The organism is Streptomyces sp. NPDC050549 (genome assembly GCF_040655035.1).
In the GTDB taxonomy this organism is placed as follows: Bacteria; Actinomycetota; Actinomycetes; order Streptomycetales; family Streptomycetaceae; genus Streptomyces.
In genome coordinates this window covers 57,311-105,902 of sequence record NZ_JBFAJD010000035.1, presented here as the reverse complement: position 1 = coordinate 105,902, position 48,592 = coordinate 57,311, and the positions used below count along the sequence as shown (strand labels likewise).

47 protein-coding genes, 2 pseudogenes and 1 riboswitch (1 of these 50 only partly in view) are annotated in these 48,592 nt (G+C 70.9%); of the genes and pseudogenes, 39 read left to right on the top strand and 10 right to left on the bottom strand.

From position 1 onward, the window contains the following. Nucleotides 1-155 precede the first annotated feature (155 nt). Nucleotides 156-2,297: a primosomal protein N' gene (locus AB0I51_RS36945; RefSeq protein ID WP_362982764.1), complete on the top strand. Its 2,142-nt coding sequence runs from the start codon at nt 156-158 to the stop codon at nt 2,295-2,297. Nucleotides 2,298-2,499: 202 nt separating this feature from the next. Here AB0I51_RS36945 and AB0I51_RS36940 read toward each other — a convergent pair whose 3' ends face one another. Then, entirely contained in the window at nt 2,500-3,051 is a 552-nt protein-coding gene (locus AB0I51_RS36940; RefSeq protein WP_019066412.1) for a hypothetical protein, read from the bottom strand. 255 nt (nt 3,052-3,306) lie between these two features. Here AB0I51_RS36940 and fmt point away from each other — a divergent pair, with 255 nt between their 5' ends. After that, nucleotides 3,307-4,248, top strand: coding sequence for a methionyl-tRNA formyltransferase (gene fmt, locus AB0I51_RS36935; RefSeq protein WP_362982763.1), 942 nt, complete (start codon nt 3,307-3,309; stop codon nt 4,246-4,248). 75 nt (nt 4,249-4,323) lie between these two features. Continuing rightward, nucleotides 4,324-5,742 carry a transcription antitermination factor NusB gene (locus tag AB0I51_RS36930; protein ID WP_362982762.1) on the top strand — a complete coding sequence of 473 codons (1,419 nt, stop codon included), beginning with the start codon at nt 4,324-4,326 and terminating at the stop codon, nt 5,740-5,742. A 329-nt stretch (nt 5,743-6,071) separates the two neighbouring features. Here the strand turns inward: AB0I51_RS36930 and AB0I51_RS36925 are convergent, their stop codons facing one another. Next, nucleotides 6,072-7,238, bottom strand: a complete 1,167-nt coding sequence (locus AB0I51_RS36925; RefSeq protein WP_362982761.1) for an alpha-hydroxy-acid oxidizing protein — start codon at nt 7,236-7,238, stop codon at nt 6,072-6,074. 124 nt (nt 7,239-7,362) lie between these two features. Between AB0I51_RS36925 and rpe the strand changes: the two genes are divergently transcribed. The 5 genes from rpe to AB0I51_RS36900 all read left to right on the top strand — a co-directional run bounded on the left by rpe (nt 7,363) and on the right by AB0I51_RS36900 (nt 10,577). After that, entirely contained in the window at nt 7,363-8,049 is a 687-nt protein-coding gene (gene rpe, locus AB0I51_RS36920; RefSeq protein ID WP_362982760.1) for a ribulose-phosphate 3-epimerase, read from the top strand. Nucleotides 8,050-8,127: 78 nt separating this feature from the next. Continuing rightward, nucleotides 8,128-9,174 (top strand): sugar-binding domain-containing protein, encoded by a 1,047-nt coding sequence (locus tag AB0I51_RS36915; protein ID WP_262062317.1) that lies wholly within the window; start codon nt 8,128-8,130, stop codon nt 9,172-9,174. Between the two features lie 76 nt (nt 9,175-9,250). Further along, entirely contained in the window at nt 9,251-9,616 is a 366-nt protein-coding gene (locus tag AB0I51_RS36910) for a ribonuclease (protein WP_362982759.1), read from the top strand. Beyond that, the gene (locus tag AB0I51_RS36905) at nt 9,613-9,930 is read left to right on the top strand and encodes a barstar family protein (RefSeq protein ID WP_362982758.1); all 318 of its coding nucleotides are present in this window, start codon (nt 9,613-9,615) and stop codon (nt 9,928-9,930) included. The genes AB0I51_RS36910 and AB0I51_RS36905 overlap by 4 nt, the downstream gene beginning before the upstream one ends. A 35-nt stretch (nt 9,931-9,965) precedes the next feature. Next, nucleotides 9,966-10,577 carry a hypothetical protein gene (locus AB0I51_RS36900; protein ID WP_362982757.1) on the top strand — a complete coding sequence of 204 codons (612 nt, stop codon included), beginning with the start codon at nt 9,966-9,968 and terminating at the stop codon, nt 10,575-10,577. Between the two features lie 9 nt (nt 10,578-10,586). On the opposite strand, the gene AB0I51_RS36895 is transcribed toward AB0I51_RS36900, so the two are convergent. Further along, nucleotides 10,587-12,092: a hypothetical protein gene (locus AB0I51_RS36895; RefSeq protein WP_362982756.1), complete on the bottom strand. Its 1,506-nt coding sequence runs from the start codon at nt 12,090-12,092 to the stop codon at nt 10,587-10,589. Between the two features lie 203 nt (nt 12,093-12,295). Between AB0I51_RS36895 and AB0I51_RS36890 the strand changes: the two genes are divergently transcribed. The 5 genes from AB0I51_RS36890 to AB0I51_RS36870 all read left to right on the top strand — a co-directional run bounded on the left by AB0I51_RS36890 (nt 12,296) and on the right by AB0I51_RS36870 (nt 15,775). After that, nucleotides 12,296-13,738: a GuaB1 family IMP dehydrogenase-related protein gene (locus tag AB0I51_RS36890; RefSeq protein ID WP_362982755.1), complete on the top strand. Its 1,443-nt coding sequence runs from the start codon at nt 12,296-12,298 to the stop codon at nt 13,736-13,738. 87 nt (nt 13,739-13,825) lie between these two features. Then, entirely contained in the window at nt 13,826-14,350 is a 525-nt protein-coding gene (locus AB0I51_RS36885; RefSeq protein WP_362982754.1) for a GNAT family N-acetyltransferase, read from the top strand. A 15-nt stretch (nt 14,351-14,365) separates the two neighbouring features. After that, complete coding sequence (locus tag AB0I51_RS36880; RefSeq protein WP_362982753.1) at nt 14,366-14,761, top strand: hypothetical protein; 396 nt, start codon at nt 14,366-14,368, stop codon at nt 14,759-14,761. A 96-nt stretch (nt 14,762-14,857) separates the two neighbouring features. Beyond that, nucleotides 14,858-15,310 (top strand): Lrp/AsnC family transcriptional regulator, encoded by a 453-nt coding sequence (locus AB0I51_RS36875; RefSeq protein WP_362982752.1) that lies wholly within the window; start codon nt 14,858-14,860, stop codon nt 15,308-15,310. Between the two features lie 36 nt (nt 15,311-15,346). After that, nucleotides 15,347-15,775 carry a VOC family protein gene (locus AB0I51_RS36870; protein WP_362982751.1) on the top strand — a complete coding sequence of 143 codons (429 nt, stop codon included), beginning with the start codon at nt 15,347-15,349 and terminating at the stop codon, nt 15,773-15,775. A gap of 19 nt (nt 15,776-15,794) precedes the next feature. Here the strand turns inward: AB0I51_RS36870 and AB0I51_RS36865 are convergent, their stop codons facing one another. Next, nucleotides 15,795-16,535 carry a GntR family transcriptional regulator gene (locus AB0I51_RS36865; protein WP_362982750.1) on the bottom strand — a complete coding sequence of 247 codons (741 nt, stop codon included), beginning with the start codon at nt 16,533-16,535 and terminating at the stop codon, nt 15,795-15,797. A gap of 212 nt (nt 16,536-16,747) precedes the next feature. Between AB0I51_RS36865 and AB0I51_RS36860 the strand changes: the two genes are divergently transcribed. The 8 genes from AB0I51_RS36860 to AB0I51_RS36825 all read left to right on the top strand — a co-directional run bounded on the left by AB0I51_RS36860 (nt 16,748) and on the right by AB0I51_RS36825 (nt 25,902). Next, nucleotides 16,748-17,905: an extracellular solute-binding protein gene (locus AB0I51_RS36860; protein ID WP_362982767.1), complete on the top strand. Its 1,158-nt coding sequence runs from the start codon at nt 16,748-16,750 to the stop codon at nt 17,903-17,905. Next, entirely contained in the window at nt 17,902-18,801 is a 900-nt protein-coding gene (locus AB0I51_RS36855) for an ABC transporter permease subunit (protein WP_362982749.1), read from the top strand. Before AB0I51_RS36860 ends, AB0I51_RS36855 begins: the two co-directional genes overlap by 4 nt. Beyond that, a complete protein-coding gene (locus AB0I51_RS36850; protein ID WP_362982748.1) occupies nt 18,786-19,604 on the top strand; it encodes an ABC transporter permease subunit in 819 nt (272 codons plus the stop codon). The genes AB0I51_RS36855 and AB0I51_RS36850 overlap by 16 nt, the downstream gene beginning before the upstream one ends. A gap of 3 nt (nt 19,605-19,607) precedes the next feature. Beyond that, on the top strand, nt 19,608-20,690 hold the full coding sequence (locus AB0I51_RS36845) for an ABC transporter ATP-binding protein (protein WP_362982747.1): 1,083 nt from the start codon (nt 19,608-19,610) through the stop codon (nt 20,688-20,690). A 42-nt stretch (nt 20,691-20,732) separates the two neighbouring features. Next, the gene (locus AB0I51_RS36840; RefSeq protein ID WP_362982746.1) at nt 20,733-22,208 is read left to right on the top strand and encodes an HAD-IA family hydrolase; all 1,476 of its coding nucleotides are present in this window, start codon (nt 20,733-20,735) and stop codon (nt 22,206-22,208) included. 198 nt (nt 22,209-22,406) lie between these two features. After that, a complete protein-coding gene (locus AB0I51_RS36835) occupies nt 22,407-22,907 on the top strand; it encodes a hypothetical protein (protein ID WP_362982745.1) in 501 nt (166 codons plus the stop codon). A 427-nt stretch (nt 22,908-23,334) separates the two neighbouring features. Next, the gene (locus tag AB0I51_RS36830; protein WP_362982744.1) at nt 23,335-24,123 is read left to right on the top strand and encodes a carbon-nitrogen hydrolase family protein; all 789 of its coding nucleotides are present in this window, start codon (nt 23,335-23,337) and stop codon (nt 24,121-24,123) included. A 66-nt stretch (nt 24,124-24,189) separates the two neighbouring features. Next, nucleotides 24,190-25,902, top strand: coding sequence for an NAD(P)/FAD-dependent oxidoreductase (locus AB0I51_RS36825; RefSeq protein ID WP_362982743.1), 1,713 nt, complete (start codon nt 24,190-24,192; stop codon nt 25,900-25,902). A gap of 37 nt (nt 25,903-25,939) precedes the next feature. Here the strand turns inward: AB0I51_RS36825 and AB0I51_RS36820 are convergent, their stop codons facing one another. Further along, complete coding sequence (locus tag AB0I51_RS36820; RefSeq protein WP_362982742.1) at nt 25,940-26,866, bottom strand: LLM class F420-dependent oxidoreductase; 927 nt, start codon at nt 26,864-26,866, stop codon at nt 25,940-25,942. Nucleotides 26,867-26,961: 95 nt separating this feature from the next. Then, nucleotides 26,962-27,648 carry a DUF5995 family protein gene (locus tag AB0I51_RS36815; protein WP_362982741.1) on the bottom strand — a complete coding sequence of 229 codons (687 nt, stop codon included), beginning with the start codon at nt 27,646-27,648 and terminating at the stop codon, nt 26,962-26,964. Nucleotides 27,649-27,798: 150 nt separating this feature from the next. On the opposite strand from AB0I51_RS36815, the gene AB0I51_RS36810 reads away from it, so the two are divergent. From AB0I51_RS36810 to AB0I51_RS36800, 3 genes and pseudogenes are all read left to right on the top strand, one after another. Next, entirely contained in the window at nt 27,799-28,905 is a 1,107-nt protein-coding gene (locus AB0I51_RS36810; RefSeq protein WP_362982766.1) for a glycoside hydrolase family 6 protein, read from the top strand. A 127-nt stretch (nt 28,906-29,032) separates the two neighbouring features. Beyond that, nucleotides 29,033-29,482, top strand: a pseudogene (locus AB0I51_RS36805) (class I SAM-dependent methyltransferase); the annotation flags it as partial. A 38-nt stretch (nt 29,483-29,520) separates the two neighbouring features. After that, nucleotides 29,521-29,808: pseudogene (locus tag AB0I51_RS36800) on the top strand (aldehyde dehydrogenase family protein); the annotation flags it as partial. Here the strand turns inward: AB0I51_RS36800 and AB0I51_RS36795 are convergent. Next, nucleotides 29,805-30,413 (bottom strand): flavin reductase family protein, encoded by a 609-nt coding sequence (locus AB0I51_RS36795; RefSeq protein WP_362982740.1) that lies wholly within the window; start codon nt 30,411-30,413, stop codon nt 29,805-29,807. The pseudogene AB0I51_RS36800 and the gene AB0I51_RS36795 overlap by 4 nt on opposite strands. Before the next feature lie 286 nt (nt 30,414-30,699). Here AB0I51_RS36795 and AB0I51_RS36790 point away from each other — a divergent pair, with 286 nt between their 5' ends. Both AB0I51_RS36790 and AB0I51_RS36785 read left to right on the top strand, forming a co-directional pair. Further along, nucleotides 30,700-31,965, top strand: coding sequence for an alginate lyase family protein (locus AB0I51_RS36790; RefSeq protein ID WP_362982739.1), 1,266 nt, complete (start codon nt 30,700-30,702; stop codon nt 31,963-31,965). 361 nt (nt 31,966-32,326) lie between these two features. Continuing rightward, nucleotides 32,327-32,791: a thioesterase family protein gene (locus AB0I51_RS36785; protein WP_362982738.1), complete on the top strand. Its 465-nt coding sequence runs from the start codon at nt 32,327-32,329 to the stop codon at nt 32,789-32,791. Here AB0I51_RS36785 and AB0I51_RS36780 read toward each other — a convergent pair. After that, nucleotides 32,751-33,962, bottom strand: coding sequence for an MFS transporter (locus AB0I51_RS36780; RefSeq protein WP_362982737.1), 1,212 nt, complete (start codon nt 33,960-33,962; stop codon nt 32,751-32,753). The genes AB0I51_RS36785 and AB0I51_RS36780 overlap by 41 nt on opposite strands. Before the next feature lie 179 nt (nt 33,963-34,141). On the opposite strand from AB0I51_RS36780, the gene AB0I51_RS36775 reads away from it, so the two are divergent. The 10 genes from AB0I51_RS36775 (at nt 34,142) to AB0I51_RS36730 (ending at nt 43,193) form a co-directional block, all read left to right on the top strand. Beyond that, nucleotides 34,142-35,392, top strand: coding sequence for an ROK family transcriptional regulator (locus AB0I51_RS36775; protein ID WP_362982736.1), 1,251 nt, complete (start codon nt 34,142-34,144; stop codon nt 35,390-35,392). Between the two features lie 218 nt (nt 35,393-35,610). Beyond that, nucleotides 35,611-35,741: riboswitch (FMN riboswitch) on the top strand. Nucleotides 35,742-35,891: 150 nt separating this feature from the next. Continuing rightward, nucleotides 35,892-36,494: a riboflavin synthase gene (locus tag AB0I51_RS36770; protein WP_200708876.1), complete on the top strand. Its 603-nt coding sequence runs from the start codon at nt 35,892-35,894 to the stop codon at nt 36,492-36,494. Beyond that, a complete protein-coding gene (gene pnuC / locus AB0I51_RS36765; RefSeq protein ID WP_362982735.1) occupies nt 36,491-37,135 on the top strand; it encodes a nicotinamide riboside transporter PnuC in 645 nt (214 codons plus the stop codon). The genes AB0I51_RS36770 and pnuC overlap by 4 nt, the downstream gene beginning before the upstream one ends. After that, a complete protein-coding gene (locus AB0I51_RS36760; protein WP_362982734.1) occupies nt 37,132-38,421 on the top strand; it encodes a bifunctional 3,4-dihydroxy-2-butanone-4-phosphate synthase/GTP cyclohydrolase II in 1,290 nt (429 codons plus the stop codon). Before pnuC ends, AB0I51_RS36760 begins: the two co-directional genes overlap by 4 nt. A gap of 48 nt (nt 38,422-38,469) precedes the next feature. After that, on the top strand, nt 38,470-38,955 hold the full coding sequence (gene ribH, locus AB0I51_RS36755) for a 6,7-dimethyl-8-ribityllumazine synthase (RefSeq protein WP_362982733.1): 486 nt from the start codon (nt 38,470-38,472) through the stop codon (nt 38,953-38,955). Nucleotides 38,956-38,988: 33 nt separating this feature from the next. Continuing rightward, a complete protein-coding gene (locus AB0I51_RS36750; protein ID WP_018534786.1) occupies nt 38,989-39,261 on the top strand; it encodes a phosphoribosyl-ATP diphosphatase in 273 nt (90 codons plus the stop codon). A gap of 48 nt (nt 39,262-39,309) precedes the next feature. Beyond that, nucleotides 39,310-40,158: an ATP phosphoribosyltransferase gene (hisG, locus tag AB0I51_RS36745; RefSeq protein ID WP_362982732.1), complete on the top strand. Its 849-nt coding sequence runs from the start codon at nt 39,310-39,312 to the stop codon at nt 40,156-40,158. Nucleotides 40,159-40,172: 14 nt separating this feature from the next. Continuing rightward, nucleotides 40,173-40,616, top strand: coding sequence for a PH domain-containing protein (locus AB0I51_RS36740; protein WP_362982731.1), 444 nt, complete (start codon nt 40,173-40,175; stop codon nt 40,614-40,616). A 175-nt stretch (nt 40,617-40,791) separates the two neighbouring features. Continuing rightward, nucleotides 40,792-42,126, top strand: a complete 1,335-nt coding sequence (locus tag AB0I51_RS36735; protein ID WP_362982730.1) for a hemolysin family protein — start codon at nt 40,792-40,794, stop codon at nt 42,124-42,126. Continuing rightward, on the top strand, nt 42,123-43,193 hold the full coding sequence (locus AB0I51_RS36730) for a hemolysin family protein (RefSeq protein WP_362982729.1): 1,071 nt from the start codon (nt 42,123-42,125) through the stop codon (nt 43,191-43,193). Before AB0I51_RS36735 ends, AB0I51_RS36730 begins: the two co-directional genes overlap by 4 nt. Nucleotides 43,194-43,298: 105 nt before the next feature. Here the strand turns inward: AB0I51_RS36730 and AB0I51_RS36725 are convergent, their stop codons facing one another. Both AB0I51_RS36725 and AB0I51_RS36720 read right to left on the bottom strand, forming a co-directional pair. Next, nucleotides 43,299-45,158, bottom strand: coding sequence for an AAA family ATPase (locus AB0I51_RS36725; protein WP_362982728.1), 1,860 nt, complete (start codon nt 45,156-45,158; stop codon nt 43,299-43,301). A 433-nt stretch (nt 45,159-45,591) separates the two neighbouring features. Continuing rightward, nucleotides 45,592-46,212 carry a hypothetical protein gene (locus AB0I51_RS36720; RefSeq protein ID WP_362982727.1) on the bottom strand — a complete coding sequence of 207 codons (621 nt, stop codon included), beginning with the start codon at nt 46,210-46,212 and terminating at the stop codon, nt 45,592-45,594. 204 nt (nt 46,213-46,416) lie between these two features. Here AB0I51_RS36720 and AB0I51_RS36715 point away from each other — a divergent pair, with 204 nt between their 5' ends. The 3 genes from AB0I51_RS36715 to AB0I51_RS36705 all read left to right on the top strand — a co-directional run. Next, nucleotides 46,417-47,784 (top strand): peptidase C39 family protein, encoded by a 1,368-nt coding sequence (locus AB0I51_RS36715; protein ID WP_362982726.1) that lies wholly within the window; start codon nt 46,417-46,419, stop codon nt 47,782-47,784. 101 nt (nt 47,785-47,885) lie between these two features. Then, nucleotides 47,886-48,032 carry an SCO1431 family membrane protein gene (locus tag AB0I51_RS36710; RefSeq protein ID WP_362982725.1) on the top strand — a complete coding sequence of 49 codons (147 nt, stop codon included), beginning with the start codon at nt 47,886-47,888 and terminating at the stop codon, nt 48,030-48,032. 65 nt (nt 48,033-48,097) lie between these two features. Continuing rightward, nucleotides 48,098-48,592, top strand: partial view of a TetR/AcrR family transcriptional regulator gene (locus AB0I51_RS36705; RefSeq protein WP_362982724.1) — the 5' portion only. It continues 165 nt past the right edge of the window; only the first 495 of its 660 coding nucleotides appear in the window; it begins with the start codon at nt 48,098-48,100; its stop codon lies beyond the right edge, outside the window.

Below are 48,592 nucleotides of genomic sequence, written 5' to 3'. Positions count from 1 at the left end.
TCATCGGTCAGCTCGAGATGGAGGTTCTTCGGCATCGCGTCCCTCCCGCAGGACGCCTACCCACACCGCAGCCGACATCACCCAAACCGCTTAGAAGACCGGGCGTCGACGGCGGTCGTCGGCCGTTGTCAGTCGCATTTGGTAAGAATGCAGGCGTGAGCAGCGCGGACGGGGAACGGGACGGCGGGGCACAGGGTGCGCCGCCTGAGCAGCTTGCGCTGATTCGGGAGAGTGTGCGGCAGGCGAAGGGGCCGAAGGCGAAACCGCGGACGTGGCGGGGGGCCGCGCTGGCCGCGGAGTTGCCCGTCGCGCGGGTGCTGGTCGACAAAGGGGTGCTGCATCTCGACCGGTACTTCGACTATGCCGTGCCCGCGGAACTCGACGCCGACGCGCAGCCCGGGGTGCGGGTGCGGGTGCGGTTCGGGGCCGGGCGGCACCGGGTGCGGGACGGGCGGCGTGAGGGAGGGGGGCTGATCGACGGGTTCCTCGTCGAGCGGCTCGCCGAGTCGGACTACTCCGGGCCGCTCGCCGCGCTCGCGCAGGTCGTGTCGCCGGAGCCGGTGCTGAGCGAGGAACTGCTCGGACTCGCCCGGGCCGTCGCCGACCGGTACGCGGGGAGCCTCGCCGATGTGCTGCAGCTGGCCGTGCCGCCGCGCAGCGCGCGCGCCGAGCAGAAGCCGTCGCCCGCGCCGCTGCCGCCGCCGGGGGTTCCGGATGTCGGGTCCTGGAGGCGGTATGAGCGCGGGGCAGGATTCCTGGAGGCGCTGGCCTCGGGGGGTGCGCCGCGCGCTGTGTGGAACGCGCTGCCGGGACCCGAGTGGAGCGAGGAGATCGCGCGGGCCGTCGCCGCGACGCTCGCCTCCGGGCGCGGGGCGCTCGTCGTCGTACCGGACGGGCGGGCCGCCGGGCGGGTCGACGCCGCGTTGACGGCTCTGCTGGGTGAGGGGCGGCATGCGCTGCTCACCGCCGATGCCGGGCCCGAGAAGCGGTACCGGCAGTGGCTGGCCGTGCGGCGCGGGTCCGTGCGGGCGGTCGTCGGGACCCGGGCCGCGATGTTCGCGCCGGTTCAGGACCTGGGGCTCGTCGTGATCTGGGACGACGGGGACGACAGCCACAGCGAGCAGCACGCGCCGCAGCCGCATGCGCGGGAGGTGTTGCTGCTGCGCGCCGCCCTGGACAAGTGCGGCTTCCTGCTGGGGAGTTGGAGCTGCACTGTGGAGGCGGCGCAGCTGGTGGAGAGCGGGTGGGCGCGGCCGTTGGTCGCGTCGCGCGACCAGGTGCGGGGGGCCGCTCCGCTCGTACGGACCGTGGGGGACGGGGATCTCGCGCGGGACGAGGCCGCTCGGGCCGCCCGGTTGCCGACGCTGGCCTGGCAGGCGGTGCGGGAGGGACTGAAGCACGGGCCCGTGCTGGTGCAGGTGCCCCGGCGGGGGTATGTGCCGCGGATGGCGTGCGCGCAGTGTCGTGCCCCCGCGCGGTGCCGGCACTGCGCCGGGCCCTTGGAGGCGCAGGACGCGGGCGTGCTGCGGTGCGGGTGGTGCGGGGTCGAGGAGAACTCCTGGCACTGTCCCGAGTGCGGGGGGTTCAGGTTGCGGGCCCAGGTGGTGGGGGCGCGGCGGACCGCCGAGGAGTTGGGGCGGGCGTTTCCCGCCGTGCCGGTGCGGACGTCCGGGCGGGAGCAGGTGCTCGACACTGTGCCGGGGACTCCCGCGCTGGTCGTGAGTACGCCGGGGGCCGAGCCGGTTGCCGAGGGTGGGTATGCGGCGGCGCTGCTGCTGGACGGATGGGCGATGCTCGGGCGGCCCGATCTGCGGGCCGGGGAGGATGCGCTGCGGCGGTGGATCGCGGCGAGTTCGCTGGTACGGCCGCAGGGGGATGGGGGGACGGTGGTCGTCGTGGCTGAGCCCACCTTGCGGCCTGTGCAGGCGCTTGTGCGGTGGGATCCCGTGGGGCATGCGGTGCGGGAGCTGGCCGAGCGGGCGGAGTTGGGGTTCCCGCCGGTGTCCCGGATGGCTGCGGTGGCCGGGGCGGCGGAGGCTGTCGCGGAGTTTCTTGCGGCTGTCGAACTGCCGCCGGATGCCGAGGTGTTGGGGCCGGTGCCGGTCGTGTTGGCCGGGGGGCCTCGGCGGGTTGGGGGGCCGGCGGTGGGGGAGCGGTGGGAGCGGGCGTTGATTCGGGTGCGGCCGGGGAGTGGGGGGGCGTTGGCTGCCGCGTTGAAGGGGGCGCAGGCTGCTCGGATGGCTCGGGGTGGGGGGGATGCGGTGCGGGTGCGTGTTGATCCGCCGGATATCGGGTGAGGGGCCTCGGCTTTCGGCCTCGGCTTCTCTCCCACCCGTGCACCGCCTGTTTACGGTCGGTCGAGAGGCTGGCGTTTCCCGTGGGGGTTCCCGCCGTTGGCGTCTGTCTGTCCGTGAGTTCGACCGGCCCTGAGTTCGGCCGACCGGCATGCGGCTGCCTCCCGGTTGTTGTCCGGGAGGCAGGCAGGGTTCGGTCGTCGGGTCAGCCGTTGCGCGGGCCCGGGAAGGCTGTTGGCCTGGCCTCGTCGCGGAGGGTGGGGCTGCCTGCTGTGGGCTGGGTCGGCATGGAGCGGGCGGCGGGGACCGTCGGGAGCGCGGGCATCGGGGGGAGGCCGGTGTTCACCGTGACCGGGCGGGCGGTCGCTGCCTCGGTCGTGCGTTCGGCGTCGGCCGCTGCCTGGGTCGCGGCGCGGCGGGCGCCGTAGCGGCGGTGCACCGCCTGCTTGGTGACTCCGAGGGCCGAGCCCACTGCGTCCCACGAGAAACCGAGCGAGCGGTCGAAGTCCACGGCGGCCGTGACCAGGGTCTCGACACTGTCCCGCAACTCCTGCGCGAGACGGACCGTCGGGGCGGGAGCGCGCCCGTAGACGACGAAGCCCGTGGACGGGCCGGAGCGGCGCGGGCGGTAGACGTTGCCCAGCTGGGCGGTGAGCGTGCGCAGTGCGTCCACCTGCCGGCGGACCCGCTCGATGTCCCGCACCAGCAAGTGCAGGCTGGCCCGAGCCTGGGCGTCGTGGGTTGCGTGGTCGGCCATGAACAAGCCTCTCGAACCGGCGTTGAAAAGGATCGGGCCGCGTGAATGCGGCCCATAGTGGTCAACTCTTTCTTGACCAACGCGTGTGCGCTCCGCTGGTCACGCAACGGGGGCGTAAGGGCATATGCGTACGCCCCCGGTGAACCGGTGCGCGCTGCGGGCGGCCGTGTGCTGTCCGACGTGGGCCCCCGGGCCCGCGCGCCATAGACTGGTGCGCTGCCCGCACACTCCCGCCCGAGAGGCCCGAACGCACCCATGAAGCTCGTCTTCGCCGGTACCCCCGAGGTCGCCGTTCCCGCACTGGACGCCCTGATCGCCTCCGGACGGCACGAGGTGGCCGCCGTCGTCACGCGGCCCGACGCACCGGCCGGGCGGGGGCGCAGGCTGGTGGCGAGCCCCGTTGCCGAGCGGGCCGAGGAGGCGGGCATCGAGGTGCTGAAGCCCGTCAAGCCGCGCGACCCGGAGTTCCTGGAGCGCCTGAGGGAGATCGCGCCCGACTGCTGCCCCGTCGTCGCCTACGGTGCCCTGCTGCCCCGTGTCGCCCTCGACATCCCCGTCCACGGCTGGGTCAACCTGCACTTCTCGCTGCTCCCCGCCTGGCGCGGCGCCGCCCCCGTGCAGCACTCCATCATGTCCGGCGACGAGATCACCGGCGCCTCCACCTTCCTGATCGAGGAAGGCCTCGACTCCGGGCCCGTCTACGGCACCGTGACCGAGGAGATCCGCCCCACGGACACCAGCGGCGACCTGCTGACCCGGCTCGCCTTCGCCGGCTCGGGCCTGCTCGCGGCGACCATGGACGGTATCGAGGACGGCACCCTGAAGGCCGTACCGCAGCCGGCCGAGGGCATCACCCTCGCCCCGAAGATCAACGTCGAGGACGCCCAGGTGGAGTGGACGGCTCCGGCTCTGCGGGTGGACCGGGTGGTGCGCGGCTGCACGCCCGCGCCCGGCGCCTGGACCGGCTTCCGCGGCGAGCGTCTCAAGATCATCCAGGCTGTGCCCGTGCCGGAGCGGACCGACCTCGCGCCCGGTGAGCTCTCCGTGGGCAAGAACAACGTGTACGTGGGTACCGGCTCGTACGCCGTCGAGCTGCTGTGGGTGCAGGCGCAGGGCAAGAAGCCGATGCGGGCGGCGGACTGGGCGCGCGGGGCGCGGATCGGGGCGGGGGAGAGGGTCGGGACTCCCGCCGTGTGACGTCTCGCGCGCGGTCCGGCCGGTGCGACGTAGGCTGGACGCACATCTCAGCCAGAAATCCGGAGCACCTTTTTCGTGAGCGAGCAGTCCCCGCGACCCCGTAAGCCCGGCAAGCCCTACCGCCGGCCGCAGAAGGACCCCGTCCGCATCCTCGCCTTCGAGGCGCTGAGGGCCGTCGACGAGCGGGACGCGTACGCGAACCTCGTGCTGCCTCCGCTGCTCCGGAAGGCGCGCGACAAGGGCGACTTCGACGCCCGGGACGCGGCGCTCGCCACCGAGCTGGTCTACGGGACGCTGCGGCGGCAGGGGACGTACGACGCGATCATCGCCTCGTGCGTCGACCGGCCGCTGCGTGAGGTCGACCCGCCGGTGCTGGACGTGCTGAGCCTCGGGGTGCACCAGCTGCTCGGGACGCGGATCCCGACTCATGCCGCCGTGTCGGCCTCCGTCGAGCTGGCCCGGGTCGTCCTCGGCGACGGACGGGCCAAGTTCGTCAACGCCGTGCTGCGGAAGGTCGCGCACGACGACTTCGACACGTGGGTCGAACGGGTCGCGCCGCCCTACGAAGACGATCCCGAGGACAACCTCGCCATCGTGCACTCGCACCCGCGCTGGGTCGTCTCCGCGCTGTGGGACTCGCTCGGCGGCCCGCGCGCCGGGATCGAGGACCTGCTGGAGGCAGACAACGAGCGGCCCGAGGTGACCCTCGTGGCCAGGCCAGGCCGGTCCACCACCGACGAGCTGCTGCGCGAGGAGGCCGCGCTGCCGGGGCGCTGGTCGCCGTACGCCGTGCGGCTCAGTGAGGGCGGCGAGCCCGGGGCCGTGGCGGCCGTGAAGGAAGGCCGAGCGGGGGTGCAGGACGAGGGCAGCCAGCTGGTCGCCCTCGCGCTGGCCGACGCGCCGCTCGACGGGCCGGACGAGAAGTGGCTCGACGGGTGTGCCGGGCCCGGCGGCAAGGCCGCGCTGCTCGCCGCCGTGGCCGCCGAGCGCGGGGCGATGCTCCTCGCCTCGGAGAAGCAGCCGCACCGTGCGGGGCTGGTGGCGAAGGCGCTCGCCGGGAACCCCGGGCCGTACCAGGTCATCGCTGCCGACGGGACCCGGCCGCCGTGGCGGCCCGGCAGTTTCGACCGCGTCCTGATGGACGTGCCGTGCACCGGGCTCGGCGCGCTGCGCCGCCGCCCCGAAGCGCGCTGGCGGCGCCGGCCCGAGGACCTCGACGGGTTCGCGCCCCTGCAGCGCGGGCTGCTGCGCACCGCGCTGGAATCCGTGCGCGTCGGCGGTGTCGTCGGCTACGCGACCTGCTCGCCGCACCTCGCCGAGACCCGGGCCGTCGTGGACGACCTGCTCAAGCAGTACCCGCACACCGAGCTGATCGACGCCCGCCCGCTCCTGCCCGGAGTCCCGGCACTCGGCGACGGCCCCGACGTACAGCTGTGGCCGCATCTGCACGGGACCGACGCGATGTATCTGGCGCTCATCCGCAGGACCGGCTGACCCGGGGGCCAGTCGGTGCGCCGTCATCGGGAGGACTGGTTGCCGTGCGGGGGCCGGCCGGTGTGCCGTCGTTGCCGTGCGGATCATGGGACGTGTTCATCCGCAGCGCTGGCTGAGGCGCGGGCCGTAGAGCGCGGTCATCTGCGGGACCGGCTGACGTGCCGGCCAGGCGACGCGTTCGTCCGCAGGACCGGATCACGCGCGGGCCGTAGAGCGCGGTCATCTGCGGGACCGGCAGACGTGCCGGTCACGGGGCGTGTTCATCCGCAGCGCCGGCTCACCCGCCGGTCATTGAACGGGCTCGTCCGCAGGACCCGTTGACGCCTGTGTCATGCGACGCGCTGGAGGGACTCCCTCGTGAGGTCGGCCGGCGTCGGATATCCGTCGACGGCCATGATCAGGTCGGTCTCCGCGAGGAGTGAGCGCAGGACGTGGACGATGCCGTCCGTGCCGCCCAGGGCGAGGCCGTAGGCGTACGGGCGGCCGATGCCTACGGCGGTGGCGCCCAGGGCGATCGCCTTGACGATGTCGGCGCCGCTGCGGACGCCGGAGTCGAACAGGACCGGGAGGCCGTCCGCCGCCTCGACCACGGCCGGGAGCGCGTCGAGGGCCGGGAGGCCGCCGTTGGCCTGGCGACCGCCGTGGTTGGAGCAGTAGATGCCGTCCACGCCCCCGTCTCTGGCCCGGCGCACGTCCTCGGGGTGGCAGATGCCCTTGACGATCAGCGGGAGGGTGGTGAGGGAGCGCAGCCAGGGCAGGTCGTCCCAGGTGAGGGGGTTGCCGAAGAGCTGGGTCCAGAGGAGGACCGCGGACTGGGGGTCCTCCTCCGGGGTGCGGGCGAGGCGGGCGCGGAAGACCGGATCGCTGGTGTAGTTGGCGAGGCAATGGCCGCGCAGCTGGGGGAAGTTGGCGGTGGAGAGGTCGCGGGGGCGCCAGCCGGTGATCCAGGTGTCCAGGGTGACCACGATGCCCTTGTGTCCGGCCTGTTCGGCGCGGTGGACGAGGCTCGCGGCGAGGTCGCGGTCGGTCGGGGTGTAGAGCTGGAAGAGGCCCGGGGTGTCACCGAACTCGGCGGCGACCTCCTCCAGTGGGTCGACCGTGAGCGTGGAGGCGACCATCGGCACACCGGTGCGCGCGGCGGCCCGCGCGGTCGCGAGGTCGCCGTGTCCGTCCTGGGCGCACAGGCCGATGACTCCGATGGGTGCCATGAAGACGGGAGAGGGCAGCTTCAGCCCGAACAGGTCGACGGACAGGTCGCGTTGGGCCGCGCCGACGAACATCCGGGGGACCAGTCCCCAGTGGTCGAAGGCGGTCACGTTGGCGCGCTGGGTGCGTTCGTCGCCGGCGCCGCCCGCGACGTAGGACCAGACAGAGGGCGGGAGTGCCGCGCTCGCCCTCTCCTCCAGTTCCGCGAAAGCCATGGGGTAGGACGGCAGGATGCCGCCGAGCCCGTTGAAGTAGATCTCGTTCTGATAGGAGCCGAACGGCTGTCCCATGCCATCTCCCTCTTCGCTCAGGGAGGGATTCTCGCAGCGGGTGCGGCGGCCCCGTACCCGCACCCCACCGCCTCCGCCACCGACCGATGCCGCTAACCCCCGCGGGACATGGCAGGCTTGGGGCATGGCCGTGCAGATCAACCCCAGCATCCTGTCCGCCGACTTCGCCCGCCTCGCCGAGGAGGCCAAGGCGGTCGAGGGCGCCGACTGGCTCCACGTCGACGTCATGGACAACCACTTCGTCCCGAACCTCACGCTCGGCGTGCCGGTCGTAGAGTCGTTGGCCCGGGCGACGGACACCCCGCTGGACTGCCATCTGATGATCGAGGACGCCGATCGCTGGGCCCCCCAGTACGTCGAGGCGGGTGCCTCCTCCGTCACCTTCCACGTCGAGGCGGCCGGCGCTCCGGTGCGGCTCGCGCGCGAGATCCGGGCCAAGGGCGCCCGCGCCTCCATGGCGCTCAAGCCGGCGACGCCCATCGAGCCGTACGAGGATCTGCTGCCCGAGCTCGACATGCTGCTGATCATGACCGTGGAGCCGGGCTTCGGTGGCCAGCCGTTCCTCGACATCATGCTGCCGAAGATCCGCCGTACCCGTGAGCTGATCAGGAAGCACGGACTGGAGCTGTGGCTGCAGGTCGACGGGGGAGTTTCGGCCTCGACGATCGAGCGTTGCGCGGAGGCCGGAGCCGATGTCTTCGTCGCCGGTTCGGCGGTCTACGGGGCATCCGACCCGGCCGCGGCGGTACGTGCATTGCGCACACAGGCCGAAGGGGTCGTGAGCAAGGCATCCTGGGCGTGCGACCACTGAGCGGCAGGTATGTGAACGGCGGCCATCAAGGCTGATCAACAGCGCCGGATCTGCAAGGATGAACGGCGAATCCAGAGTGTGAACAGCAGTGAGGAGATCGCCGTGTCGGGTATGTCGGCGGGCCGGTCAGCCATGCGGATGGGACCCGCAGAGCTGGTGCAGGCGGCGGCCATGGCCCGCCGCTTCTACCTCGAGGGCAAGTCCAAGATCCAGATCGCGGAGGAGTTCGGCGTCAGCCGCTTCAAGGTGGCCCGGGTCCTGGAGACCGCCCTCGAACGGGATCTCGTACGCATCGAGATCCGAGTACCGGCCGAACTGGACGCGGAGCGCTCGGACGCGCTGCGCGCCCGGTACGGCCTCAGGCACGCCGTCGTGGTCGAGTCCCCGGCCGAGGTCAGCGAGGAGTCGCCCGACCCCGAGAATCTCGGGGAGGTCGCGGCCGACCTGCTCGGCGAGCTGGTCAACGAGGGAGATGTGCTCGGCCTCGCCTGGGGCCGCTCCACCATCCACATGGCGGCGGCCCTCGACCGGCTGCCGCCCTGCACGGTGGTCCAGCTGACAGGTGTGTACGACGCCGGGACGGCCGAGCGCGGCTCGGTCGAGGCGGTACGGCGGGCCGCGCAGGTGTCGGGCGGCGACGCCCACCCGATCTACGCGCCGATGCTGCTCCCGGACGCGGCCACCGCGGAGGCGCTGCGCCACCAGACGGGGATCGCCCGGGCCTTCGAGTACTTCGACAAGGTCACGGTCGCCTGTGTCTCCATCGGCTCCTGGGAGCCGGGCATCTCGACGGTGTACGACATGCTCAGCGACGAGGAGCGGGCACACTACTCGTCCCTCGGTGTCGCCGCCGAGACGTCCGCGCACCTCTTCGACGCCGAGGGCCGCCGGGTCGGCCGGGACCTGGGCGAGCGGTGCATCACGGTCAAGGCGGACCAGCTGCGCCGTATCCCCGAGGTCGTCGCGATTGCGGGCGGGCAGCGGAAGGCGGCGGCGATCGACGCGGTGCTGCGGTCCGGTCTGGTCACCAGCCTGGTGACGGACACCGCCGCCGCGGACTATCTGATGACGGCCGGCACGCCACCGAAGTCGGCGCTCGGCCGGACGGACCCCGACGGGATCTGAAGGGTTCTGACAGCGGGCCGTGGGGGACGGCCCTGACAAAGGCTCGTACGGGGACGGCCGTGGCAGCATCGGGCGCATGCTGCTGCGGTTCGTCTCCCGAGTGCTTCTCGTCTGTCTGGCCGTACTGCTGCCCGTGGGCTGTTCGTCCACGGCCGCGAGCGGAGGCACCGGGACCGTCAAGGCGTCCCAACTCCCCGCCGAGGCACGGCAGACCCTCACCCTGATCGACCGGGGCGGCCCCTTCCCGTACGCCAAGGACGGGGTCGTCTTCGGGAACTACGAGAAGCTGCTGCCGGAGCAGAAGCGCGGCTACTACCACGAATACACCGTCCGGACGCCGGGCTCGCGCGATCGCGGGGCCCGGCGCATTGTCACCGGGCAGGGCGGCGAGATCTACTACACCGATGATCACTACAAGTCGTTCAGGACGGTACTGAGATGACGGAGTTCGCGGTCACCCTGGACCTCGACGGGGTCACGGACAAGGCCGGCCTGATGGACGGTGTGGTTCACGCTCTCGGACTCCCCGACTGGTTCGGCCGCAACTGGGACGCGCTCGCCGACAGCCTCGGCGACCACACCGTGTGGCCCGAAGAGGCCGTGGAGCGGGGCCTGTTGGTCGTCGTACGGAACTGGCGGGCGTACGCGAAGGCACGGCCGGAGGAGTGGGAGACGGCGGTCGACGTCTTCGGTGACGCGGTCGACCGGACGCCGACGCTGTCCGTGGTGCTCGCGTTGGGCGGGGGCGGGCGCTAGGCCGATTGTCCGAGGCGGCTGGCAGAGTGGTCGGTATGGAGCAACAGCAGCAGCGCACGTCGGTGCGTCTCGTGGTCGTGGATCCGGATCTCGACGCGCAGTGCGACCGGGTGGAGGAGCATTTGCTGGCGCCGCTGGCCGAGTCCGTGCGGGGAGCCGGTGGGCACGCGCTTTTCGCGGACGGGCTCGTGGTCTTCCGGCAGGTGCGGGAGACCCTCGCCGAGGCGGTGGCGCGCGGCCCCAAGGTGTGGACGCCGAACGGCCGTTGGGAGCACGAGGGCCTGCGGATCGTCGAACTGCCCACTGACGACACGGACTTGCTCTACGCGCTGCTGCGCGAGCTTTCCGGGCTCCTGGTGGCGCCGCCGGACCTGCCCGACCCCTCGGGCGTCGTGGCCGCGGTCCTCGGCACCGTACTGACGCCCGAGAAGACCGCCGTCGGCCTGGTCGGCGCGCTGGCGCGGGTGCTGTCGTTGGTGGACCTCACGCCCGACGCCGACACGGCCACCCTCTTCGCGGCGATCGACGCGGCCGACGGCGAGGACGTGCGGCTCAGCTACGGGCAGGACGAGGCGTGGCAGCGCCTCGCCCACCGGCTGACCATGCTGCTCACCGAGTCGGCTCCTCTGCACCGGTTCCTGTACTGATCCCTTGTCCTAGCGGGAACGCCTGCGGCGTCGGGGGACGAGGAGGAGGACGAGGAGCGTGCCGCCCAGCAGGGCGGCGGCCACGGCTGCCGCGGTGGCGACGAGCGCGGTGCGGTCCGTGCCGGTGGCGGCCAGCGTGCCGAAGGTGAAGGTGACGCTGTCGTTCGAGGCGTGCGGGTCGTGGAGGTGGATGCCGGCCGGGCCGGGGCGTACCGTCGCCGTGCCATTGGCGCCGTCGTAGTCCTTGTCCGTCTTCACGGACAGTCCGAACTCCTGGCTTCGGCCGGCGGCGATGCCGTAGGGCACGGTGCACACATAGTGACGGTGGCCCGCCTCGAAAGGTGCCGTCCCGGTGTTGCCGTTCCAGAGGAGGCAGGGGCCGTAGACGCTGTCCTCCGACTCCGAGTGCCGGTAGGCGGTCGCGACCGTGTGCTCGGGCAGGACGACGTCGACCACGGCGACGGCCTCGTCGTCGGTCCCGTACACGGAGGCCGGGCCGTGGTCCACGGCGTTGAGGGCCAGCGTCCATTCATGTGCCCCCGGTGCGGGCTTCGCGGTGGCCCTGGCCGCCAGATCCGCGGAGTTGTCGGCGGAGACGTCGACCCGGCCCGTGGTGCCGCGCTCGAAACCGGCGCCGGCCCCGGACGCGGGCACCAGCGTGAGCGCCGGACCGGTGCCCGGCTCGGTGCCCGTGACGGGTTGATCGCCGGGTTTCAGGAACTCGACCCAGTAGTTGGTCACGCCGGTCATGACGTGCTCGCCGACCGTGGCGGTCAGCGGGCTGCTCAGCTCCACGGTGGCCCCCGCGGCCACGGGGGCCGTGAACACGCAGGTGACGGATGTCCGGCCGTCGAGTGCGACGAGGTCGGAGCCCACGCCGTAGCCGCAGTTGGAGAACTTCCGGTCGAAGTCCAGACCGCCCGCCGACTCCCAGCGCAGAACGATGCGCCGGTCGGTGGCCAGGTCGCCGGTGTTGCGCAGCCGGAGCGGAAGGCCGATCCGGGACCCGGTTCTGACGTGCGTCATGGCGGGGACCTTGCCGACGACCAGCTTCGGGACGCCGACGACCACCTTCGTCCGCGCGGTGGCGCCGGGGTCGTGGCCGTCGGAGACGCTGTACTCGATCGTGCCGGTGGCACCGAGGGCGGTGCCCACATCCGACTGCACGGTGAAGTCGAGGTTCGCCAGCTGGGAGATGTCCTTGTTGAGGCAGGTGAAGAGCTGTCCCTGGGCCGTGCACCTCGGGTCGGCGACCGTGATCCTCGCGATGCCCGCCAGGCCCCGGCCATCGACGACGAAGGTCTGGTGCGGGGGCACGGGAGCGTCCCCCGTGCTGTTGGAGAACGCCCAGACCACATGGACCGACTGCGCGGCCGATCCCACGTCGATCTGCTGGTCCGCCTCGATCGAGCCGTGGATCCCCGTCGGCAGGGGAGCCGGACCGGCGGCCACGGCGGCCGGTCCGGCTGCCAGGACGAGCGCCAGGGCCGCGAGAACCGTGCGGTGGAGAGCCATGCGTGTTCGATGCGCGAACCGTCCCGAAGGTTGCCCGCACATGAATCACCGGCTCCTTGGACATTCCTCCAGAGACCCCTGTGACCTGCCTGGACGATGATCCGAGGCATGGCATTCCGCCTGACATGGGACAATGAAGTACGTGCTCTTCCCCCTGGCTGATCTGTCCGGGGGTCACCTCGATCGACTGGGATGTGCGGCACGTGCGTTTCCTCAACGACATCCAGCCCCCGTACGACCTGACGTACGACGACGTCTTCATGGTGCCGAGCCGCAGCGCGGTCGGCTCGCGTCAGGGTGTGGACCTCAGTTCCCCGGACGGCTCGGGCACCACCATCCCGCTGGTCGTCGCCAACATGACCGCCATCGCGGGCCGGCGCATGGCCGAGACCGTGGCCCGGCGCGGCGGGCTCGTGGTCATCCCGCAGGACATTCCGATCGAGGTCGTCACCGAGGTCGTCGCCTGGGTGAAGGGCCGCCACCTCGTCCTGGACACCCCGATCCGGCTGGCCCCGCACCAGACCGTCGCCGACGCGCTGGCCCTGCTGCCCAAGCGCGCGCACAACGCCGGTGTCGTCGTGGACGAGGACCAGCGCCCGGTCGGTGTCGTCACCGACGCCGACCTGAACGGGGTGGACCGCTTCACGCAGCTCGCCGAGGTCATGTCCCGTGACCTGCTGCTCCTCGACGCGGACATCGACCCGCGGGAGGCGTTCAACAGGCTGGACGGCGCCAACCGCCGCTACGCGCCCGCCGTCGACAAGGACGGCAGGCTCGCCGGCATCCTCACCCGCAGGGGCGCCCTGCGCGCCACGCTGTACTCACCGGCCGTGGACGCCGACGGCAGGCTGCGGATCGCCGCCGCGGTCGGCATCAACGGCGACTTCGTGCAGAAGGCCAAGCAGCTGCTGGACGCGGGCGTGGACACGCTCGTCATCGACACGGCCCACGGCCACCAGGAGTCGATGATCAGCGCGATCAGGCAGGTGCGGGCCCTCGACCCGCAGGTCCCCATCGTGGCCGGCAACATCGTCGCCGCAGAGGGCGTCAAGGACCTCGTCGACGCGGGCGCCGACATCATCAAGGTCGGCGTCGGCCCCGGCGCGATGTGCACCACCCGCATGATGACCGGCGTCGGCCGCCCGCAGTTCTCGGCCGTCATGGAGTGCGCCGCCGAGGCGAAGAAGTACGGCAAGCACGTGTGGGCCGACGGCGGTGTCCGGCATCCGCGCGATGTCGCCATGGCGCTCGCGGCCGGTGCGTCGAACGTGATGATCGGCTCGTGGTTCGCGGGCACGTTCGAGTCCCCGGGCGACCTGCAGCAGGACGCCAACGGGCGCCTCTACAAGGAGTCGTTCGGCATGGCGTCCGCGCGCGCGGTCCGCAACCGCACGTCCGACGAGTCGGCCTACGACCGCGCCCGCAAGGCGCTGTTCGAGGAGGGCATCTCCACCTCCCGCATGTTCCTCGACCCGGCCCGCCCGGGCGTCGAGGACCTGATCGACTCGATCATCGCGGGCGTCCGCTCCTCCTGCACCTACGCCGGCGCGGCCTCCCTGGAGGAGTTCGCCGAGCGGGCCGTCGTCGGCATCCAGAGTGCGGCCGGCTACGCGGAGGGCAAGCCCCTGCACGCCAGCTGGAGCTGATCCAACTCCCTTTCCTGCGGCCCCTGTTGTCCCGGCGCTCGGGAAAACAGGGGCCGTGGGCGTACTGCGGCGGCTACCGTCGGACGTATGGAGATCGCCGTGTGCAGGGCCGCCGACGTGGCGCCGCTCGACGAGTTCATCGGCTCGCCGGGGGGCGCCTCGTCCCGTGTCCGGCGGTTCGCACGGCAGCAGGCGGGCAGGGGCACCTGTCTCGTCGCCTGGATCGATAGCCGGCCCGTCGGGCACGCGGAGGTGATCTGGGACGGCTGCGCGGCGCCCGAGGTGCGGGCGGCGCTGCCCGTCTGCCCGGAGCTCAACGGTCTCGGAGTACGGCCCCCGCGACTGCGCTCGCGCGGCATCGGCGGCGCGCTGATCCGGCGCGCCGAGGAACTGGCCCGGGAGCGCGGCCGTACGGTCCTCGGTCTCGGGGGCGCGGCCGACGACCCGCGGGCCGCCGCCCTCTACGCGCGGCTCGGCTACCGGCCTCTGACGGACTACGTGGACCGCTGGTCGTACCTGGACCGCGACGGGAGCGTCCATGAGTGCGTGGACCTCTGCACCTTCCTCACCAAGGAGCTGCCGTCAGGCTCCCTTGACGTCAAGGGAGCCTGACGCAACGCTGAACCCATGACCACACCCCAGGGCATCGAACCCGAGCACACCCTCCTCACCGCCGTCGCCCGTCTCGACAGCCTCCGCACCCGCGAGTCCCTCGCCGGCTTCGGCAGCGACGCCGAGGCCCTCGACAAGGCCGAGACGCTGGAACTGCTCGCCCTGAGTGAGGTCGTCGCCCGCAAGGCCGCCTACGGCCGTCAGCTCACGGTTCGCGAGGCCCGCGAGGCCGGTGCCTCCTGGACGCAGATCGGGGCCGCGCTCGGCATGAGCAAGCAGGCCGCCTGGGAGGCGCACTCCCGCTGGATCGACGCGCAGGCGGAGGTGCACGGACAGCCCGGGCGGATCGGGTTCGACGAGGAGGACCTGGCGAGGGCGCGAGCCCTCGCGGGGGATCCGGACGAGGGCTGACCGAGGCGCTCGGCATCGCTGTCGGGCCCGTGTTCTACTTCGTATACGGCCATCGCCGATCCCACCCGGCCAGCGCAGAGAAGTGAACCGCCCGCAGTGCTCAACGAACTCGACGAACGCATCGTGCACGCCCTCGCCGAGGACGCCCGCCGCTCCTTCGCGGACATCGGGCACCTGGTCGGCCTCTCCGCGCCCGCGGTGAAGCGGCGCGTGGACCGACTGCGGGCCACCGGCGCCATCACCGGTTTCACCGTACGGGTGGACCCGGCGGCGCTCGGCTGGCAGACCGAGGGGTTCGTCGAGATCTACTGCCGGCACAACACCTCTCCGGACACCATCCGACGGGGCCTGGAGCGCTACCAGGAGGTGGTCGCCGCCTCCACCGTCACCGGCGACGCCGACGCCGTCGTCCAGGTCTTCGCCGCCGACATGCGCCACTTCGAGCGGGTGCTGGAGCGGATCGCGGGGGAGCCGTTCGTGGAACGGACGAAGTCCGTGCTGGTGCTGTCCCCGCTGCTGCGCCGCTTCTCGTCCGGCTCGCCCGCCTAAGGGCGACTGTCAGTGGGACGCCGTACGGTCTCGGGCATGGCAGCACGAATCGATCTCACCCTCGACTGCGACGACGCCCCGCTCCTCGCCGCGTTCTGGAAGACGGCCCTCGGCTACGTCGACGAGCCGCCGCCCGCTCCCTTCGCCACGCGCGCCGAGTGGATCGCGCACCACGACCCGGAGGACGACGGGGCCGAGGACGACGGCGCCTGGCTGTGCGACCCCGACGGCGTCGGACCGCGCCTGTCCGTCCTCAAGGTCCCCGAGCCCAAGACCGTCAAGAACCGGCTCCACCTCGACATCCGGGTCCCGGCGCGGGGTGGGTCCGAGGAGAGATGGGCCGCGATCAGAGCCGAGGCCGAGCGGTTGGTGGACGCGGGCGGCCGGGTACTCACCGAGGTCGACGGGCACCATGTGGTGATGGCCGACCCGGAGGGCAACGAGTTCTGTGTGGCGGCCGGTTGAGCCTCCGGGCTCCCCGGGTTCACTCCGCCGTCTTGCGGGCCAGCGCGTTGTTGCCTATCGAGTTGTGCACGCTGAAGGTCACCGCGTCCGAGCGGTAGCGGTCGTCGGACCACTCAACAGGCCGTCCCTCGCGGGTGGTTGTGACCCGGCGGACCCGCAGCAGCGGGCTGGTCCGCCGGATGCCCAGCAGCTCCGCGTCCTGCGCGCCAGCCGCCACCGCGTCGATCACGTGCTCGCCGTAGGCGAAGACCAACCCCGTGTCGTCGTACAGGCGTTGAGTGACCGACGGGCAGTCGGGCTCGATCGCCTCGACGGCCGGTGAGATCCAGTCGGCGTACACGGTCCGCTCCAGCAGGACGGGCTCGCCGTCCAGACCACGCACCCGCAGGACGTGCAACACCGGTGTCTTCTCGGCGAGTTGGAGGCGTACGGCGTCCTCGGCCGTGGCCGGGCGGTACCCCTGCTCGGCCACGTGACCGGTCGCCTCGCGCTCCATCGCGCGCGCCCACTCGGCGAAGCTGCGCAGCTCCGCGAAGCTCTGGCTGCGGCGGCTGGCCAGCACCATCCGGCGGGCGCCCTGGCGGGAGCCGATCAGCCCCTCGGCGGTGAGGGCCGCGACGGCCTGGCGGACCGTGCCGCGCGAGACGCCGTACTGCGCCGCGAGCTCCGTCTCCGCGGGCAGCCGGCTGCCGACTGTGTACTCCTCGCGGTCGATGGCCTTGCGCAGCTCGTCGGCGATCTCCTCGTGTCGCGCCGTCATGCTTCCCCTCTGAGTCGGCCACTGTGCACAGCGTGAGCAGCGTAGTCGAGTTCCCTCGGTGATCCGTGTCAGCCAGGAGTGTGCAGCGAATAAGGGGTCACGGTTTCGCCAATGTTTACGAACAAGACACCATTGGCGGGCGTACTGAGGCCAACTTGTTCAGACAAGTTCTCCGATCTGCTCTGACCCTCGTGCGCACCCCTGGAGAGACCGTGACCGTGTCCCCGCCGAGAAACGCCGTCCTGGGTGGTTCCCTCGCCGTCGTCGCCGCGCTCGCCCTGAGCGCCTGCGGCGCCGCTCCCACCAACTCGTCGACCACCGCCGACGGCAAGAACGCCGCCACCGCCACCTCCGCCGCCGGCTTCGGTGGGATGGACGCCCTGGTCAAGGCCGCCAAGAAGGAGGGCGCGCTGCACATCATCGCGGTGCCCCGTGACTGGGCCAACTACGGCGCCATCATCGACGGCTTCACCAAGAAGTACGGCATCAAGATCACGGACGAGAACCCGGACGGCTCCAGCCAGGACGAGATCAACGCCGTGACCTCCCGCAAGGGCCAGGACCGTGCGCCCGACGTCCTCGACCTCGGCTCCTCCTTCGCGCTCAGCGCCGCCCAGCAGGGCCTGCTCGCGCCGTACAAGGTCGCCGCCTTCGACCAGATCCCCGAGGGCCAGAAGGACCCGAAGGGGCAGTGGTTCAACGACTACGGCGGCTACATCTCCATCGGCTGCGACGCCAAGCGCGTCAAGACCTGCCCGACCACCTTCGCGGACCTGCTCAAGCCGCAGTACAAGGGCCAGGTCGCCCTCAACGGCAACCCCACCAAGTCGGGTTCGGCCTTCGGCGGCGTCTACGCGGCGGCGCTCGCCAACAAGGGCTCCTTCGACGACATCCAGCCCGGCCTGGACCTCTTCGCCAAGCTGAAGAAGAACGGCAACTACACGCCCGTCGAGTCCACCCCGGCCACCGTCGAGAAGGGCGAGACGCCCATCTCCATCGACTGGGACTACCTCAACGCCGGTTACGCCGACGAGTTCAAGTCCAAGGGCGTCGACTGGAAGGTCACCATCCCGAGCGACGGCCAGTACGCGCAGTACTACTCGCAGGCCATCAACAAGGACGCCCCGCACCCGGCGGCCGCCCGTCTGTGGCAGGAGTACCTGTACAGCGCCGAGGGCCAGAACCTGTGGCTCAAGGGTTACGCGCGCCCGGCGCTGATGACCTCCATGGAGTCGGCCGGCACCCTCGACAAGACCGCCGCAGCCAAGCTCCCCAAGGTCTCCGGCACGCCGTCCTTCCCGACCGAGGCCCAGCAGAGCAAGGCCAAGACGGTCATCGCGTCCGGCTGGGCGAAGGCCGTCTCCGGATGACGGCCACGCTCACGCGGGCCGACGTCGACGCCGCCGCTTCCGAGAAGCGGCGGCGCCGCGTCCCCGGCTGGATAGCCGTGGTCCCGCTGCTCGTGTTCGTCGCGGTCGCCTTCGGGGTGCCCGCCATCGCGATGCTGAACGGCGCCTTCACCGTCAAGGACCAGGCGACGGGCGCCACTTCGTACAGCACCGTCAACCTGACCGACTCCCTCAAGGGCGCCTACCTCACCGCGCTGATCGGCAGCGTCAAGCTGTCCGCCCTCTCGGGTGCCCTCGGCACCCTGCTCGGGCTGCCGCTCGCGCAGGTCGTCGTCACCTCCCGCTTCCGCGCGCTGCGCGAGGCCGTGCTCACCGCGTCCGGTGTCCTCGCCAACTTCGGCGGTGTCCCCCTCGCCTTCGCGTTCGTCGCCACGCTCGGCAACGCCGGTGTGCTGACGACCCACTTGGGCCTCAAGGACAAGGGCTGGGACCTCTACAGCTTCTCGGGCCTGGTCCTCGTCTACCTGTACTTCCTCATCCCGCTCATGGTCCTCACCATCACCCCCGCCCTGGAGGGCCTGCGCACCCAGTGGCGCGAGGCCGCCCAGAACAACGGCGCCACCGGCGTCCAGTACTGGCGGCACGTGGCTCTGCCGGTGCTGCTGCCCTCGCTGCTCGGCGGGTTCGTCCTCCTCTTCGGCAGCGCCTTCGCCGCGTACGCCACCGCCGCGGCCATGGTGGGCAGTTCGATCCCGCTGGTCACCCTGCAGATCGCCGACGCCATCTCCGGCAATGTGCTGGTCGGCCAGGAGAACGTGGCCCTCGCCCTCAGCCTCGACATGGTCCTGGTCGCGGGCCTGGTCATGGCCGTGTACCTGCCCCTGCAACGACGGAGCGCGCGATGGCTGGACGCCTGAACCTCTGGCGGTGGGTCGTCCTCGGCCTAGCCGCCCTGTACTTCCTGGTGCCGCTCGCCGCGTCGGTGATCTTCACGGTCGACGTGCCGGGGGAGGGCGTCACCTTCGACGCCTACACCCAGATCGTCTCGGCCGACGGCTTCACCTCCAGCCTGGTGCTCTCGCTGGAACTCGCCGCCGCCACCATCGCCGTAGTCCTGCTCCTGATGGTCCCGGCCATGGTCGCGCTACGGCTCGGCGCGCCCCGGCTGCGCCCGGTCGTCGAGGTGATCTGCTCGCTGCCGCTGGTGGTGCCGCCGATCGCGTTCGTCGCCGGTATTGCCACGGTCCTCAAGTGGGGCCCCGACTACCTGTCCCGCACCCCGCTCTTCGAGACCTTCGTCGCCATCCAGAACCCGAGCTTCCCGTTCGTCCTCGTCCTCGCCTACGTCGTGATGGCGCTGCCCTTCGTGTACCGGGCGCTGGACTCGGGGCTGCGGGCCATCGACGTGAAGACCCTCGTCGAGGCCGCCCGCAGCTGCGGCGCGGGCTGGCCGCAGGCCCTCGTGCGGGCCGTACTGCCCAATCTGCGCGGGGCGTTGCTCAACGCGTCCTTCCTCACGCTGGCGCTGGTGCTCGGCGAGTTCACCGTGGCCCAGCTCCTGGGCTTCCAGCCCTTCGCCGTGTGGATCTACAGCGTCGGCGGGTCCAACGCCCAGCTCTCCGTCGCCGTCTCCGTGCTCAGCCTGGTCGTCACCTGGGCACTCCTCCTCACGCTCGCCGGTGTCGGCGGGCGCGACAAAACCGCTTCGTCCCGGGGATGAACCATGACCGCCACCACGCTTGAGAAAACCGCCACGGAGAACGCCGCCACCGTCGAATTCCGGGGCCTGCGCCGGGAGTTCGGCCCGACGGTTGCCCTCGACGGACTCGACCTGACCGTCCAGCCCGGCGAGTTCCTGGCCCTGCTCGGTCCCTCCGGCTGCGGCAAGACCACCGCCCTGCGCATGCTCGCCGGCTTCGAACACCCCACCTCCGGCAAGGTGTTGGTGGACGGCAAGGACGTCACCGACGTGCCCGCGCACCGCCGCGACGCCGGGATGGTCTTCCAGTCGTACAGCCTCTTCCCGCATCTCAACGCGCTCGACAACGTCGCCTTCGGACTGCGCATGCGCAAGGTGAACAAGTCCGAACGACGCTTCCGCGCAAACGAGTTGCTCCACCTTGTCGGGCTCGGCGACAAGGGTGAGCGCTTCCCGCACCAGCTCTCCGGCGGCCAGCAGCAGCGCATCGCGCTGGCCCGCGCGCTCGCCCTGCGTCCGCGAGTGTTGCTCCTGGACGAGCCGCTGTCGGCGCTCGACGCCAAGGTACGGCTTTCCCTGCGCGAGGAGATCCGCCGCCTTCAGCAGGAACTGGGCATCACCACCCTCTTCGTGACGCACGATCAGGAAGAGGCGTTGTCCATCGCCGACCGGGTCGCCGTGATGCGTGCCGGGAAGCTCGAACAGTGCGCCGCACCGGCCGAGTTGTACGGCAGGCCCGCGACCCCGTTCGTCGCCGAGTTCGTCGGCACCATGAGCCGGCTCCCGGGACGACTCGCGGACGGGGTCGTCGAAGTCCTCGGGGGCCAGTGGCTGCCCGTCGACGGCGAGGCTCCGGCCGGACCGGACGTGGACGTGCTCGTCCGGCCCGAGGCGATCCACGTGCACGCCGACGACGCCGGAGACGCGCGTGTCGTCGGCACCGCCTTCCACGGCGCGGTCGTCCGCGTCAGCGTTCTGCTCGCCGACGGCACCGAGGTCAAGGCCGACCTGCCCACGCACGAGGCCACCACCCTGGGCGCCGGAGTCGCCGTACGCGTGTCGCTGCCGGAGCGGCCGGTGCTCGTGGCAGAGCGCGTCAACCCGTAGGGCCCACAGGCCCGTAGTGAACCCGCAGTGAAAGAGAGAAACGTGACCCCCCACGCTCAACTCCCGCTCCAGGCTGTCCTGTTCGACATGGACGGAACGCTCGTCGACACCGAGCGGCTGTGGTGGGAGGCGGTGGAGCAGGTCGCGGGCAGAACCCTGACGGACGCGGACCAGTCGGAGGTGCTCGGGCGCCCGGTCGAGCACACCGCCGACTGGCTCGCCACCACCACGGGCGCGTCGGCGACGCACCTCGCGGCCGAACTGCACCGGGAGTTCGCCGACCGCGTCCGCACCGGCATCGTGCCCCGCCCCGGCGCGTTCGACCTCCTCGACGCCCTCGCCCGCGACGGCGTCCCCACGGCGCTCGTCACCGCGTCCCCCCGCGCGGTCGCCGACACCGTCCTCGACGCCCTCGGCGCCGGCCGCTTCGCGGTCTCCGTCACCGCCGACGACACCGGGTCCACCAAGCCCGCCCCGGACCCCTACCTCGCCGCCTGCCGCGCCCTCGGCGTCGACCCGGCGGCCTGCGTGGCCGTCGAGGACACCCAGACCGGCGTCAGCTCCGCCGAGGCGGCCGGCTGCGCGGTCCTCGCCGTACCGTCGCTGGCCCCGATAGACACGGCCCCCGGCCGGACGGTACGGGCGAGCCTCGTCGGCGTCACCCCGGCGGACCTGCGCGCGATGGTGACGCCGGGCGCGGCACGTGAACTACGCGTGTTGACCTGGAATCTCTGGCTCGGCGGCAGCAAGGTCGACGACCACCGGACCAAGCAGCTGAAGGTCATCGCGGAGACCGGCGCGGACGTGGTCGGTCTGCAGGAAACGGGCGGCACCGCGGCCGAGGAACTGGCCGAGGCGCTCGGCTGGCACCACCACCGGGCCGGTGAGAACCTCGGCGTGATCAGCCGCCACCCGATCACCGCCCGATTCGGCGACCCGGACGTCGGCTTCTACGGAGCCGCCGGGGTACGGATCGCCGTCCCCGGGGGCCGGGCGATCGACCTGTGGACCTGCCACCTCGACTACACGCCCTACGGCCCCTACGAGTCAGCCTTCGACGGGCTCCCGGCCGCCGAGCTGATCGCCCACGAGGAGGTACGGCTCGCCCAGATGCGGGACACCCTGGACCGGATCGCGGAGGCGGCCGAGGACGCCGTACCCGTCGTCCTGGTCGGCGACTTCAACAGCCCCTCGCACCTGGACCGGCCGGACGTGGAATGGCCGGTCACGAAGGCGGCGGCGGACGCGGGCCTGCGCGACAGCTACCGGGAGGCCCACCCGGACCCGGCCGCCGACCCCGGCCACACCTGGTCGCCGATCCACCTCCTGCACGAGGACGGCAGCGGGCGCCCCGAGCCGCAGGACCGTATCGACTACGTGCTGCACCGGGGCCTGACCGTGCTGGACTCCCGGACGTTCGTCACCGGGACTCCGAGCCCCTGGCCGGACGTGTCCGCGAACTGCTGGCCCTCGGACCACGCGGCCGTACTCACGGTCTTCGCGGTGCCCAAGCCGTAGGCCCTGTCGGGGATTCCAGAAGAACGACACGTGGGCGCGGTCGAAGCGGCGCCCGGTCAGATCCTGGCGCGGGATCACCCGGTGCAGGGTGGAACCCTCTCGCTCGTTGAGACCGCTGTCCCACTGGGCGAGCAGCGTCCACTCCTCGGGGGCGGGCAGCGGCGTGGCGTCGGCGGCCCCGGGTGCAGCCTCGGTCCGGTGCTGTCGCGCCTGTTCCGCGTCCTCCGCGGCGTCCGCGACGGGATCCGTCTCCGTGCACTCGTGGAGGCACCCGCCGATGTGCAGCGGGCCGTCGACGACGATGTCGCCGCACGTCTCCTCCCATACCTCGGCCAGCTCCCGGGCGCGGGGATGGCCGGGGAATGTGACGGTCTCCTCGCCGGACTCGGGGGACGGGGCCAGGAAATGGGAGGGCAGGGAGACGACGGGCTCCAGCCGCAGCGCCTCCTGGGGGGACTGCTCGTAGATGCCGAGCGCGTCGCCGTTGCCGAACTCGGCCCCCTTCTCGCCGTGGACGCAGGGGTACTTCGAGGTCCGCTCCTCGACGGGGGTCCCCTCGGGGATGTACACGACCTCACCGGCAGTACCGCCGTAGTACGTCATCTCGGAGAAGCCGAAGAGCAGCATGCGGCCGTCGGCCGGGAGCGGGAGGCCCGTCACCTCGTCGGGCAGGGCTGCGCAGTCGAGGGTGGCGAGTAACGGGTACCAGGGGTCGGGGGCGTCGGCGTGCAGCAGCAGCCCGCCGAACCTGCGCACGACCGGCCCGTCCCCACGGGTGACGAAGGTCCCGGACGGACGGGCAGTGGCGATCCACGCCTCCACGTCCTGGAGCGGTATCCCGCGACTCAGTGCCTCCGCACGGAACGGCGCGAGCCGGCTGATCAGGTCAGGATTCATGCGCGGAGACCTACGCCTGAGGTCTGACAACCGGGCCGCGGCACCGGAACGGCCGGCACGCAACGAATCGCCGCCCCGACCCACCCGCACGCAACGAAACGCTCACCGGCGCGCAACGGCTCCTTCTTGTCCGGCCCAGCCCCTCGGCCGTACCGTCTAGAGAGCCCCCGATAGGTGGCTCTTCAACCTTTTCGGCCTTTCGACCCTTTCGTACCGGTGAGGACCACACATGCGCACCGCCCTGCTCCAGAGCTCCGGCCGCCCCGGCTCCGTCGTCGAGAACCTCAAGGTCCTCGACGAGGCCGCCGGCCGGGCCGCGGCCGGCGGTGCCGCGCTGCTCGCCGCGCCGGAGATGTTCCTCACCGGATACGCGATCGGCGACGACATCGGCCGCCTCGCCGAACCCGCCGACGGCGACTGGGCCGACACGGTCGCCGAGATCGCCACCCGGCACGGACTCGCCATCACCTACGGCTACCCGGAGCGCGACGGCGACGCCGTCCACAACTCCGCCCAGCTGATCTCCGCCGACGGCGACCGCCTCGCGAACTACCGCAAGACCCACCTCTTCGGCGACTTCGAGCGCGCCCACTTCACCCCCGGCGAACAGCCCGTCGTACAGGCCGAGTTGAGCGGTCTGACCATCGGCCTCATGATCTGCTACGACGTCGAGTTCCCGGAGCCCGTCCGCGCCCACGCGCTCGCCGGCACCGACCTGCTGCTCGTCCCGACGGCGAACATGCACCCGTTCGAGCTGGTCGCCGAGTCCGTGGTCCCGGTGCGGGCCTGGGAGAACCAGATGTACGTGGCGTACATCAACCGCATCGGCCAGGAAGGGGAGTTCGACTTCTTCGGCCTCTCCACGCTCGCCGGTCCGGACGGAGTCGCCCGCACCAAGGCCGGCCCCGGCGAGGAACTGCTCCTCGGCGACGTCGACCCCGCGTTCCTCGCCGAGTCCCGCGCCGCGAACCCGTATCTGCGGGACCGCCGCCCCGGCCTCTACGGGTCCCTGGCCTGAATCCCCCGCCTTCCCCGCCTTTCCCGGCCTTCTCCCAAAAGCTTTGTCGCAAGGAGTCCCTGCCCCATGACGTCCACGGTGCCCAACGCCGTCCAGCACGCCGACGATCGACAGCCGCCGATCACCATGTTCGGGCCGGACTTCCCCTACGCCTACGACGACTTCCTCGCCCACCCGGCGGGCCTCGGACAGATACCCGCGACCGAGCACGGCACCGAAGTCGCGGTCGTCGGGGGCGGGTTGTCCGGCATCGTGGCCGCCTACGAGCTGATGAAGATGGGCCTCAAGCCCGTCGTCTACGAGGCCGATCGGATCGGCGGCCGACTGCGCACGGTCGGCTTCGAGGGCTGCGACCCCTCCCTCACCGCAGAGATGGGCGCGATGCGCTTCCCGCCCTCCTCCACCGCGCTCCAGCACTACATCGACCTGGTCGGACTTGAGACGCGCCCGTTCCCCAACCCCCTTGCGGAGGCGACCCCTTCGACCGTCGTCGACCTCAAGGGCGAGTCCCACTACGCGACCACCGTCGACGACCTCCCGCAGGTCTACCGCGATGTGATGCACGCCTGGAACGCCTGCCTCGAAGAGGGCGCCGACTTCTCCGACATGAACCGCGCCATGCGCGAACGCGACGTCCCGCGCATCCGCGAGATCTGGTCGAGGCTCGTCGAGAAGCTCGACAACCAGACCTTCTACGGCTTCCTCTGCGAATCCGAGTCCTTCAAGTCCTTCCGGCACCGCGAGATCTTCGGCCAGGTCGGCTTCGGCACCGGCGGCTGGGACACCGACTTCCCCAACTCGATCCTCGAAATCCTGCGCGTCGTCTACACCGAGGCCGACGACCACCACCGGGGCATCGTCGGCGGCTCCCAGCAACTCCCGCTCAGGCTCTGGGACCGCGAGCCGGAGAAGATCGTCCACTGGCCCTACGGCACCTCGCTGGCGTCCCTGCACGTGAACGGCGAACCCCGCCCCGCCGTGACCCGGCTCCACCGCACGGCCGGCAACAGGATCACGGTCACCGACGCCAACGGCGACATCCGGACCTACCGGGCCGCGATCTTCACCGCCCAGTCCTGGATGCTGCTCTCCAAGATCGCCTGCGACGACTCGCTCTTCCCGATCGACCACTGGACGGCGATCGAGCGCACCCACTACATGGAGAGCTCCAAGCTCTTCGTCCCGGTCGACCGGCCGTTCTGGCTCGACAAGGCCGTCGACGACAGGGGAAACGCGACCGGCCGGGACGTCATGTCGATGACTCTCACCGACCGTATGACGCGCGGCACTTACCTCCTCGACGACGGCCCGGACAAGCCCGCCGTCATCTGCCTCTCGTACACCTGGTGCGACGACAGCCTCAAGTGGCTGCCGCTGTCCGCCAACGAGCGGATGGAGGTCATGCTGAAGTCGCTCGGCGAGATCTACCCGAAGGTCGACATCAGGAAGCACGTCATCGGCAACCCGGTGACCGTCTCCTGGGAGAACGAGCCCTACTTCATGGGCGCGTTCAAGGCCAACCTGCCCGGCCACTACCGCTACCAGCGGCGCCTGTTCACCCACTTCATGCAGGACCGGCTGCCCGAGGACAAGCGGGGCGTCTTCCTCGCCGGGGACGACATCTCCTGGACGGCCGGCTGGGCCGAGGGCGCAGTCCAGACCGCCCTGAACGCGGTCTGGGGCGTCATGCACCAGCTCGGCGGCACGACCGACCCGACCAACCCGGGCCCGGGAGACGTCTACGACGACATCGCGCCGGTCGAACTCCCGGAGGACTGAGGGGAGTTCAACCGGCCGGAGGCGGATCGGCCGGATTTCAGATCCCGGCGGCCCGCGCCTTCTCGTACACCTCCGCAGCGACGTCCTTGAGCTCCTGGCCGTCCCGCGGGGTGGTCTGGAGGTCGATCAGGATCTCCTCCAGGCCGACCGCCGCGTGTGCCACCAGGTCCTCGACGATCTGGTCGGTGCTGCCCTGGAAAGGCTGGCGGTCGGGTCCGTCGTAGGGCTTGGCCGTGTACACGGTGTTGACCCGCACGACTGTCCGGATCGGTTCGGTGCGCCCGCTTTCGGCCGCCAGATCCTGCAACTCCCGCCACTGGGCGGCCAGTTGCTCGGCACCCATGCCCACCGGCAGCCAGCCGTCGGCGTGGTCCACCAGTCGCCGCTGGGCCTTCTTGCTGGTCGCGGCCAGCATGATCGGGATCGGCCGGGCGGGCTTCGGCCCGACCACGGCGGAGGCTATCTTCGTCAGCTGCCCGTCGTACTTCACCGGGTCGGGGCCCCAGACCGCCCGGCACACCTCGATCAACTCGTCGAGGACCTTGCCGCGTTCCCCGAACGGCCGGATGCCGGAGGCCGCGTACTCGTCGAGCGACCAGCCGGTGCCCAGGCCCGCGATCACCCGGCCGCCGCTCGCCGCGTCCAACGAGGCCAGGGACTTGGCCAGTTGGAAGGGCGTGTGCAGCGGTGCCACCAGCACGCTGCTGCCCAGTCGCACCCGCTCGGTGGCCGCCGCCGCGAGGGTCAGTGTGACCAGCGGCTCGGCCACGTTCCGGTACGCGTCGGGCCAGGGCAGACCCGGGACGCCGTACAGCCCCTGGGTGGCGGGCTCCGGGAAGAGGGCCCGCTCGAAGACCCACAGGCTGTCGTAGCCTATGTGCTCGGCGGTGCGGGCAACGTCGGGAACGTCCGCGCCGATGCTGTACTGCCGCATCTGGGGAAGGCTGAGGCCGAGCCGAGTCATACCGGTGCTCCTTTGCCGTCGGGTGCCTGCCGTCAACGTAGGGCGATCACCGGGAGATTCCGAAGCGGCTCGCGCGGCGATCGGATCAGGCCACCTCAGTCGGGCAGCGGGGTGAGCATCATGCGGCCCGCGAGCCCCACCGCCGCGTCCAGCCGCTCGATGAACTCCTCGGCGACATCGGGCAGTCCGCGCAGCGCCCACAGAGCCCGGGCCGCCGTCCAGGTGGCGTCCCGGGCGCGCTCCAGGCTCCACGAGCCGAGCAGATGAGTGAGCGGATCGGCGATCTGGAACAGGTCGGGCCCCGGCATCAGCTCTTCGCGGATGCGCTCCTCCAGCGACACGAGGAGATCGCCCACGCGGTCGAACTCGTCCTCCAGATCGGCCGGTTCGCAGTCGAGCGTACGACAGGCGTCCACCACGGCGAGCACGAGATCGTGGCCGATGTGCGCATTGATGCCCGAGAGGGCGAACTGCAGCGGTCGTACACCCGGATGCCGGCGCAGCTGGAACAGCGGACGCCAACAGGCGGGCGCGCGCCGCCCGTTGGCGACCACGTCCACGGCCGCCAGATAGCGTTCCGCGAACCGTACGTCCAGCGTGATCGCGGCCCGTGGGTCCGTGAACCGCCCGGCGTCGACGCTCCGGTCGACCGCCTCCGTGACGGCGAGGTAGACGCGGTTGAACACCGCGATCCCGTCCCGTGCGGGCAGCTCCTCGTCGAGCGCGCGCAGCCGGAGGACGACCTTGTCCACGGGTGTGGTGAAGTGTGCCAATTGCCCCATGGGGGCAGCGTCCCAGTCCTAGGCTGGCCGAGGTGCCGGCGGGCCCGACACTTCCCCAGAACGGGGGAACGGGCGCGCCGCACGGGAGGGGGCGGCAGCGTGTCGGGTTCGCGTGGCCGGCGGCGCGGCCGGGGCGCCCGCCGGAGCGTGCTGGTCGTGGCCGCGTCGGTCGTGGTCGCGGTCGGCACGGTGACCGGGATGATCAGAGCGCTGGACGACGGCAGCGATGCGAGCTCGGCGCGTCCCGACGCGACGGGGGCGACTCTTCTGGTTCCGCTGCCCGATGTGCCCTCGGCGTCGAACTCCCCGTCTACGAAGGCGAGTTCGTCCGCCCGCCCGAAGAAGAGCGCCACGGCCGGCACCGCGCGGAAACCGCGGCGGACCGCCACCGTCTCCCCGCGTCTCTACCGCCATCCCGAGTCCCAGGTCCTCGACTGGGTCCGCGACCACCCCGACGACCCTCGTACCGAGGTCATCGAGTCCAGGATCGCCGACCGGCCGGCGGCGGTGTGGTTCGCCGACTTCACACCGTCGACCATCACCTCCCGCGTCCGCGCGGTCACTTCGGGCGCCGCCGCGCAGGGCAGGGTGCCGGTCGTCGTGCCGTACGCGATCCCGGACCGCGACTGCGGCGGGGCCTCCGAGGGTGGCGCGTCCGACTTCGCCGCGTACGACGGCTGGATCGACAACTTCGCGGCGGGCCTGGGCTCCCGGGAGGTCGTCGTGATACTGGAGCCGGACTCCATAGCCCAGTCCGACTGCCTCGACGACACCCAACGCGCCGAACGCTTCCAGGCGTTGGCCCGCGCCGGCCGCGTTCTGAAGGCCGCCGATCCGCAGGCCCGCGTGTACTACGACGCCGGCCACTCCGACTGGAACCCGGCCGACCGGCAGGCGGCCCTGCTCAAGCAGGCGGGCGCGGCCTCCGCCGGGTCCTCCGACGGGATCTTCAGCAACGTCTCGAATTTCCACACCACTTCGGCCGAGATCGCCTACGACCGCCAGGTCCTCGACACCCTCGGCGGCCCCGCGGATCTCGGCGCCGTCATCGACACCAGCCGCAACGGCAACGGCGCCCCGGCCGACGGCCAGTGGTGCGACCCGGTCGGCCGGAAGATCGGCCGGGCACCGACGCTGAACACCGGGGAGGCCCGGATCGACGGCTATCTGTGGGTGAAACTGCCGGGGGAGTCGGACGGCTGCAAGGGCGCGGCCGGCACGTTCACGGCGTCGTACGCCTACGACTTGGCCCGCTGATCCGCTCGTCCACGGGAAAGGACTGTGCGCCGACACGAAAGACGGCTCCGCCACGCCTTGGCAGAGTCGTCCGCGAGTCACCGTCGGGGTGTCTCGGTCGGTACTCGTGAACGGTGGCGGAACGAACATGTCAGAGGCGGGCAGCGGCACGTTCGCGATGGGAAGGACCTCCGCGGAGACGGCCAGACTGGATGTCCAGGACGCGCTGTACGGAGGGTCCACCGAGTACCTCCTGAGGGCCGTCGGCCTGCGGGAGGGAATGCGGGTCCTCGACGTCGGCTGCGGCACGGGCGGAGTGTCTCTCGCCGCCGCGCGAATCGTCGGCCCGCAGGGCCGCGTTGTGGGCGTGGACATGAATCCGGCGGTACTGGAGACCGCGCGCGCCAATGCCGCCGCGGTGGCGATGGAGAACGTCGTCTTCGAGCACCATGTGCTGCCCGGTGCCGAACTCGCGGAACCTGTCGACGCGTTGGTGGGCCGGCTCGTCCTGATGTATCTCGAAGACCCCGTGGCGGTGGTGAAAGCGCTGACCAGGCTGGTGCGTCCGGGCGGTCTCATGACGTTCCAGGAGATCTGGGCCCGCTCGCACGCGTGCGAGAGGCGGCCGTGCGGCGGCTGGACGCGGCGATCGACTTCATCAACGACCGCGAGAAGCCGCTCGCCCTCTACACCTTCACGGACTCCGGCGACACCCGGGCCCGGATCGCCGCCGAGACCTCCTCCGGCGGCCTGGGCCACGGTCTTCCGATCGCCCATCTCACCGTCCCCGACCTGCCGTTCGGCGGTGTGGGGGAGAGCGGCACGGGCAACTGCCACGGCCGCTGCTCGATCGAGACGTTCAGCCACCGCAAGGCGGTGTTGGAGAAGCCGCTGGGCCGGTCCGGCGGGAATTCGGACTCTTAACTCGATGCCGGCCAGTCGGTGTACCGAATACGGCGCAGGTCGAGAACGTCGCCGATAGTGCTCCACTCGTCTTTTCCGAGGCGTGCCAGGGGCCGCATCCGAGTGATTTCCGGATGGCCGTTCTCCAGCACGGTTTCGTCGACCGCGATATGCACCACCCGTCCGAATACCACCGTGGAGTCACCCAGCCGCAGGGTGCTGTGGAGTTCGCATTCCAGCGCCGCGGGCGAGCGGGCGACGCGTGGTGCCTTCACCCGTGCGCTGTCCTCGCGCGCCACTCCCACGGCGTCGAACTCGCCGACACCGTGCGGGAAGTCGGTGGCCGTCCTGTTCACCTCGTCGGCAAGCGGTTCCGGAGCGAGGTTGACCACGAACTGCCCGGTGGCCTCGACATTGCGCAGCGAGTCCTTACGGCCGACCGACGTGAACTGGACGATGGGGGGAGTGACCGACGAGATCGTGAAGAAGGAGTGCGGAGCGAGATTGTCGACGCCGTCGGCGGAGACAGTCGAAACCCAGGCGATGGGACGCGGAACGACGGTCGACGTGAGCAGTCGATAAACCGCGATGGGTTCGAGCTGGGCTGGGTTGTATTCAGTGCGCATACCAGCGATATATCAGATGCCCGTGCGGTGCCGCGCCGCTGTCGCGGCGGTTCCGGTCCGACACCACGTCCGTGAGAAAGAACTGTGCGCCGACGCGAAAACGGGGCGGCGCCGCCGGGGCCGAGCCTCACCGCGAGCCCCACGAGGCTCACTGTCTCCGTACATGAAGACGGTCCGGACCATTGCCACGTGTACCTGGCAGTTCTACGCTCGCACGGTCCCACTCATGAACTGCGTTCACATTTATGATCGGAGTTGTCTGGTGAGTGCACCGATGAGATCAAGGGTGAGTGCGAGACCCCGACTGGGGGTCCTGCTCGCGGTGGTGGCCACGCTGACCGCCGTGTTCGTGCCCTCCGCCGCCGCGCACCCGTTGTCGGCCGCCCCCGACACCGCCGTCCTCGACGGTGCCCGCCTCCAGCAGACCAAGCTCCGCCTGGACCACGGCGACCCCCAACTCCGGCGCGCCCTCGGAAACTTGACGACCCGTGCCGACAACTGGCTGAACCAGGGCCCCTGGACGGTCGTGGACAAACCAAAACCGGCCCCCGGTGGCGATGTTCACGACTACCTGAGCCAGGCCCCGTACTGGTGGCCCACGACCACCCCGACCGCCGGCAACCCCTGGGGCTGCCCGTACGTCCAGCGCGACGGGCAGCGCAACCCCGAGGTCGACACGGGCACCGACCGCCAGGACGTCGAGAAGGTCTTCGACTCGACGTACGACCTCGCGCTCGCCTGGTACTACACCGGCGACAAGCGCTACGCGCGAAAGGCCGGCCAGGTCCTGCGCACCTGGTTCCTCGACCCGGCCACGAGGATGAACCCCAACCTGAACCACGCCCAGTTCATCCCCTGCAAGTACGACGGCCGGGCCATCGGCGTCATCGACTTCTCCCAGTCGTACACCAGCGTCGTCGACGCCATCGCCGTCCTCGGCACCGGCGCCCCCGGCTGGACGAAGACCGACCGCACGGCGATGACCAAGTGGAACTCCGATTTCCTCGGCTGGCTGAAGAACAGCGCCTTCGGCAAGGAGGAGGGCGCGGCCGCCAACAACCACGGCACGTTCTACGACCTGCAGCTCGCCGCCCTCGCCTACGCGACCGGCGACAAGGCGCTGGCGAAACGGACCGTGCTGGACGCGCGCGCCAAACGCGTCGACCCGCAGATCGCGGGCGACGGCAGCCAGCCGCAGGAGCTGGCGCGGACCCGGAGTTGGCACTACTCGACCTTCGACCTGGTCGCCTACACCCGGCTCGCGGCCATCGGCCGGCATGTCGGTGTGAACCTGTGGACCTATCAAGGCCCGGACGGGCAGGGCCTGTTGAAGGCCGTGGACTATCTGCTGCCCGCCGCGACCGGAGCCGCCGCGTGGCCGCATCCGGAGCTGGAGTTCTACCGCTACGCGGCCAGCGACGTAGTGCACGCGGCGGCCGACGCGGGCGACGCACGGGCCAGGACCGCCGTACCGAAACTGGAGGCGCCACCCGGCGGCGACCTGTGGGCACTGCGCCCGGCAGCCGAGCAACTGGACTCGATCGCCGGCTGACCGGGCCGCGGGGGCGGCCCCGCGCAGTGTCGTCGGGCCGGGTTGTGAAGGGCCGCCTGCCGCCGTCCGGTCGGGTTGCGGAGATCTGCCCGTCGCCGTCCGGCTGGGCCGCGAGGGCCTACCTGTTGTCGGCTGGGCTGCGGAGGTCCGCCCATCGCCGTCCGGCCGGGTGTGAAGGCCCGCCATCGCCGCCCAGCCGGGCAGCACAGGCCCCACAGGCCCGCTCATCTCCCGCCGACCGGCCCGCACCGACCCCCGCTTGACCTGGGCCCTCTCGAACAGGGGTTCCTGAGCGGTCGCTTAGAATGGGGCGTCCCCGCAGTCTCCACCGCCCCACTCAGCACCGCTCGGGAGCCCCGCCGTGACCGTCGAATCCCCGTCCGCCACCGCCACCGACCTCGCCCATGGCCGGCTCATCCCGGTCACCGTCCACTTCGACGACCTCGACGCCCTCGGCATGCTGCACAACGCCCGCTACCCGCTCCTCGTCGAACGCGCCTGGACCGAGCTGTGGCAGGAACACGGCGTCCGCTTCGACGGCGACTGGGCGAGCGCCGGCGACGCCTGCAACGTAGTGAAGGAACTGCTGATCAGCTACGAGGCACCGGTCACCAGGCCCGGCACCTACGCCGTCCACCTGTGGCTTGACCGGCTCGGCACGACCGGCCTGACCTACGGTTTCCGGCTCTGCTCGGCGGACGGCTCGACGACATACGCGACCGGCACCCGCGTGCTGGTCCGGCTGGACCCCGGGACGCTGCGCCCCGCGCCCTGGAGCGAGGACTTCAGAGCTGCCGGTCGGGCACTGCTGCGCTCGGAGCGCTGACCTTCGGGCGGTCCCGGTCCCCGGCGCGCAGCACACCCGCGAAGGCCGCGAGCCCACCCGCCAACACCGTGACCAGGCAGAACGACACCACTAGGCTCGTCGCCTGCGCGACCCCACCGATCAGGCTCGGCGCGACCAGCCCCGAGGTGTAGGTGATCGTCGCCACGCCTGCGATGGCCTGGCTCGGGTTCGGTCCGCTGCGGCCCGCCGCCGCGAAGCACAGCGGTACGACCACGGCGATGCCCAGACCGAGCAGCGCGAAGCCGCCCATCGCCAGCGCCGGGCTGTCCGCGACGACGATCAGCAGTCCGCCGCACACGGCCAGGACCCCGCCCGCGCGGACCGTGCGCACCGAGCCGAAGCGGTTCACCACCGTGTCGCCCACCAGCCGGGCCACCGCCATCGTCAGCATGAAACCTGTGGTCGAGGCCGCCGCGAGCCCGGCCGACGTGCCCAACTGGTCGTGCAGGTACACCGCCGACCAGTCCAGGCTGGCCCCCTCCGCGAACACCGCGCAGAAGCCGACGGCGCCGATGAGCAGTGCCGACCGGGGCGGCAGTGTGAACCGCGGCGGCGCTTCCTCCTCCACCCCCGGCTGGCTGTCGAGCACCCAGCGGCAGGCGGTCACGCCGAGCAGGGTCAGGATCAGGGCCGCGATGACATGGTGCACGCGGGCGTCCGAGCCGAGATGCGCGGCCAGGGTGCCGCCCGCCGAGCCGATCAGGGCGCCCGCGCTCCACATGCCGTGCAGGCTCGACATGATCGACTTGTCGAGGAGGCGCTCGATCTCGACGCCGAGCGCGTTCATCGCGACGTCGGCCATGCCCGCGCTCGCCCCGTACGTGAACATCGCCAGGCAGAGGGTGACCAGGTTCGGCGCGAGGGACGGCAGCACCAGGGACATCGTCCACAGCGAGATCAGCCCGCGCAGCGCCGTACGGCTGCCGAAGCGGTGCGTGATCCAACCGGCCAGCGGCATCGAGCAGGAGGCGCCGAACGCGCCGAAGGCGAGCGCGAATCCGAGCCAGCCGGCGGCGACATGCGCGTGCTCCTGGATCCATGGCACCCGGGTCGCGAAGGAGCCGGTGACCGCGCCGTGCACGGTGAAGACGGCCGCCACGGCGTACCGGGCGCGCTTCACCTCGTGTCGGTCGTAGACCACTTCGCTCATTGCCGGCCCCTCCTGCTGCTGTTCGAAGCCCGATCCCGAAATCCCGATCCGGTCCCGATCTCGATCCCCATCCCTACTCGATCCCTACTCGCGTCGCGTAAACTATCAGGAACCCTGCCTGATAGATAGAGAATTACCGGCCGCCCGTCGCGCCCCCTCGATCTGGGAGGATTCCCGGCATGCCCGCATCCCCGAGCACCGCCCGGGCCATCAACGACCGGCTCGCCCTGCGTCTCCTGCAGCGCGAAGGCCCGCTGACGGCAGGGCAGTTGAAGCAGCTCACCGGACTCTCCCGGCCCACCGTCGCCGACCTCGTCGAACGCCTCACGGCCTCCGGACTGATCGAGATGGTCGGCGAGTCGGGGGCCCAACGGCGCGGTCCGAACGCCCGGTTGTACGGCATCGTCGGCGACCGCGCCCATCTGGCCGCGCTGGACGTCCGCCTGGAGAGCGTCTCCGTGCTCGTCTCCGACCTGGTCGGCCGGGTCCTCGCCGAGGCGTCCGTGCCGATCGACGCCGACGCGGGGACGGGGCCCGCGGTGGAGCAGGCCGTCGCGCTGGTGGAGCGGGCGGTGAAGGAGGCGGGGGCGCGGGCAACTAGCCCTGAGGCTGAGGGAGTTCAGCGTCGAGAGCGTGAGCCTGGGCCCGTCCGCGAGTGGGGCAGTCTGCACACGGTCGGCATCGGCGCCCCCGGCCTGATCGACCCGGCCACGGGCGAGCTCCGCAACACCACCGGCCTGCCCGCGTGGCACCGCAGCCTGGTGGCCGCCCTCCAGGAACGGCTGCCCGACGCCCGCGTCGTCGTCGAGAACGAGACCAACCTCGCGGCCCTGGCGGAGATGCGCGACGGCGCGGCCCGGGACCGGGACACCTTCGTCCTCCTCTGGCTGGACATGGGCATCGGCGCCGCGGTGGTCCTCGACGGGGCACTGCGCCGGGGAGCGTCCGGCGGCGCGGGCGAGCTCGGCTTCCTGCCGGTGCCGGGCACCCGGGGACTCCCCTCGGCGACCGACTGCGAAGGGGGTTTCCACTCACTGGCCGGTGCGGCGGCGGTGCTCGAACTGGCCCGGGAATGCCGGGTGTCGGGCATCGAGGGTGCGGTGGACGGGGCGACCGCGGCGGAGGGCGTGAGGTGGGCGGTCGCAACCGTGGCCGACGCCCGTGCCGCCCGCTTCCTGGACGCCCTCGCCGATCGTCTCGCCCTCGGTGTCGCGTCCGTCGTCGCGCTGCTGGACCCCGGGTGCGTGGTCCTCGGCGGCGAGGTCGGGCAGGCCGGCGGTGAGGAACTCGCCGTACGCGTGGCCGAACGGATCGCCCGTATGTCACCCCTGCCAGCGGAGGTGCGTCCCAGCGTCCTCGGCGACACGGCCGTCCTGCGCGGTGCGCTGCTGACGGCACAGGACGGCGCGCAGGACGAGCTGTTCGGCTGAGTGGCCCGGCGGTGGGCAAGGGCCGTCGTCACCACCGCCGGACCGGTCCATGGCGTCCTGGCCGGAGCTCCCGTACGGAGATCCATAAAGGACTAGACCATATGGTCCAGCAGGTGAGGGCAGGTTGAGAAGTCCATCGACACCCTCTGTGAGCCACCCCACACGCTTCACCTGGATGGACCCTTGCCGGGCGTGGCACACTGGCCGTGTACCAGAAGCAGCGCACTCCGGGGTCGGTGAAAGTCCGAACCGGCGGTTACAGTCCGCGACCCGTCCGCTTCCAGCGGCCGGTTGACCAGGTGAAATTCCTGGACCGACGGTTAAAGTCCGGATGGGAGGCAGTGCGCGGCGGGCGGGCATTCGTGCGCGCCGTCGTATCGGCTCGTCCTGCGTGGGCGGGTTCTGTCCGGCGTCGCTCAAGGTGCTTACGTTCGTTTCATTCTGTCGTCTTCGACAGGCCCCGGAGTCCGTGCCCCGATGTGGCAGGAGGACCCGGGAAGTGTTCACCGGAATCGTCGAAGAGCTGGGTGAGGTCACCGCCGTCGAGAGTCTCGACGACGCCTCCCGCTTCCGTCTGCGCGGCCCGATCGTCACCGAGGGCGCGAAGCACGGCGACTCCATCGCCGTGAACGGCGTCTGTCTCACCGTCGTCGAGCACGAGGGTGACGAGTTCACCGCCGACGTCATGGCCGAGACCCTGAACCGCTCCAGCCTCGGCGTCCTCGCCGTCGGCTCCCGCGTCAACCTCGAACGCCCCATGGCCCTCGGTGCCCGCCTCGGCGGACACATCGTGCAGGGCCATGTCGACGGCACCGGCGCGGTGTTGGAGCGCAAGCCGTCCGAGAACTGGGAGCTCGTCAAGATCTCGCTCCCCGCCGACCTCACACGCTATGTCGTCGAGAAGGGCTCCATCACCGTCGACGGCATCAGCCTCACGGTCGTGGACGCGGGCCCCGACTACTTCACGGTCAGCCTCATCCCGACCACTCTCGACCTGACCACCCTCGGCCTCAAGCAGCCCGGCGACCCGGTCAACCTCGAAGTGGACGTCATCGCCAAGTACGTAGAGCGGCTCATGGGCGATCGCGAGGTGACCCCGTGAACTGGCTCAACTCCGAGGCCTTCGTCCTGTTCGGCCAGCACATCAAGTGGTCGGACATGATCGGCAACGTCGTCGGCCTGATCGCCCTGGCCTTCGGCTGGCGGCGCTCGATCTGGAGCTGGCCCACCCAGTTCGTCTCCGGCGTGATCCTGTTCGCCGCGTTCGCCACCGCCCACCTCTCCGGCAGCGCCGGCAAGCAGGTCGTCGTCATGGTCGTCGCGGTCTACGGCTGGTGGCAGTGGAACCGCGGCAAGGACGGCTCCGCCGACGGTCACATCACCCCCCGCTTCGCCACCTGGCGCGAGCGCGCGATCCTGGTCGGCGCCGCCGCCGTGGGAACGGTCGCGGTCGCCGCCCTCTTCAAGGCGTACCCCTCCCTCTCCTGGGACCCGTGGCCCGACGCCTACATCTTCGTCGGCACGGTCGTCGCCATGTACGCCCAGGCCCGCGGCATGGTCGAGTTCTGGTTCGCCTGGCTCCTCGTCGACCTCGTCGGCGTCCCCCTCAACTTCGCCAACGGCTTCGCCTTCTCCGGCTTCGTCTACGTCATCTACGGCGCACTCGTCCTGTGGGGCATGCGCGACTGGTGGCTGCGCTCCCGCAAGGCCCCGCAGCCCGTCATGGAAGGAGCGCCGGCATGACAGCGGCACCGATCCTGTACAGCACCGACGGTTTCGAGGACTTCTCGCTCGACCCGGTCGAGCAGGCCATCGCCGACATCGCGGCCGGCCGCCCGGTGGTGGTCGTCGACGACGAGGACCGCGAGAACGAGGGCGACCTCGTCATCGCCGCCGAGAAGGCCACCCCCGAGATCGTCGCCTTCATGATGAGCGAGTGCCGAGGTCTCATCTGCGCCCCCATGGAGGGCGACGAGCTGGACCGGCTCCGGCTCCCGCAGATGGTCGAGGACAACACCGAGTCGATGAAGACCGCGTTCACCGTCTCCGTGGACGCCTCCTCCGTCCACGGTGTGACCACCGGCATCTCGGCCGCTGACCGCGCGACCACGCTCCGGCTCCTCGCGAGCGGCACCACCGAGGCCGACGACTTCGTCCGCCCCGGCCACATCTTCCCGCTGCGCGCCCGGTCCGGCGGAGTGCTGGTCCGCAACGGCCACACCGAGGCCGCCGTCGACCTCGCCCGTCTCGCGGGCCTGCGCCCGGCCGGCGCGATCGTGGAGATCGCGGGCGAGGACGGCCGGATGCTCCGGCTCCCCGAACTGATCCCGTTCGCCCGCAAGCACGGCCTGACGATCATCTCCATCGAGGACCTGATCGCCTACCGGCAGACCGCCGAACCCACCGTCCGCCGCGAGGCCGAGGTCCAACTCCCCACCCGCCACGGCAAGTTCACGGCCTACGGCTACCGCTCCACCGTCGACGGCGTCGAGCACGTCGCCCTCGTCCACGGCGAGATCGGTGACGGCGAGGACGTCCTGGTCCGCGTCCACTCCGAATGCCTCACCGGCGATGTCTTCCACTCCCTGCGCTGCGACTGCGGCCCCCAGCTGGAAGCCTCCCTGGAGCGCATCCAGGAGGAGGGCAGGGGAGTGGTGGTCTACCTGCGCGGCCACGAGGGGCGCGGCATCGGCCTGCTCTCCAAGCTCCGGGCGTACGAACTCCAGGAGCGCGGCCGGGACACCCTCGACGCCAATCTGGAACTCGGCCTGCCCGCCGACGCCCGGGACTACGGCGCCGGCGCGCAGATCCTGGAGGACCTCGGCGTCCGCAGCCTGCGCCTGATGACCAACAATCCCGACAAGACGGACGCGCTCGTCCGGCACGGCCTCAAGGTCACCGGCCGCGAGCCGATGCCGATACAGGCGGGCGAGCACAACCTCCGCTACCTGCGCACCAAGCGGGACCGCATGGGCCACGACCTGCCCTGGCTGGACACGGCCCCCGTGTCCACCTGCGGCAACCAGTAGGAACGACCAGTAAGACCCCTTCAGAAGTCACCGAGGAGACAAGAGAACGTGAGTGGCAAGGGCGCACCGGAACTGTCCGTACGCAACGTCGGAGACCTGCGGGTCGCCGTCATCGCGGCGCAGTGGCACGAAAAGGTGATGGACGGTCTGGTGGACGGCGCCCTGCGCGCCCTGCACGACCTGGGGATCGACGAGCCGACCCTGCTCCGGGTCCCCGGCAGCTGGGAACTCCCGGTCGTGGCAAAGGTGTTGGCGGGCCGGGGCTACGACGCGATCGTCGCTCTGGGCGTCGTCGTCCGGGGCGGCACCCCGCACTTCGAGTACGTGTGCCAGGGCGTGGTCCAGGGCCTCACCCAGGTCTCGGTCGAGACCGGTGTCCCCGTCGGCATGGGCGTCCTGACCTGCGACACCGAGGAGCAGGCCCTCGACCGGGCCGGCTTGGAGGGTTCGAACGAGGACAAGGGCCACGAGGCGGTGACGGCGGCCGTGGCGACGGCGGCCACCCTCCGCTCAGTATCTGAACCCTGGCGGTGAGGTGTGCCCGCAACTCTGTAGTGTTGGGACATCATGTCCAATAAGACGTTCGAGGAGCTCTTCACCGAGCTCCAGCAGAAGGCCGCCACCGGCGACCCCGCCACTTCCCGCACCGCAGAGCTGGTCGGCAAGGGCGTCCATGCCATCGGCAAGAAGGTCGTCGAAGAGGCCGCCGAGGTCTGGATGGCCGCCGAGTACGAGGGCAAGGAGGCGGCTGCCGAGGAGATCTCGCAGCTGCTCTACCACGTCCAGGTGATGATGGTCGCCCGCGGAATCTCGCTGGACGACGTCTACGCCCACCTGTAAAACCAGTTCCGACACTTCAGCCCATTTCACGCGAAGGAAGCCGACCTCATGCTGCGCATCGCCGTCCCCAACAAGGGTTCCCTGTCAGGACCTGCGGCGGACATGCTGCATGAGGCCGGCTATCAGCAGCGCCGGGAGTCCAAGGAACTGCGGATCGTCGACCCGGTCAACGAGGTCGAGTTCTTCTACCTCCGCCCTCGCGACATCGCGATCTACGTCTCGTCCGGACGCCTCGACATCGGCATCACGGGCCGCGACCTGCTCGTCGACTCCGCTGCCTCCGCCGAGGAGATCCTCCCGCTCGGCTTCGCCCGCTCCACGTTCCGCTTCGCCTCCAAGCCCGGCGCGGCCAGCAGCGTGGAGGACCTCAAGGGCAAGACGGTCGCCACCTCGTACGAGGGCATCGTCGCGGGGCACCTCGCCGACAACGGCATCGACGCCTCCGTCGTCCACCTGGACGGCGCCGTGGAGACCGCCATCGAACTCGGTGTCGCCGAGGTCATCGCCGACGTCGTCGAGACCGGCACCAGCCTGCGCAACGCGGGCCTGGAGGTCTTCGGCGACCCCATCATGAAGTCCGAGGCCGTCGTCATCCGCCGCAAGGGTGCCGAGGTCGAGGAGCCCAAGGTCCAGCAGTTCCTGCGCCGCCTCCAGGGCGTGCTGGTCGCCCGGACGTACGTGATGATGGACTACGACTGCCGGGTCGAGCAGTTGGAGAAGGCCGTCGCGCTCACCCCGGGCCTGGAGTCCCCGACCGTCTCCCCGCTGCACAACGAGGGCTGGGTCGCCGTACGTGCGATGGTCCCCGCCAAGGAAGCGCAGCGGATCATGGACGACCTGTACGACATCGGCGCCCGGGCCATCCTGACGACGGCGATCCACGCCTGCCGTCTCTGAGGAACACGCCGATCATGTCCGAACTCCCCGCTCTGCCGGTCACGTTCCGGCCGGGCCGCACCCGTGCCGTGCTGCTCACCGCGGGCGTCGCGATCTTCGTCGTCATCACGACCGTCGCGATGCTCCTGGAGCAGCTCACCCCGGGGGAGAAGCTCAGCTTCGTCTTCACCGGTGCTGTCCTCTTCGGCGTGCTGGCCGTGCTCGCACGGGTGAAGGTCGTCGCCGACGAGTCCGGTGTCACCGTCGTGAACATCGTCAGCAGGCGCCGTCTGGAGTGGGCCGAGATCCTCCAGGTGAACCTCCGCCCCGGCGACCCCTGGGTGTTCCTCAACCTCAGCGACGGCACGAGCCTGCCCGTGCTCGGCATCCAGCCCGGCATCGCCAAGGAGAGGGCCATCGCCGACGCGCGCACTCTGCGGGCGCTCACCGAGGCCCACTCGACAAGGGATCTGCCGTAGATGGCCATGTCTTGATTAATCTGTTGTCGGTGGCGTTTTTCCTCGCGCCTCCGCCACCGGTGTTCCCCCCTGTCTTCCGAGGCCCCCTGCTACCCGAGGAGTGACTCCCTCCAGCGATGGACGGATCGTCCTGTAGTACCTGCGCCGCCCCCTCCCGGCATATCGAGGCGGCGGCATGACCATCCCCCTGCTGCTCCTCGGAGCGGCGATCCTGCTGATTCTGGCCAACGGCTTCTTCGTCGCGGCCGAGTTCGGGCTCGTCACCGTGGAGCGCCCCGAGGCCGAGAAGGCCGCCGCCGAGGGCGACCGACGGGCCGCCACGGTCGTCGAGTCGCTCAAGGAGCTGTCCTTCCAGCTCTCCGGCACCCAGCTCGGCATCACCATCACCTCCCTGGTCGTCGGCATGCTCGCCGAACCGGCCCTGGCACAGCTGCTGCACGGCCCGTTCAGCGCGATCGGCATCCCCGAGGGCGCGGTCTCCGGTGTCGCCGTGGTCGTCGGCATGCTGCTGGCCTCCGCAGTGCAGATGGTGATCGGCGAGCTCGTGCCCAAGAACTGGGCGGTGTCGCGGCCCCTGCAGGTCGCGCGCTTCGTCGCCGCACCGCAGCACGCCTTCGCCCGCCTGTTCCGCCCCGTGATCGCCGCGCTCAACGCGGTCGCCAACCGCCTCGTCCGCGCCCTGGGCGTCGAGCCCGCCGACGAGCTGGCCTCCGCCCGCACCCCCGGCGAGCTGGTCTCCCTGGCCCGCCACTCCGCGCAGGCCGGCGCCCTGGAACAGGACACGGCCGATCTCTTCGTACGGACCCTGTCGCTGGGCGAGTTGACCGCGCAGCACGTCATGACCCCGCGCGTGAAGGTGAGCGCGCTGCAGTCGTCGGCGACCGCCGAGGACGTGGTCAACCTGACCCGTGCCACCGGTCTGTCCCGCTTCCCCGTCTACCGGGAGAAGATCGACGAGATCGTCGGCATGGTCCACCTCAAGGACGCCCTGGCCGTGCCCGCGCACGACCGGCTGCGCACCCCCGTCACCAGCATCGCCAAGTCCCCGGTCCTGGTCCCCGAGACCCTGCCCGTCCAGCCTCTCCTGGCCCGGCTGCGCAGCGAGCAGCCGATCGCCGTCGTCGTCGACGAGTACGGCGGTACGGCCGGTGTGGTCACCCTGGAGGACATCGTCGAGGAACTCGTCGGCGAGGTCCGCGACGAGCACGACGGCCATGACCTGCCAGAACTCGCCGCCGTACCGCCCGAGGACGGGAAACCCGCCTGGGACGCCGACGGCAGCTGCCGCGTCGACATCCTCCAACGCATAGGCCTCGACGTGCCCGAAGGACCGTACGAGACCGTCGCAGGCCTGGTCGCCGACCTCCTCGGCCGGATCCCCGCCCCCGGTGACAAGGCCGAACTCCCGGGCTGGCGGCTCTCGGTGCGCCAGGTGGGCCACTACCGCGCCGAGCGGGTCCGCCTGGTCCGCACCGCTCCCCCCGTGAACGTCATGGAGGCGGCCCGATGACCGTCCTCCAACTCCTCTTCGCCGTGCTGCTCGTGCTCGCCAACGGCTTCTTCGTCGGCGCCGAGTTCGCCCTCGTCTCCGTCCGCCGCAGCCAGATCGAACCCCTCGGCACGGCCCGCGCCCGCCAGGTCCTCTACGGCCTCGAACGGCTCCCGCAGATGATGGCCGCGGCCCAATTCGGCATCACCGTCTGCTCGTTGACCCTGGGCGCGGTGGCCGAACCGACGGTCGCCCATGTGCTGGAACCGGTCTTCGAGTGGATGCACCTGCCCGAGGGCATGATCCACCCCCTCGGCTACGTCCTCGCGCTCGCCGCCGTGGTCTTCTTCCACCTCGTCATCGGCGAGATGGTCCCCAAGAACCTCGCGATGGCCGCGCCGGAGAAGGCCGCGATGTGGCTCAGCCCCGGCCTGGTCGCCTTCGCCCGGGTCTGCAGGCCGATCACCGTGGCCCTCGGTGCCGTCGCCCAGGGCATCCTGCGGCTCTTCCACGTCGAGCCCAAGGACGAGGTCGAGGCCGTCTTCACCAGCGAACAGCTCAACCGCCTGGTGGAGGACTCGGGGCAGGCCGGCCTCTTGGACCCCGAGGAGCAGGAACGCCTGGAGGACGCCCTGGAGTTGGGCTCCCGCCCGGTCACGGACGTGCTCCTGCGCCGCGAAAACCTGGTGACGGTCAGCCCCTCGGTCACCCCGGGCGAGATCGTCGCGCTCACCGCCCGCACCGGCTACTCCCGCTTCCCGATCGCTGCGGAGACGGGAGCCTTCATGGGCTACCTGCACGTGAAGGACGTACTCGACGTTGAGGAGTCCGAACGGGCGGTCCCGCAGCAGATCTGGCGCCCCATGACGACCCTGCGCTCCGAGCTCCCCCTGGACGACGCTCTGACGGTCATGCGCCGCGCGGCCACGCACTTGGCCCAGGTGGCGGACGCCTCCGGCAAGGTGCTGGGCCTGGTGGCGATGGAGGACGTACTGGAGCTGCTGGTGGGCGAGGTGACGGACCCGGCGCACAGGGATGTACCAACACAGCCGAGGACAGCAGAACTGAAGCAAGCGGTGCCCGGTTGACGCTGGTTCCCCGTGCCCACCTCAGGGGCGCGGGGAACTGCGCGACCAGCCCCCACCGGTCCGCAGGCACGAATCAACGGATCCACCCCACCCAGCGCGTACCGCTCAACCCCCAGCAGGCCCCCGCCCGGACAACACCTCTCCATACGCCTGCATCAGATCCGGCAACCGCAGAGTCGACAGATCGTCCCGCGACAACATCCCGGGATACACCGACAACCGCAGGTCCCGATACGCGCAGCTCTTCTCGTACAGGGTCCGCAGGAACCGCCCGTTCCCCAGCTCGTCGATCCACCCCTGATCCACCACGTGCCCGGCGATGGACCGCAGCTCGTCCAAGGCCTCCTCGTCCCACACGTCCCCGTTCTCCGCGGCCAACACCTCACCGATGGAGGTGAGTTCGAGAGGCCGGTACGAGGGAAAGTCGACGCGGGTGGTGAACCGGGACGACAGCCCGGGGTTCGCGGCCAGCAGCCGGTCCATGCCCTCCGGGTAGCCGGCCAGTATCACCACGAGGTGGTCGCGGTTGTCCTCGGCCCGCTTCAGCAGCACCTGCAAGGCCTCGTCGCCGTACGCGTCGCCCTTGCCGTAGCCGGAGTTGGAGAGCGAGTAGGCCTCGTCCACGAAGAGGACGCCACCGATCGCGGAGTCGATCAGCTCATTGGCCTTCACGGCCGTTTGACCGAGGTACTCGCCGACCAGATCGGCCCGCTGCGCCTCGACTAGATGGTCACCGCCGAGCAGTCCGAGGGCGTAGAAGACGCGGCCGAGTATGCGGGCCACGGTGGTCTTGCCGGTGCCCGAGGGACCGGAGAAGACGAAGTGCCGTTTCGGCGGCTGGACCGGCAGTCCCTGCCCGGCACGCAGCCGGGCCATGTTCAACTGGGCGGACAGCGCCTTGACTTGGCGCTTGACCGGCTCCAACCCCACCATGCGCTCAAGCTCGTTGAGCGCCTCCTCCAATAAGACCGGGTCGGTGGGACCGGTGGGCAGCGGTGGAACGGGTACCGAGGTCTTCTCGCGCACCGAGTCGGCGGCCGAGGGCAGCGGCCCGGTCGGCGGAAGGCCGGGCTCCGACAGCCTCAGATCGCGCCCCTCCGCGCCGAACAGCGGATCGAGTCCGTCGGGCCCCTCCAGCGCGTCCTGCCCGCCGGAGAGCGTGATCGCCGCGAGGTCGGTCACGTCCTCGGAGCCGTCGTACCCGTCGGAGTCGGTGATCGCGGCGAGCCGAGCCGAGGTGTCCATGAACGCGGGGTCGACGCGGTGCACCGCCCGGTACAGGGGGAGCGCGGCGGCGCTGCGGCCGGTGCCCTCGTGGGCCCGCGCCAGCCAGTACCGCAACTCCTTGCGCTGCGGCTGTTCGCTGCGACAGCGCATCAGCGCGGAGGACAGCAGCGGCTCCGCCTGGCCGTACATCTCAAGCCGTACCCGGGCCATCCCGCCGAACAACCCCGCCTCGATGCCCAGGAGTTGGTCGTTCAGCAGGGGATCGGTGTGCCGGACCAGCTGCTCCCAGTCCTTGACCAGATAGGCGCGGCAGGCGTGCAGGAAGCGGACCTGGTGGTCGGTGTCGACGGGCGGCAGTCCGGCCAACGCGCGGTCCAGCTCAGGCACATGGCGGCCGTCCAGCCAGTGCGAGGCGTGCGCGAGCAGCAGATCGCGCGGGCTCTCCAGCACGGGCTGGACCCACCAGCCCAGCCAGTACCAGGAGTTGAGCGTCCGGCGGTGCCTGGTGCGCTGTTCCCCGAAGCGTTCCCGGTGCCGGTACATCCGCAGCAGCGCGGTGGTCGTGTCGACGCGCAGCGCGTGCAGTCCGAGCCAGCCGTCGGCCATCCCGGGATCCATCCGTACCGCGGTGCGGAACTCCTCCTCCGCCTGCGGATAAGCGCCCATCGTGTAGGCGTCCACGCCTCGCAGCCACGCGAGGTCGGCCGGGGCCTCGGGGCCCTGCGTGCCGAAGTCCATCACGTCCCCCCACAAACCGTGCCCCCGTTGATTCACCGCCGGGCCGGCGCCCGTCGGCAGTCTGGGTCGAACCACTGTGCCGCGGACGGGAGTTGCCGTGGTGCGCGAAGCAGCCGTCCGTTGGTCGCACCCTGGGCATCGTACCTGCGGGGCAGTCGCCCATCGAAGGGTGCCGCACAGGCCGTTTGGCGAGGTGGGAGCAGATGGGGCGCACTCGGGCCGGTGACCCAGGGTGAGCAAATCACGGCTCGTAGCGGCCGGAAAAGGGGCTGAGAGCAGAACGAAGCCCCCGATCACGGGGGAACAACCGGGGGCTTCGCGACTCTGGGCGGCTCCGAACGGCCGCACATTCAGAACGTAAGACCTGTACGGCCCCTGGGTCAAGCCGAGTTGAGGCACTCAAGCAAGTTCGCGCATGACGGTCTTCACAAGTTCAGCACACTGCGGGCGGTTCGTCACCGTGGGTGATTTCGTGGTCCGGTCCAATCGTCCCGGAGGGCCCCGTCAGCACCTCGTACCCCTTCAGCAACTGCCGTACCAGGAAGTCCGCGTGCGGTCGCGAAGGGTCCTCGGCAAAGTGTTCGCGTTCCGCCTCGACCCACCCGTCCCAGAAGTCCCGTTGCTCACTCCCGTCCCGCAGTCGCCCCCGTGCCCAGGACTCCTCCCGGGGTAGCTCCATCCACAGCAGCCGCGCGAGAAACGGTCGTACGGCCCGGCGTCCGGCGCCGACCCCCTCGATCAGGACCACGGGTGCGGGCGGCAGCGCGCGGGGTGTTCCGAAGCGCCGGGTGTGCCAGTCGTAGGGGGCGTAGTGCGCGGTCCCGCCGTGGCCGAGTGGGGTGATCACCTGGCTCAGCAGCCGGTCGGTCCAGCCGAACAGCTCGTCGTGGGTGGCGAGGTCGTCCAGGTGCAGCACGGGCGCGCCGCCCAGGGCCGCGGCCAGCTGCCCGGCGAACGTGGACTTCCCGGACCCCGCGTGTCCGTCGACCCCGACGAGCCGGACCGGGCCGCAGGACGGGGGCAGTCGGCGGAGCCGGTGGGCGAGGTCGTGCATGAGGGGTCCCGGGGGTCGTGGGCCGATGCCGCAGGTCGCCCCGGCATTCTACGGAGCGGCGGTCTGCGCCCCAGGTCATGCCAGTGGTCGAGACCAATATTGGTAGGCGTGGCACGCTGGCAGAGGCGCACCGCCGACGTACATAGTGGGCGTACGACCGTCCATTGGATCTGTCCCGACTCGGAACACCCGGGGGTATTCCGCATGAGCAGAGTCGAACATCCTTCCCGCAGAACCGTCCTGGCCGCAGCGGTCGGCGCCGCCGTGGTGAGTGGCACGGGCCCCGCGGCCGCCGACACCGAGACCGTCGCCGACGCCGCTGACTCCGACCGGGCCCCGACCTCCGCGGTCGACTACCACGCATGGACCACCTACGACGACTGGTGCTGCGGTACCGCAAAGGGCACCCGGGCCGTCCCGGGCCCCCGCCCCGGCCTCGTCGTCGGCACCGCCCTCGGCAGCGTCGACTACACGGACCCGCACACCGGCAGGACCGCGAGCTGGGAGTACGCGACCTGGACCTCCCCCGTCCACAGGCTCTCCGTCCCCGCGACGGAGACCATCGCCTCCTGGAACGCGGACACCCCGGCCGGCACCTGGATCCAGATCGAGCTGCGCGGCACGTACTCCGACGGCGCGGACACCCCCTGGTACGTGATGGGCCGCTGGGCCGCCGGCGACCAGGACATCAAGCGGACCTCCGTCGACGACCAGAAGGACGGCAGGTCCGCCGTCTGGACGGACACCTTCGCGATCGACGACGCGACCACGGGCCTGCGCCTGGCCTCGTACCGGCTGCGCCTGACCCTCTACCGCAAGCCGGGCACCAAGCTCACCCCCACGGTGTGGCGGCTGGGTGCGATGGGCTCGGACGTACCCGACCGCTTCACCGTCCCGGCCACCGTGCCCGGACTCGCCCAGGAGCTGATCGTCCCGCGCTACTCGCAGGAGATCCACACCGGCCAGTACCCCGAGTACGACAACGGCGGCGAGGCCTGGTGCAGCCCCACCTCCTCGCAGATGATCATCGAGTACTGGGGCGGCCGGCTCACCCCGGAGCAACTGGCCTGGGTCGACCCGTCCTACGCCGACCCGCAGGTCGACAACGCGGCGCGCTTCACCTACGACTACCAGTACCAGGGCTGCGGCAACTGGCCGTTCAACGCCGCCTACGCGGCGACGTACCAGGACCTCCAGGGCGTGGTCACCAGGCTCGGCTCGCTCACCGACCTGGAGACGCTCATCGCGGCGGGCATCCCGGCCATAACGTCACAGTCGTTCCTCAGCAGCGAGCTGACCGGCGCGGGATACGGCACCGCCGGCCATCTGATGACCGTGATCGGCTTCTCCTCCGACGGTGACGTGATCGCCAACGACCCCAACTCGCCCAGCGATCCGGCCGTCCGCCGCGTCTACAAACGCCGGGAGTTCGAGAACATCTGGCTGCGCACCAAGCGGTACAACGCCTCCGGCAAGCTCTCCTCCGGTACCGGCGGCGTCTGCTACCTCTACTTCCCGGCGCGGCCGACCGCCCGCCAGCGCACGGCACTCGCGGCGGTGGGCGTGCGCTGACGCGGAGTCTGTGACCAAGGTCTCCGACTCGAAAGGCGATATGGATGGCAAGGTGGACAGAACGGGGGAGTCCACCGCACATCCGACCTCTGTGAGCCACCATGACCGCACACGCAGCCGACGCCGCCCGCACCCGCGCCCGCACCGGCGGCCCCAAGGGCGACGGCCCGAAGATCGCCGAGCACGTCATGGGCTGGACCCTCGTCGTGGTGATCGCGATGCTCGTGACCCAAATCGGCCTGTTGTGACCTGACGCATAACCGACCTGCCATACTGCGGTTGACCAAGCCCAGTTGGAGAGCCAGAGTCGAAATTGGAAATCAGTCAGCAGCGTGACGTCGCACGTCCCCGGGCGCGCGGTACCGAGCGTTCCCTGGCGCGCCGCGCCGAACTCATCACCATTGGCCGGAAGTTGTTCGCCGACACGTCCTACGACGCGCTGTCCATGGACGACATCGCGCGGCAGGCCCATGTCGCCAAGGGGCTGATCTACTACTACTTCCAGTCCAAGCGCGGCTACTACCTGGCGATCATCAACGACTCCGTCGCCGACCTGGTGACCTTCGCGGCCAGCGGCTACGAACTGCCCCAACTGGACCGCGTACAGCGCACGATGGACAGCTATCTCCGCTGGGCCGAGCACAACCAGGCGGCCTACCGCACCATCGTCAGCGGCGGCGTCGGCTTCGACACCGAGGTGCACGCCATCCGCGACGGCGTGCGCGCGGCCATCGTCGAGACCATCGCCACGGGGGCCTACGGCCGCAGCGACATCTCCCGCCTCGCGCGCATGGGCCTGTTCGGCTGG

Excerpts from the sequence above, each read along its gene's own strand:
- AB0I51_RS36900 (WP_362982757.1), top strand. The coding sequence starts at position 9,966 with ATGGAGCAACAGCAGCAGCGCACGTCGGTGCGTCTCGTGGTCGTGGAT.
- AB0I51_RS36720 (WP_362982727.1), bottom strand. The coding sequence starts at position 46,212 with ATGCACGACCTCGCCCACCGGCTCCGCCGACTGCCCCCGTCCTGCGGC.
- hisG (WP_362982732.1), top strand. The coding sequence starts at position 39,310 with ATGCTGCGCATCGCCGTCCCCAACAAGGGTTCCCTGTCAGGACCTGCG.
- AB0I51_RS36910 (WP_362982759.1), top strand. The coding sequence starts at position 9,251 with ATGCTGCTGCGGTTCGTCTCCCGAGTGCTTCTCGTCTGTCTGGCCGTA.
- rpe (WP_362982760.1), top strand. The coding sequence starts at position 7,363 with ATGGCCGTGCAGATCAACCCCAGCATCCTGTCCGCCGACTTCGCCCGC.
- AB0I51_RS36820 (WP_362982742.1), bottom strand. The coding sequence starts at position 26,866 with ATGACTCGGCTCGGCCTCAGCCTTCCCCAGATGCGGCAGTACAGCATC.
- AB0I51_RS36865 (WP_362982750.1), bottom strand. The coding sequence starts at position 16,535 with ATGACGGCGCGACACGAGGAGATCGCCGACGAGCTGCGCAAGGCCATC.
- AB0I51_RS36715 (WP_362982726.1), top strand. The coding sequence starts at position 46,417 with ATGAGCAGAGTCGAACATCCTTCCCGCAGAACCGTCCTGGCCGCAGCG.
- AB0I51_RS36925 (WP_362982761.1), bottom strand. The coding sequence starts at position 7,238 with ATGGGACAGCCGTTCGGCTCCTATCAGAACGAGATCTACTTCAACGGG.
- AB0I51_RS36825 (WP_362982743.1), top strand. The coding sequence starts at position 24,190 with ATGACGTCCACGGTGCCCAACGCCGTCCAGCACGCCGACGATCGACAG.
- AB0I51_RS36880 (WP_362982753.1), top strand. The coding sequence starts at position 14,366 with ATGACCACACCCCAGGGCATCGAACCCGAGCACACCCTCCTCACCGCC.
- AB0I51_RS36760 (WP_362982734.1), top strand. The coding sequence starts at position 37,132 with ATGACAGCGGCACCGATCCTGTACAGCACCGACGGTTTCGAGGACTTC.
- AB0I51_RS36940 (WP_019066412.1), bottom strand. The coding sequence starts at position 3,051 with ATGGCCGACCACGCAACCCACGACGCCCAGGCTCGGGCCAGCCTGCAC.
- AB0I51_RS36775 (WP_362982736.1), top strand. The coding sequence starts at position 34,142 with ATGCCCGCATCCCCGAGCACCGCCCGGGCCATCAACGACCGGCTCGCC.
- fmt (WP_362982763.1), top strand. The coding sequence starts at position 3,307 with ATGAAGCTCGTCTTCGCCGGTACCCCCGAGGTCGCCGTTCCCGCACTG.
- AB0I51_RS36740 (WP_362982731.1), top strand. The coding sequence starts at position 40,173 with ATGTCCGAACTCCCCGCTCTGCCGGTCACGTTCCGGCCGGGCCGCACC.
- AB0I51_RS36845 (WP_362982747.1), top strand. The coding sequence starts at position 19,608 with ATGACCGCCACCACGCTTGAGAAAACCGCCACGGAGAACGCCGCCACC.
- AB0I51_RS36830 (WP_362982744.1), top strand. The coding sequence starts at position 23,335 with ATGCGCACCGCCCTGCTCCAGAGCTCCGGCCGCCCCGGCTCCGTCGTC.
- AB0I51_RS36895 (WP_362982756.1), bottom strand. The coding sequence starts at position 12,092 with ATGGCTCTCCACCGCACGGTTCTCGCGGCCCTGGCGCTCGTCCTGGCA.
- AB0I51_RS36780 (WP_362982737.1), bottom strand. The coding sequence starts at position 33,962 with ATGAGCGAAGTGGTCTACGACCGACACGAGGTGAAGCGCGCCCGGTAC.
- AB0I51_RS36750 (WP_018534786.1), top strand. The coding sequence starts at position 38,989 with ATGTCCAATAAGACGTTCGAGGAGCTCTTCACCGAGCTCCAGCAGAAG.
- AB0I51_RS36870 (WP_362982751.1), top strand. The coding sequence starts at position 15,347 with ATGGCAGCACGAATCGATCTCACCCTCGACTGCGACGACGCCCCGCTC.
- AB0I51_RS36855 (WP_362982749.1), top strand. The coding sequence starts at position 17,902 with ATGACGGCCACGCTCACGCGGGCCGACGTCGACGCCGCCGCTTCCGAG.
- AB0I51_RS36905 (WP_362982758.1), top strand. The coding sequence starts at position 9,613 with ATGACGGAGTTCGCGGTCACCCTGGACCTCGACGGGGTCACGGACAAG.
- AB0I51_RS36850 (WP_362982748.1), top strand. The coding sequence starts at position 18,786 with ATGGCTGGACGCCTGAACCTCTGGCGGTGGGTCGTCCTCGGCCTAGCC.
- AB0I51_RS36730 (WP_362982729.1), top strand. The coding sequence starts at position 42,123 with ATGACCGTCCTCCAACTCCTCTTCGCCGTGCTGCTCGTGCTCGCCAAC.
- AB0I51_RS36710 (WP_362982725.1), top strand. The coding sequence starts at position 47,886 with ATGACCGCACACGCAGCCGACGCCGCCCGCACCCGCGCCCGCACCGGC.
- AB0I51_RS36815 (WP_362982741.1), bottom strand. The coding sequence starts at position 27,648 with ATGGGGCAATTGGCACACTTCACCACACCCGTGGACAAGGTCGTCCTC.
- AB0I51_RS36735 (WP_362982730.1), top strand. The coding sequence starts at position 40,792 with ATGACCATCCCCCTGCTGCTCCTCGGAGCGGCGATCCTGCTGATTCTG.
- AB0I51_RS36885 (WP_362982754.1), top strand. The coding sequence starts at position 13,826 with ATGGAGATCGCCGTGTGCAGGGCCGCCGACGTGGCGCCGCTCGACGAG.
- AB0I51_RS36725 (WP_362982728.1), bottom strand. The coding sequence starts at position 45,158 with ATGGACTTCGGCACGCAGGGCCCCGAGGCCCCGGCCGACCTCGCGTGG.
- AB0I51_RS36795 (WP_362982740.1), bottom strand. The coding sequence starts at position 30,413 with ATGCGCACTGAATACAACCCAGCCCAGCTCGAACCCATCGCGGTTTAT.